53 protein-coding genes and 1 riboswitch (1 of these 54 running past the window's edge) are annotated in these 55988 nt (G+C 65.9%); of the genes, 9 read left to right on the forward strand and 44 right to left on the reverse strand.

Features of this window, described 5'->3' with window-relative positions:
• The first annotated feature begins 97 nt into the window (after positions 1–97).
• On the forward strand, positions 98–1066 hold the full coding sequence (locus ATF69_RS13995; RefSeq protein WP_099729449.1) for an IS1595 family transposase: 969 nt from the start codon (positions 98–100) through the stop codon (positions 1064–1066).
• A gap of 79 nt (positions 1067–1145) precedes the next feature.
• Here ATF69_RS13995 and ATF69_RS14000 read toward each other — a convergent pair whose 3' ends face one another.
• From ATF69_RS14000 to ATF69_RS14025, 6 genes are all read right to left on the reverse strand, one after another.
• Positions 1146–1892, reverse strand: a complete 747-nt coding sequence (locus ATF69_RS14000) for an aspartate/glutamate racemase family protein (RefSeq protein ID WP_146871344.1) — start codon at positions 1890–1892, stop codon at positions 1146–1148.
• A 22-nt stretch (positions 1893–1914) separates the two neighbouring features.
• Positions 1915–2679: a GntR family transcriptional regulator gene (locus ATF69_RS14005; RefSeq protein WP_146871345.1), complete on the reverse strand. Its 765-nt coding sequence runs from the start codon at positions 2677–2679 to the stop codon at positions 1915–1917.
• 13 nt (positions 2680–2692) lie between these two features.
• Positions 2693–3580, reverse strand: a complete 888-nt coding sequence (locus ATF69_RS14010) for an ABC transporter permease (protein ID WP_146871346.1) — start codon at positions 3578–3580, stop codon at positions 2693–2695.
• A gap of 1 nt (position 3581) precedes the next feature.
• Positions 3582–4493, reverse strand: coding sequence for an ABC transporter permease (locus tag ATF69_RS14015; RefSeq protein ID WP_056064316.1), 912 nt, complete (start codon positions 4491–4493; stop codon positions 3582–3584).
• A 182-nt stretch (positions 4494–4675) separates the two neighbouring features.
• Positions 4676–5968, reverse strand: a complete 1293-nt coding sequence (locus tag ATF69_RS14020) for an ABC transporter substrate-binding protein (protein ID WP_099730638.1) — start codon at positions 5966–5968, stop codon at positions 4676–4678.
• A 61-nt stretch (positions 5969–6029) separates the two neighbouring features.
• Entirely contained in the window at positions 6030–7100 is a 1071-nt protein-coding gene (locus ATF69_RS14025; protein WP_146871347.1) for an ABC transporter ATP-binding protein, read from the reverse strand.
• Between the two features lie 249 nt (positions 7101–7349).
• Here ATF69_RS14025 and ATF69_RS14030 point away from each other — a divergent pair, with 249 nt between their 5' ends.
• On the forward strand, positions 7350–8483 hold the full coding sequence (locus ATF69_RS14030) for a GGDEF domain-containing protein (RefSeq protein ID WP_244303731.1): 1134 nt from the start codon (positions 7350–7352) through the stop codon (positions 8481–8483).
• 21 nt (positions 8484–8504) lie between these two features.
• Here ATF69_RS14030 and cobT read toward each other — a convergent pair whose 3' ends face one another.
• Positions 8505–9569 (reverse strand): nicotinate-nucleotide--dimethylbenzimidazole phosphoribosyltransferase, encoded by a 1065-nt coding sequence (gene cobT / locus ATF69_RS14035; protein ID WP_146871348.1) that lies wholly within the window; start codon positions 9567–9569, stop codon positions 8505–8507.
• On the opposite strand from cobT, the gene ATF69_RS14040 reads away from it, so the two are divergent.
• Positions 9568–10356, forward strand: coding sequence for a class I SAM-dependent methyltransferase (locus tag ATF69_RS14040; RefSeq protein ID WP_146871349.1), 789 nt, complete (start codon positions 9568–9570; stop codon positions 10354–10356). The genes cobT and ATF69_RS14040 overlap by 2 nt on opposite strands.
• 31 nt (positions 10357–10387) lie before the next feature.
• Here ATF69_RS14040 and ATF69_RS14045 read toward each other — a convergent pair whose 3' ends face one another.
• The 15 genes from ATF69_RS14045 to ATF69_RS14115 all read right to left on the reverse strand — a co-directional run bounded on the left by ATF69_RS14045 (position 10388) and on the right by ATF69_RS14115 (position 27502).
• Positions 10388–11842, reverse strand: a complete 1455-nt coding sequence (locus tag ATF69_RS14045; RefSeq protein WP_146871565.1) for a cobyric acid synthase — start codon at positions 11840–11842, stop codon at positions 10388–10390.
• A 35-nt stretch (positions 11843–11877) separates the two neighbouring features.
• Complete coding sequence (locus ATF69_RS14050; protein ID WP_146871350.1) at positions 11878–12270, reverse strand: DUF3037 domain-containing protein; 393 nt, start codon at positions 12268–12270, stop codon at positions 11878–11880.
• A complete protein-coding gene (locus ATF69_RS14055) occupies positions 12257–13051 on the reverse strand; it encodes a HipA family kinase (protein WP_121419636.1) in 795 nt (264 codons plus the stop codon). The genes ATF69_RS14050 and ATF69_RS14055 overlap by 14 nt, the downstream gene beginning before the upstream one ends.
• Entirely contained in the window at positions 13048–14127 is a 1080-nt protein-coding gene (locus ATF69_RS14060; protein WP_146871351.1) for an aminotransferase class I/II-fold pyridoxal phosphate-dependent enzyme, read from the reverse strand. Before ATF69_RS14060 ends, ATF69_RS14055 begins: the two co-directional genes overlap by 4 nt.
• Entirely contained in the window at positions 14124–15065 is a 942-nt protein-coding gene (cbiB, locus tag ATF69_RS14065) for an adenosylcobinamide-phosphate synthase CbiB (RefSeq protein WP_146871566.1), read from the reverse strand. The genes ATF69_RS14060 and cbiB overlap by 4 nt, the downstream gene beginning before the upstream one ends.
• Before the next feature lie 69 nt (positions 15066–15134).
• Positions 15135–15704: a cob(I)yrinic acid a,c-diamide adenosyltransferase gene (gene cobO / locus ATF69_RS14070; protein WP_056747164.1), complete on the reverse strand. Its 570-nt coding sequence runs from the start codon at positions 15702–15704 to the stop codon at positions 15135–15137.
• Positions 15705–15733: 29 nt separating this feature from the next.
• Positions 15734–19915, reverse strand: a complete 4182-nt coding sequence (gene cobN / locus ATF69_RS14075; RefSeq protein ID WP_146871352.1) for a cobaltochelatase subunit CobN — start codon at positions 19913–19915, stop codon at positions 15734–15736.
• Positions 19912–20298, reverse strand: a complete 387-nt coding sequence (locus ATF69_RS14080) for a DUF2149 domain-containing protein (protein WP_146871353.1) — start codon at positions 20296–20298, stop codon at positions 19912–19914. Before ATF69_RS14080 ends, cobN begins: the two co-directional genes overlap by 4 nt.
• A complete protein-coding gene (locus ATF69_RS14085; RefSeq protein ID WP_008906167.1) occupies positions 20295–20762 on the reverse strand; it encodes a hypothetical protein in 468 nt (155 codons plus the stop codon). Before ATF69_RS14085 ends, ATF69_RS14080 begins: the two co-directional genes overlap by 4 nt.
• A 29-nt stretch (positions 20763–20791) precedes the next feature.
• Positions 20792–21586, reverse strand: a complete 795-nt coding sequence (locus tag ATF69_RS14090; protein WP_146871354.1) for an ABC transporter ATP-binding protein — start codon at positions 21584–21586, stop codon at positions 20792–20794.
• Positions 21583–22617, reverse strand: coding sequence for a FecCD family ABC transporter permease (locus ATF69_RS14095; protein WP_146871355.1), 1035 nt, complete (start codon positions 22615–22617; stop codon positions 21583–21585). The genes ATF69_RS14090 and ATF69_RS14095 overlap by 4 nt, the downstream gene beginning before the upstream one ends.
• Positions 22614–23516 carry an ABC transporter substrate-binding protein gene (locus tag ATF69_RS14100; RefSeq protein WP_146871356.1) on the reverse strand — a complete coding sequence of 301 codons (903 nt, stop codon included), beginning with the start codon at positions 23514–23516 and terminating at the stop codon, positions 22614–22616. The genes ATF69_RS14095 and ATF69_RS14100 overlap by 4 nt, the downstream gene beginning before the upstream one ends.
• Positions 23516–24118: a bifunctional adenosylcobinamide kinase/adenosylcobinamide-phosphate guanylyltransferase gene (locus tag ATF69_RS14105; protein WP_146871357.1), complete on the reverse strand. Its 603-nt coding sequence runs from the start codon at positions 24116–24118 to the stop codon at positions 23516–23518. The genes ATF69_RS14100 and ATF69_RS14105 overlap by 1 nt, the downstream gene beginning before the upstream one ends.
• Positions 24115–25476, reverse strand: a complete 1362-nt coding sequence (locus ATF69_RS14110; protein ID WP_146871358.1) for a cobyrinic acid a,c-diamide synthase CobB — start codon at positions 25474–25476, stop codon at positions 24115–24117. The genes ATF69_RS14105 and ATF69_RS14110 overlap by 4 nt, the downstream gene beginning before the upstream one ends.
• A gap of 142 nt (positions 25477–25618) precedes the next feature.
• A complete protein-coding gene (locus ATF69_RS14115; protein WP_146871359.1) occupies positions 25619–27502 on the reverse strand; it encodes a TonB-dependent receptor domain-containing protein in 1884 nt (627 codons plus the stop codon).
• Between the two features lie 83 nt (positions 27503–27585).
• A riboswitch (cobalamin riboswitch) is annotated at positions 27586–27824 on the reverse strand.
• 157 nt (positions 27825–27981) lie between these two features.
• Here ATF69_RS14115 and ATF69_RS14120 point away from each other — a divergent pair.
• From ATF69_RS14120 to ATF69_RS14130, 3 genes are all read left to right on the forward strand, one after another.
• On the forward strand, positions 27982–28206 hold the full coding sequence (locus ATF69_RS14120; RefSeq protein ID WP_015014799.1) for a hypothetical protein: 225 nt from the start codon (positions 27982–27984) through the stop codon (positions 28204–28206).
• Entirely contained in the window at positions 28203–28574 is a 372-nt protein-coding gene (locus ATF69_RS14125) for a cell division protein ZapA (RefSeq protein WP_056064363.1), read from the forward strand. Before ATF69_RS14120 ends, ATF69_RS14125 begins: the two co-directional genes overlap by 4 nt.
• Before the next feature lie 392 nt (positions 28575–28966).
• Positions 28967–29782, forward strand: a complete 816-nt coding sequence (locus tag ATF69_RS14130; protein WP_056064366.1) for a sulfite exporter TauE/SafE family protein — start codon at positions 28967–28969, stop codon at positions 29780–29782.
• A gap of 68 nt (positions 29783–29850) precedes the next feature.
• On the opposite strand, the gene ATF69_RS14135 is transcribed toward ATF69_RS14130, so the two are convergent.
• The 4 genes from ATF69_RS14135 to hemN form a co-directional block, all read right to left on the reverse strand.
• Positions 29851–32295 (reverse strand): sensor domain-containing protein, encoded by a 2445-nt coding sequence (locus ATF69_RS14135; protein WP_056064368.1) that lies wholly within the window; start codon positions 32293–32295, stop codon positions 29851–29853.
• On the reverse strand, positions 32292–33614 hold the full coding sequence (locus ATF69_RS14140) for a cyclic di-GMP phosphodiesterase (protein ID WP_146871360.1): 1323 nt from the start codon (positions 33612–33614) through the stop codon (positions 32292–32294). The genes ATF69_RS14135 and ATF69_RS14140 overlap by 4 nt, the downstream gene beginning before the upstream one ends.
• Positions 33615–33817: 203 nt before the next feature.
• The gene (locus ATF69_RS14145; RefSeq protein ID WP_146871361.1) at positions 33818–34543 is read right to left on the reverse strand and encodes a sulfite exporter TauE/SafE family protein; all 726 of its coding nucleotides are present in this window, start codon (positions 34541–34543) and stop codon (positions 33818–33820) included.
• Positions 34544–34548: 5 nt separating this feature from the next.
• A complete protein-coding gene (gene hemN / locus ATF69_RS14150; protein ID WP_056064378.1) occupies positions 34549–35931 on the reverse strand; it encodes an oxygen-independent coproporphyrinogen III oxidase in 1383 nt (460 codons plus the stop codon).
• 189 nt (positions 35932–36120) lie between these two features.
• Here hemN and fnr point away from each other — a divergent pair, with 189 nt between their 5' ends.
• Positions 36121–36843: a fumarate/nitrate reduction transcriptional regulator Fnr gene (fnr, locus tag ATF69_RS14155; protein WP_146871362.1), complete on the forward strand. Its 723-nt coding sequence runs from the start codon at positions 36121–36123 to the stop codon at positions 36841–36843.
• Positions 36844–36953: 110 nt separating this feature from the next.
• Here the strand turns inward: fnr and ATF69_RS14160 are convergent, their stop codons facing one another.
• The 9 genes from ATF69_RS14160 to ATF69_RS14200 form a co-directional block, all read right to left on the reverse strand.
• On the reverse strand, positions 36954–37247 hold the full coding sequence (locus tag ATF69_RS14160; protein ID WP_146871363.1) for a hypothetical protein: 294 nt from the start codon (positions 37245–37247) through the stop codon (positions 36954–36956).
• Positions 37248–37304: 57 nt separating this feature from the next.
• Entirely contained in the window at positions 37305–37583 is a 279-nt protein-coding gene (locus tag ATF69_RS14165) for a FixH family protein (RefSeq protein WP_056064383.1), read from the reverse strand.
• A gap of 64 nt (positions 37584–37647) precedes the next feature.
• Positions 37648–39093 (reverse strand): cytochrome c oxidase accessory protein CcoG, encoded by a 1446-nt coding sequence (gene ccoG, locus ATF69_RS14170; RefSeq protein ID WP_056064386.1) that lies wholly within the window; start codon positions 39091–39093, stop codon positions 37648–37650.
• Positions 39094–39174: 81 nt separating this feature from the next.
• Complete coding sequence (ccoP, locus tag ATF69_RS14175; RefSeq protein WP_056064389.1) at positions 39175–40089, reverse strand: cytochrome-c oxidase, cbb3-type subunit III; 915 nt, start codon at positions 40087–40089, stop codon at positions 39175–39177.
• Positions 40090–40113: 24 nt separating this feature from the next.
• Positions 40114–40251 (reverse strand): CcoQ/FixQ family Cbb3-type cytochrome c oxidase assembly chaperone, encoded by a 138-nt coding sequence (locus tag ATF69_RS14180; protein ID WP_015014811.1) that lies wholly within the window; start codon positions 40249–40251, stop codon positions 40114–40116.
• A gap of 16 nt (positions 40252–40267) precedes the next feature.
• A complete protein-coding gene (gene ccoO / locus ATF69_RS14185; protein WP_056747154.1) occupies positions 40268–40900 on the reverse strand; it encodes a cytochrome-c oxidase, cbb3-type subunit II in 633 nt (210 codons plus the stop codon).
• An 18-nt stretch (positions 40901–40918) separates the two neighbouring features.
• A complete protein-coding gene (ccoN, locus tag ATF69_RS14190) occupies positions 40919–42358 on the reverse strand; it encodes a cytochrome-c oxidase, cbb3-type subunit I (RefSeq protein WP_056747153.1) in 1440 nt (479 codons plus the stop codon).
• 64 nt (positions 42359–42422) lie between these two features.
• Positions 42423–42560, reverse strand: coding sequence for a cbb3-type cytochrome oxidase assembly protein CcoS (gene ccoS / locus ATF69_RS14195; protein ID WP_010460651.1), 138 nt, complete (start codon positions 42558–42560; stop codon positions 42423–42425).
• The gene (locus tag ATF69_RS14200) at positions 42560–45067 is read right to left on the reverse strand and encodes a heavy metal translocating P-type ATPase (RefSeq protein ID WP_244303739.1); all 2508 of its coding nucleotides are present in this window, start codon (positions 45065–45067) and stop codon (positions 42560–42562) included. Before ATF69_RS14200 ends, ccoS begins: the two co-directional genes overlap by 1 nt.
• Positions 45068–45175: 108 nt before the next feature.
• Between ATF69_RS14200 and ATF69_RS14205 the strand changes: the two genes are divergently transcribed.
• A complete protein-coding gene (locus ATF69_RS14205) occupies positions 45176–45619 on the forward strand; it encodes a universal stress protein (protein ID WP_056747152.1) in 444 nt (147 codons plus the stop codon).
• A gap of 122 nt (positions 45620–45741) precedes the next feature.
• Here the strand turns inward: ATF69_RS14205 and ATF69_RS14210 are convergent, their stop codons facing one another.
• The 6 genes from ATF69_RS14210 to ATF69_RS14235 all read right to left on the reverse strand — a co-directional run bounded on the left by ATF69_RS14210 (position 45742) and on the right by ATF69_RS14235 (position 51583).
• Entirely contained in the window at positions 45742–46455 is a 714-nt protein-coding gene (locus tag ATF69_RS14210) for an ABC transporter ATP-binding protein (RefSeq protein WP_099730654.1), read from the reverse strand.
• Positions 46452–47222 carry an ABC transporter ATP-binding protein gene (locus ATF69_RS14215; RefSeq protein ID WP_146871364.1) on the reverse strand — a complete coding sequence of 257 codons (771 nt, stop codon included), beginning with the start codon at positions 47220–47222 and terminating at the stop codon, positions 46452–46454. Before ATF69_RS14215 ends, ATF69_RS14210 begins: the two co-directional genes overlap by 4 nt.
• A complete protein-coding gene (locus ATF69_RS14220; protein ID WP_099741468.1) occupies positions 47219–48100 on the reverse strand; it encodes a branched-chain amino acid ABC transporter permease in 882 nt (293 codons plus the stop codon). Before ATF69_RS14220 ends, ATF69_RS14215 begins: the two co-directional genes overlap by 4 nt.
• Positions 48101–48112: 12 nt before the next feature.
• On the reverse strand, positions 48113–48988 hold the full coding sequence (locus tag ATF69_RS14225; protein WP_146871365.1) for a branched-chain amino acid ABC transporter permease: 876 nt from the start codon (positions 48986–48988) through the stop codon (positions 48113–48115).
• 92 nt (positions 48989–49080) lie between these two features.
• A complete protein-coding gene (locus ATF69_RS14230) occupies positions 49081–50301 on the reverse strand; it encodes an ABC transporter substrate-binding protein (RefSeq protein WP_099730657.1) in 1221 nt (406 codons plus the stop codon).
• A gap of 49 nt (positions 50302–50350) precedes the next feature.
• Positions 50351–51583: a metal-dependent hydrolase family protein gene (locus ATF69_RS14235; protein ID WP_056064414.1), complete on the reverse strand. Its 1233-nt coding sequence runs from the start codon at positions 51581–51583 to the stop codon at positions 50351–50353.
• A gap of 227 nt (positions 51584–51810) precedes the next feature.
• On the opposite strand from ATF69_RS14235, the gene ATF69_RS14240 reads away from it, so the two are divergent.
• Entirely contained in the window at positions 51811–52770 is a 960-nt protein-coding gene (locus ATF69_RS14240; RefSeq protein ID WP_146871366.1) for a LysR substrate-binding domain-containing protein, read from the forward strand.
• A gap of 53 nt (positions 52771–52823) precedes the next feature.
• Here ATF69_RS14240 and ATF69_RS14245 read toward each other — a convergent pair whose 3' ends face one another.
• From ATF69_RS14245 to ATF69_RS14255, 3 genes are all read right to left on the reverse strand, one after another.
• Positions 52824–54377: a malonate--CoA ligase gene (locus ATF69_RS14245; RefSeq protein WP_146871367.1), complete on the reverse strand. Its 1554-nt coding sequence runs from the start codon at positions 54375–54377 to the stop codon at positions 52824–52826.
• Between the two features lie 82 nt (positions 54378–54459).
• The gene (locus ATF69_RS14250) at positions 54460–55263 is read right to left on the reverse strand and encodes an enoyl-CoA hydratase/isomerase family protein (RefSeq protein WP_146871568.1); all 804 of its coding nucleotides are present in this window, start codon (positions 55261–55263) and stop codon (positions 54460–54462) included.
• Between the two features lie 114 nt (positions 55264–55377).
• Positions 55378–55988, reverse strand: the 3' portion of a protein-coding gene (locus ATF69_RS14255) for a Bug family tripartite tricarboxylate transporter substrate binding protein (RefSeq protein ID WP_056064424.1). It continues 379 nt past the right edge of the window; the window shows 611 of its 990 coding nt (coding positions 380–990); its start codon lies off the right edge, out of view — the gene reads right to left on this strand; the stop codon is at positions 55378–55380.

Consider the following 55988-nt stretch of genomic DNA (forward strand, 5'->3'; position numbering starts at 1 on the left):
GGCTCTTCTAGCGAATGCTAGTGATGAGTCTTTAACCGTAGCGCTACGCCCCCATCTCCCCAGCATGACGCGCTTGCGTCTGCCCCAGGAGAAGGCCATGCGACAGCAACAGATGACGCGCTTGATCCACAGCCTGCCCCAGCTGACGCACCACCAGCGCCAGCAACTGGCAAGCTGCCTGCAGGCGCTGCTCGATCACAGTCAAGCCATCGCCGTTGTAGAAGCACATGGCAGCGCCCACCGAACCTGTCCGCACTGCGGCAGCCCGCAGCTTGTCAAGAATGGCTCGGCCAACGGGCTGCAACGCTTCAAGTGCCGCCAGTGCGCGCGCACCTTCAACGCCTTGACTGGAACACCGCTGGCACGCCTGCATCTGCGGGATAAGTGGATGGGCCAGGCGCAGGTCTTGAGCGAAGGACTCTCACTCAACCAGGTGGCCCTGCGCCTGGGTGTGGCGCAAAGCACCGCCTTTCGCTGGCGCCACCGCTTCCTGGCCTGCCCCAAGAGCGTGCAGGCACGCCAGCTTGTGGGCATCGCCGAGGCCGATGAGTCTTACTTCCTGGCCTCCTGCAAGGGACACAGAGGCTTGCTGCGTCGTCCTCGCCGACGCGGCGGTAAGGCGCTGGCTGGCTGCAAGGGCTTGGAATACACCCCGGTGCTGATGGCGCGAGACCGGGCCGGAGCAACGGCCAACCTCATCCTGCAGACGAACCAAGCGGTGAGTGTGCAAACTGCACTCAAACCCTTGCTGCCACCAGACACCATCCTATGCACCGACGGCAGCGTCACACTGGCCAGCGCTGCGCGGGCCCTGGGCGTGCAGCACCAGGCGGTGAACGTGAGCCGGGGTAGGCGTGTGAGAGGCCCCTGGCATGTTCAAAACGTCAATGCCTATGTCAGCAGGCTGCGCGGGTGGATGCAGCGCTTCAAGGGCGTTGCAACGAAATACCTTGATTCGTACCTGGGCTGGTTCAGGATGTTGGACCGATCAGGCCCCATGGGGCCGCAGCCCGCACTGGTGCTGGAGGCGGCTATGGGGAGTCAAGGCGTCACTAGCATTCGCTAGAAGAGCCCAAAAACACTCAAAACCTGCGCTCTGGCAGAGATTTCGAGCCCTTGCGCAACCGCCAGCCTGCAAGGCCGGGTCAGACAACGCAGCGGGTGCCCAGCGCCGCCATCTCCTGCGACACCCCCACCCAGGCCACATCAAACCCCGCCACCTTGCGCTCCGGCGGCACGGGGTGCGCGCGCAGCGCCCAGGTGGCACCGGCCACCACGCTGTCGATCACGGGCACCGACACCTGCGGCTGCACGGCGGCAGCCATGCCTGCCAGCCCCGCCCCACCCAAAATGACGGCCTGCACCCCCATCTGCCGCACCACATCCCGGCAGGCCTGGGCCAGCAATGCGCGCGCCGCCTCGGGGTCTGCGGCCAGTTGGGCACCGGTGGGCGCCACGGTGTGGATGCCTGCCAGTGCGTGGGCGTGGCCCAGCGCCTGGGCCAGCCGCTGCAGCATGGGGCCCCAGCGCTCGCCGCCGGTGACGATGGCAAAGCGGCCGTGGCGCGCAGCCTCGATGAATGACGCTTCGGCCAGGCCGGTGACAGGCACCGGACTGCTCTCGCGCAGCGCCATCAGGCCGGGGTCGCCAAAGCAGCCGATCAGCACCGCGTCGGGCGGGGTCTGGGGCTGTGCGATCTCATGCGCCCACACATCGAGCGCGGCGTGGGCCGCCACGGCGTAGCTCGCCTCGCACGCGATGTACGGTGCGCCAAAGCGGGCCGTGGCCGTGCGCACCGCCACATGCGAGCCCGCAGCCCCCTGCACATGCCGCTGCAGCAAGGCACTGACATGGGCCGACATGTTGGGGTTGATGACGAGCAGTTGGCGCATGGGCAAGCGTGTGAAAAAACCGTCAGACCCCGCCCAGCAACCGCGCCAGATCGGGCGCCTCTGCCGCAGGCGGCGTGAACTCCAGCTGCGACTCGATCCGCGCCAGGTGGGCCAGCATCAGCCGGGGCGCATCGCGCGCATCGCGCAGGCGGATGGCGTCGATCAGCGCCCGGTGCTCGCGGCAGCCGCAGGCCGTGGCCTCTTCGCGGGTTTGGGCATGGCTGGGGCTGTAGGTCATCAGGATGAGCGAGGTGCGCGAGACCAGCTCGCGCAGGATGCGGCCTAGCGTCTGGTGCCCGGCCGCCTGCGCGATGTGCAGGTGAAAGTCGCCCGACAGGCGGATGGCACGGCGCATGTCGCCACTGGCGCGGGCGGCCTCTTCGTCGTCGATGCAGGTGCGCAGCGCGGCAATGTCGGCGTCGGTGGCGTTGGCAATGAACAGCTCCACCAGGCGCGGCTCCAGCAGGCGGCGGGCTTCAAAGACTTCCAGCGCCTCTTGCGGCGTGGGCTGGGCAATGGATGCGCCCCGGTTGGGTGTGAGCGTGACGACCTGCTCGTTGGCCAGCCGAACCAGCACGGGCCGTACGCGCGTGCGCGACACACCAAAAGCCGCCGCCAGCTTGTCCTCCACCAGCTTGGTGCCGGGTGGTAACCGGTGGTCGAGGATGGCCGACACCATGCGGTCGTACATGTCGTTGTCGCTGAGCTGGCCCGTCGTGTCGGGCTGCACGGGCGGTTCGGTGACCGCAGCGCGCGCGCGCCGGGGCTTGGGGAGGGTGGTCGTCATAAGGGTGCCGTTTTTACCCCGAACGGCCCTTGCGCCTGCGGCCCAATGCCCACACCAGCGCCAGCGTGATGCCCATGACGACGAACGACACCACGGTGGTCAGCGTGCCCAGCGCGTAGATGGACGGCGTGGTCACCGTGCTGGTCAGGCCCTGCAGCTCCAGCGGCAGCGTGTTCACGTCCCCAATGGCCTGCGAGGTACGGGCAATTTCGTCCCAGCTCAACGTGAAACCGAACATGCCAATGCCCACGACCGAAGGCGCAATCAGCGGCAGCACCACATGCGCAAAGCCCTGCCAGGGCGTGGCCCCCAGGTCGCGTGCTGCCTCTTCGTACGCAGGGTTGAAGCGGTTGAACACCGCAAACATGATGAGCAGGCCAAACGGCAGCGTCCAGGTCAGGTGCGCGCCCAGGGCCGAGGTGAACAGGCCCAGCGACGTGCCGTAGCCCTCCAGCGCACTCTCCATGCCCAGCCATTCCAGCGCGGCCTTGATGCCGTTGTCGATGAGCCGGAACTCCAGCCCGATGCCCAGCGACACGATGATGGACGGCATGATGAGGCTGGCCACCACGATGAAAAACAGCGTGTTGCCGCCCGCCAGACGCTTGCGAAACGCCAGGCCCGCCAGCACCGACAGCACCACCGTGCACAGCATCACCGCCACGCCCAGGCCCAGCGAGCGCCACAGCGCCGCGCCAATGTCCACCACACCCAGCCCTTCGGCCAGCTTGGCGAACCAGTGCAGCGACACGCCGCGCATGGGGAAGGTGAGCCCGCCCTCGGGGCCCTGGAAGCTCAGGATGAAGATGACGAACATCGGCCCGTACATGAACAGCACGAACAGCGCAAAGAAGATGGCCAGGGGCCAGAAGCTGGCGGGACGAGATTCACGGACTTTCATCTCACAGCTCCTTGCGAATGTCGACGAGGCGTGTGAGGCCCCAGATGATCATCAGCACCACGGCCAGCAGGATCACGGCATTGGCCGCCGCCAGCGGGAACTGCAAGTAGGACGTCTGCACCTGGATGATCTTGCCAATCGATGCAATCTGCTGCCCGCCCATTACGCCGATGGTCACGAAGTCGCCCATGACGATGGTGATCACAAAGATCGAGCCGATGATGATGCCGGTGCGCGACAGCGGCACGATCACGTTCCACAGCGTCTGCCAGCCACTCGCGCCGCTGTCGCTGGCGGCCTCGATGAGGCTGCGGTCGATGCGCATCATGCTGTTGAAGATGGGCACGATCATGAACATGGTGTACAGGTGCACAAAGGCCAGCACCACGGAGAAATCCGAGAACAGCAGCCACTCCACGGGCGTCTCGATGAGGTTCATGCCCATCAAGGTCTGGTTCACTAACCCATTGCGCCCCAGCAGCGGCACCCACGAGATCATGCGGATCACGTTGGATGTCCAGAACGGGATGGTGCACAGCACGAACAGCAGGGTCTGCATGCCCGAAGAGCGCACATGGAAGGCCAAAAAATAGGCCACGGTGAAGCCGATCACCAGCGTGATCAGCCACACCAGAAAGCTGAACTTGAGCGTGGAGTAATACGTCTTGAGCGTGACACACAGGCCCTCCGACGCATCGCCACAGCCCGCAAAGATCGACACGTAGTTCTTGAACGTGAAGCCCGGCAACAGCTCGTACTCATTGAAGTCCCAGAAGCTGACCATCACGATCAGCGCCAGCGGAATCAGAAAAAACAGCGCGAACACCAGCGTGAACGGCGCAGCCTGCCACCAGGCGGCAATGCTGCGGCCGGGGACAGCTGCAGCAGGTAAGGACTGTGTGGTCGTGCTCATGGTGTTTGCAATCAATGAATTCAAAGGTCTACCGTTCGGCGCTTGCTCTTGAGACTGACGCTGCCCAAGACCAGTGCCCCCGTGCAAGGGCCGCCCCGCCGCACCGGGGGCGTCCCCCTCCCGAACCGCGCAGCGGGTCGAGAGAGGGGTGAAGGCGCGCAGCGCCTCAGGGGGTGCACTCCTTACGCCGCGACGAACTCATTCCACTTCTGCACCATGTAGTTGTTCTCGTCCATCAGCGCGTTCCAGCAAGCGATGCCGCCCATGCGCGACTCGTAGCTGCCGCCGTCGCGCACTGCACCGGCCTTGGCCAGCACATCGCCATTCGGGCTCTTGATGTCCTGCGTGGCGGGCTTGCCTTCCATCCAGTAGGCCCACTCGTAGGCTTCCATCTTGGACTTGGCGGTCTCCAGCACGGCGCTGTAGTAGCCCTGGCGGTTCAGGTAGGCACCGGCCCAGCCGTCGAGGAACCAGTTGATGAACTCGTAGGCGCCATCGAGCTTGCGGCCGCTCAGCGTGGCGGGCAGACCAAAGCCGGCGGCCCAGGCGCGATAGCCTTCCTTCAGGGGCTGGAAGTTGCAGGCGATGCCCTTGGTGCGCACGGCCGTCACAGCCGGGCTCCACATCGACTGGATCACCACCTCGCCCGATGCCATCAGGTTCACCGACTCGTTGAAGTCCTTCCACAGCGCGCGGAACTGGCCCTGCTTCTTGGCCTCGATCAGGGTCTTGATCGTGAGATCAATCTCCTTCTTGGTCATGTTGCCCTTGTCGGGGTACTTGTAGAGGCCCATGGCCTCGACCACCATGGCGGCGTCCATGATGCCGATGGAGGGGATGTTCAAAATCGCGGTCTTGCCTTTGAACTCGGGGTTGAGCAGCTCGGCCCAGGAGTTGATGGGGCGCTTGATCAGGTCGGGGCGGATGCCCAGCGTGTCGGCGTTGTACACGGTGGGGATCAGGCTCATGAACTGCGTGGGCGCGGTCGCGAACTTCTTGGACTTTTCGCCTTCCAGGTAGATCACCTTCTTGGGCGCGGTGCCCTGGTCGCCCACGGCTTTGCCCGCCACCATGCCGGTAGTGAACAGCGTGGTGATCTTGTCGGCGTTCTTGATACGCTTGGTGTCGATGCCCTTCAGGTTGCCCGTGGGCACGATCTTTTTCAGCGAGAAGTACTCGGTGTCGATCAGGTCAAAACTGTTGGGCGCGGTGACGGCGCGCTTGGTCACGTCATCCGTGGTCACGGCCACGTACTGGATCTCGATGCCGGTGTCGGCCTTGAACTTCTCGGCAATCGCCTTGTCCTGGTTCACCGCCGTGCCCAGGTAGCGCAGCACGATCTTTTCCTGCGAATGCACGGCCGGGAACATGCCAGCGGCCAGGATGCCCGCCGTGCCCTTGAGCAACGAGCGGCGCGCCACTCCAGTGGCATCGGAGACAACAACAGGGGAATCAGCACGGGAAGCATCGGACATGGGAAAACTCCTTGGGTTGCGGAAGGGGACGGGTGGAAAAAGAGGTAAAGCGGCGGCGCGGTCAGGCGGCGACGGCCACTGCGGGAGCGGGCACGGACAGCGGGTGCGCCTGGTCGGGCGTCCAGTGCAGTTGCACGCCCTGCCCCACCTGGTAGGGCTGCGCAGCAAAGGCGGCCTCGGACACCATCACCGAATACGCCGCCGTGGCGTTGGCCGACAGAACTGCGCCGTGCTTTTGCAGGCCCACCAGCACATAGGTGCCTTGGTATTCCACATCGGTCACCACGGCCTGCATGCGCTGGGCACCCCAGGGCAACTCGGCACTGGCGGGGGCAATCTGCAGGTGGTCGGTGCGCACGCCCACCTTGCCTTCGGGTGTGTGGATCACGTTGTGCCCGCCCATGAAGCGCGCCACGAATTCGCTGGCGGGCCGGTTATAGACCTCGTGCGGGCTGCCCACCTGCTCAATCACGCCGTGGTTCATCACCACCATGGTGTCGGCCAGGGCCATGGCCTCTTCCTGGCTGTGGGTCACATGGATAAACGTCAGGCCCAGCTCCTTTTGCCAGCGGCGCAGCTCGGCACGCATCTGGATGCGCAGGAAGGGGTCGAGCGCGGACAGCGGCTCGTCGAGCAGCAGCACACGCGGCTGGGTGATCAGGGCCCGCGCCAGCGCCACACGCTGCTGCTGCCCGCCGGAGAGTTCTGCGGGCTTGCGCTCGGCCAGGTGCCCCAGGGCCACGCGCTCCAGCAGGTCGCGCGCCTTGGCCTGGCGTTCGGCCTTGGCCACGCCTTTCATCTTCAGGCTGAAGGCCACGTTGTCCAGCGCAGAGAGGTGCGGAAACAGCGCAAAGCTCTGGAACATCATGGCCGTGCCGCGCGCGGCGGCGGGCAGGTCGGTGATGTTGCGGTTTTCCAGCAGGATGTCACCACTGGTCACCGACTCGTGCCCGGCAATCATGCGCAACGTGGTGCTCTTGCCGCAGCCCGAAGGCCCCAGCAGGCAGCAGTAGCTGCTGCTGGCAATGCGCAGGTTGATCGCATCCACGGCGGGCTTGCCTGGGGCGTAGCGTTTGGTCAGCGCCACGATTTCAATGGCGGCGGAGGCGGGCGCAGGGTGGGTGCTTTGCATGGCGTATGCCCTACGCAAGGCCCATGCCAACTTTGTACACAATGTTTTATGAACTTTGCATACAAAATGCACCAACACGGCGCACATTGCCGCCCCATACCGGTCCACACCCGCGCTGCCCCTGGTCCAACCTCGGGCAAACCATGCACCGAAACAGCGCTGAGCACTGCGGGTGCGTGGCTATACTGGCTTCGCCTTTGAAACAATTTATTACGTAGGCACGTCCCTCCCTCTCCTCTTGCCTGCCGCATGACGAACCTCGACCCGCGCTCCATGATCGCCCTGGCGGGCTTCATGTCTGCCGTCATGGCCCTGGTGCTGCTGTTCATGCGGCGGCACTACCCGCCCAGCATCCGGGGCGTGGGCGGATGGGCGGCGGCGCCATTGCTGTGGCTGCTGTCCACCGTGCTGTTTGGCGCGCGTGGCGCCATCCCCGACTGGCTGGGCCTGGTGCTGGCCAACCAGTTGCTGGTGCTGGGCTCGGTCACTTATTACATGGGCACGCGCCAGTTCATGGGCCAGCACGCCACCTGGCGCACCTGGAACTGGGTGATGGCCGGCACCACGGTGGTGTTTGCCTGGCTGACCTACGGGTGGCCCAACTATGCGGTGCGGGTGGGGTTTTTCACCGTGGTGATGGGGGCGCTGTACGCCGCGCAACTGCGCTTCATGCTGCGCCACGGAGGGCGCAACTTCCCGGTGCGGCTGGTGGAGGTGATGCTGGGCCTGCACATGCTGGTACTGGGGGTCAGGCTGGGTTCGATACTGGCAGGGCACGCGGGCAACGACCTGATGGAGCCCTCGCTGTTCCAGACCCTGTACATCGGTGCCTATGCGCTCACCGTGCTGATGTTGTCCATTGGCGCGGTGCTGATGGCCACAGACCGCTTGCGCACCGAGCTGGAGCACCTGGCCACCTATGACTCGCTGACCCAAACCCTCAACCGCCGTGCCTTGCTGCAGCGCTGCGAGGACGAGCTGGAGCGCGCGCAGCGCTACGGCGGCGGTCCGTCCATCATGATGGTGGACCTGGACAACTTCAAGGCGGTGAACGACACACGGGGCCACCAGCACGGCGATGCAGTGTTGGTGCACTTTGCCGAGCGCACCCGCCAGGTGCTGCGCCGCGCTGACCGCCTGGGCCGCTACGGGGGCGAGGAATTTCTGGTGCTGCTGCCGGGAGCCGACGCGCAAGCGGCTCTGGCCGTGGCCCAGCGCATCCACGCCACGCTGGCCTCGGGGCACCCGCTGGACTGCGAGGTGAGCATCGGGCTGACCAGCTGGTCCGGGTCACACGAGACCCTGGACGCGATGCTCTCCCGCGCCGACGCCGCGCTGTACCGCGCCAAGGAAGAAGGCCGCAACCAGACCGTCGTGGGCTAGAGCCTGCCCAAGCAGGGCGGCTCAGGCCGTCTGCGTCGCCACGCCAGCCGATTCAAAACTCGCCATCTCGCGCAGCACGGCGCAGGCCGATTGCAGCAACGGCCAGGCCAGCGCCGCGCCCGACCCCTCGCCCAGGCGCAGGCCCAAGTCCAGCAAGGGCTCTGCCTGCATCTGCGCCAGCATCAGGCTGTGGCCCCGTTCGCCCGAACGGTGGGCAAACACGCAGCGCTGCAGCACCTGCGGCGCAATGCGGCTGGCCACCAGCACGGCCGCGCTGGTGATGAAACCGTCCACCACAATCACGCGCCGCTCGGCCGCTGCCTGCAGCACTGCGCCCACCAGCGTGGCCACCTCGTAGCCACCCAGGGCAGCCAGAGCCTCCAACGGGCTGGTGGCGCCGGCATTGGCGTCCAGCGCCTGCTGCAGCACCGCACGCTTGCGTTCGATGCCTGCAGAATCCAGCCCGGTGCCCGCCCCCGTCACCTCGGCCAGCGGCAACCCCGCCAGGCGCGCCAGCAGCAGCGATGCCACCGAGGTGTTGGCAATGCCCATCTCGCCCAGCAGCAAGGCGTTACCCGGCAGCCCACGCACCACCTCCACCCCGTTGGCCAGCGCCTGGGCGCATTGCTCGGCACTCATGGCCGGGCCGACGGAGGCATCCTGCGTGCCGGCTGCCACCTTGCGCAGCAACAAGCGGGGCTGGCCGGGCGCTGCATCGCGCGCAACAATGGGCTTGGCCACGCCGCAGTCCACCACCGTAAGGCCCAGGCCGTGCTGGCGCGCCAGCACGCTCACGGCCGCCCCACCCGCCAGAAAGTTCTCCACCATCTGCCAGGTCACATCGCTCGGGAACGCCGACACACCCCGCGCGGCCAGGCCGTGGTCGCCCGCGCACACCAGCATCTGGGGAGCGTGCAGCACGGGGGATTCGGTGCCCAGAATCGCGCCCAGGCGCATCGCCAGGCGCTCCAGCAGGCCCAGCGAGCCCAGGGGCTTGGTCTTGTGGTCAATGACGTGCTGCAGGCGGTTGGCCAACGCGGCATCATGCAGGTCAGCAACGGATGGAATTGCGAAAGGTGAGGTCATGGTGATGGAAAACACAAGGAACGCCGTGCACAAAGCGGCACAGCAGGGTTTTGAAAAAGAGGCACAGGCCTATGCGCGCGGCAGGCCGGACTACCCGGCGGCGCTGTCGGCCTGGCTGGCACAGGCCTTGGGCCTGGGCCCCGGCCGCGAGGTGGCCGATGTGGGTGCGGGCACCGGCAAGTTCACCGCCCTGCTTGCGACCACCGGGGCCACGGTGGTGGGCGTGGAGCCCGTGGACGCCATGCGCGCCAAGATCGACGCCCTGCAACTGCCCAAGGTGCGCGCCGTGGCGGGCACGGCGCAAGCCATTCCGCTGCCATCCGGCACGCTGGATGCCGTGGTCTGTGCGCAGGCCTTCCACTGGTTTGCCACCCGCGAAGCCCTGGACGAATTCCACCGCGTGCTGCGGCCGGGCGGCAAGCTGGGCCTGGTGTGGAATGTGCGCGATGAGTCGGTGGACTGGGTGGCGGAGCTCACCACCATCATCACGCCCCACGAGGGCGATGCCCCGCGCTTCTACAAGGGCGACTGGCGCAAACCCTTTCCACACCCCGGTTTCGGCCCATTGGTCGAGACCCGGCTGATCCACGAGCATGTGGGGCCACCCCAGCAGGTCATCGTGGACCGATTCATGTCGATCAGCTTCATTGCAGCCCTGCCCGATGCCGAACGCACCGCAGTGCGCGCGCAGATCGAGGCCTTGATAGAGCGGCACCTCGCGCTGCGCGGGCAGGACACCGTGCGCTTTCCGTACACCACCCTCGCCTGCCACTGCGAACGGCTGTGAGGAGCTGCGGCGCATCACAGTAGCCGGTTTCCTACCGCGCCACCAATGCATCCAGCACGCCCGGTGTGAAGCTGCTACCCAGAAAACCCGCCAGGCCGTCAAACACGCCGTCCAGCGTGGGCACCTGGGCACCAAACAGCGCGTGCAGCACCGCAGCGTCCTCGAACAGGCCGTGCAGGTACACACCCAGCACGTTGCCTGCCGCGTTCTGCCAGGCGATGCCGGGGATGACCTCGCGCGCCACATCGCCCTTGGCAGCCATGGCGGGGTGCTGGGCGGTCCGGCCGTGGTGGATTTCGTAGCCCGTGGCGGACACACCCGCCAGCGCGGCCCAGGCCCCCAACACCGCACCAAACTGCGCCTGGGTGCGTTGCACGGTCTTGGCAACCTCAAAGGTGGTGACCAGCGGCAGCAGGCCCAGGCCCGGCGCATTGCCGTCGATGCCTGCGGTATCGATCAATGCCTCGCCCAGCATCTGCAGGCCGCCACACACGCCCAGCACCGTGCCACCCTGCCCCGCGTGATGGGCAATGGCCTGGTCCAGCCCTTGCGCGCGCAGCCAGGCCAGGTCGGCAGCGGTGGCCTTGGAGCCCGGCAGCACCACCCAGTCGGTGGGCTTGAGGCCCGCCAGGTCGGCCGGGCTGCGCGCCCAGATCAGGCGCACGCCGGGCACGTTCTTGAGTGGCTGGAACTCGTCGAGGTTGCTGATGCGCGGGTAGGCGATGACAGCCACGGTGGTGTGCACCGCGCCCGCTGACAACGTGCGGTCATCAAACACGCCGTCCTCCTCGGGCAGGCCATGGCGCCATTGCATGGGGATGGTGGCCACGGTGGGCACACCCGTGAGGTCTTGCAGCATCTGCGGCGCAGGCGCCAGCAGGCTGGCATCGCCGCGAAACTTGTTAAGCACAAAGCCTTGGATCAGCGCGCGCTCGTCCTCGGGCAGCAGCGCCCAGGTGCCATACAGGTGGGCGAACGCGCCGCCCCGGTCGATGTCGGTCACCAGCAGGCAGCGCGCATCGGCATGGCGGGCCACGCGCATGTTCACGATGTCGCTCGCGTGCAGGTTGATCTCTGCGGGCGAACCGGCGCCCTCGATCACCACCACGTCGTTCTCGGCGCGCAGTGCATCCAGCGCCGCGGCGATCTGCGGCCACACCTTTTCGCTGCGGCCGCGCCAGGGCATGGCGGTGAGCTCGGCGCTCACCTGCCCCATCAGCACGACCTGGCTGTGCGTGTCGGCCTCGGGCTTGAGCAGCAGCGGGTTCATGCGCACCTCAGGCTCGGCACGCGCAGCCAGGGCCTGGAAATACTGGGCGCTGCCGATTTCACCCATCACACCCGCAGGGCCCGACACCACACGTGCGTTGTTGCTCATGTTCTGTGCCTTGAACGGAGCAACCTTCAGACCCTGGTTGCTGTAGTAGCGGCACAGCGCCGTGGTGAGCCAGCTTTTGCCCGCGCCGCTGGTGGTGCCAAGCACCATCACACAACGGGCCAATTGGGGAGCAGAGTTTTCAGTCAAGGCAGTGGGCGGACCATGCGGTCCATGATGTGTTCAAGTGCTGCAGCCGCATCGGTGCAGCGGCCCGTGTGGACGGGAGAGGTCTGGATGATGGCGCTGCGTTTGGCGGTGAGCCAGTGAAAGCGCTGGCGGTACGGCAGGCGCGCAATGGGGCCACAGCCTTCGTCGCCCGCACAGATGGCCACGATGGCGGCCAGGTGGCGGCGCACGGCGTCAATGTCGGCGTGCGGGTCCATGGCCAGCAGGCGCGCCTCGTCGAGCGCGATGGCAGCCTGGAGAAAGCCGGTGCGCTGGCACGAGAGGATCACGCCCGCGTTGATGAATTCCTCGCGCTCCACGCGCGGCACCACGCGCACGATGGCGTAGTCATACACCTCAGGCACGTGCATCGGCGGCCTCCTTCAGTGCATTCACCCAGGTGGCGCGCCCGGCCAGGCGGGCGCAGAAGTAGTCCACATAGGCCTGGCGGTGGGTAGGGGCAGCGGTCAGCAGGCCTTCTTCGTGATCTGCACCGGCCAGCACCAAAAACTCGTCGGGCACCTCGGCCAGGATGCCCGCCACCACCTCGGGCGTGAGGCGCGCGGCCAGCTCGGCATCCACCTGCGCGAGCAGCGTGGCCCGGGCCAGCAGCACATGGTCGGCAATGGGCGCAAAAGGTTTGGCGGGCAGGGCCACCGTGCCGTTCCAGGCGTGGTGAAAGGTCAGCGCCGCACCGTGGTCGATGAGCCAGGGCTGGCGGTGCCACATCAGCAGATTGGTGTTGCGCGCGGTGCGGTCCACATTGCCCACCAGCGCGTCGAACCACACGAGGCGTGATGCGAAATCATCCGACACCACATCCACCGCCGGGTCGAAATTGAGCGCGCCCGACAGGTAATCCAGCCCCACGTTCAGGCCACCGCTGGCGCGCACCAGGTCCTGGATCTCCGGGTCGGGCTCGGTCTGCGCCAGGGCGGGGTCGAGCAGGGCCAGCACGATGTCGGGCACGGGCAGGCCCAGCGCACGGGCGATGCCACCCGCGATCATTTCAGCCAGCAGGGCGCGCACGCCCTGCCCTGCGCCACGGAACTTGAGCACGTAGGTGCCCAGGTCGTCGCCTTCGACGATGGCGGGCATGGAGCCACCTTCACGCAGCGGCGTGACGTAGCGATTGACGGTGATGGTTCTCACAAGGTCTCCCTCGATCCGATGGAATGCGGGATGGTACGGCCCGCAGGGCCCAAGACGGCCTGCCATGCGGCCCGCAGCGCATCTTGTGCGGCGGGCGCCAGCACCCCCAGGCGCACCGTGCCCGGCAGGCCGAACGACGCCGCATCGCGCAGCTTGATGCCACTGGCGCGCAGCGCAGCCAGATCGCTCTGCAACGTGTGGGTAGCGGGCTGCACGCAGAAATAGTTGGCCAGGCTGCCCGCGTGCACAGCCCAGCCCAGATCGGTGCACAGCGTCTGCTGGCGCGCCTTCCAATCGCCCAGAGTGCGCAGGCTGTGCACCAGCCATTGCTGCACGGTGGCTTGCGTCCACGCCTGCAGCAGTGCCACGCCGTGGGCACCCACAGGCCAGGAAGACGCCAGGGCCGTCAGCCCCAGCGCCTGCTCTTCACAGTCTGGCGGCGCAATCGCATAGGCGGCACGTACACCCGTCAGCCCCAGGGCCTTGTTGGGGGTCCAGAGCTGCCAGCAGGCCGAGGGCATGAGCGGCGACGGCGCGCCAGCCCATGCGCCCTCCGCGCCGAGCCGCAGGGGGACATACGCGCAGTCGAGCACACGCCAGGCAACGTCGGCATCGCTTTGTCGCCAACCGCGCAACGAAGGATCTTCCACACCCAGAGGGCTCGAGGGCTCGCACGCCCATTGCAGGCCCGCTGCGGCGCCGCCGCCCCGCAGCACCTCCAGCCCGCGCACCTGCGCGGCCTGGGCGTAGTCGCCATAGCTGTGTGGCGGCACGGCCACCTGCACCGCGCCCTGCTGTGCGGCCAGCGCGGTGATGCGGTGGATGAACTCGCTGGCACTGGCCGCCAGCGCGATGCGCCCCGGCACCACGCCATGGAAGGCGCCGAGGGCCTCGCGCAGCGCCGTGTAGGCCGGGTCGGGGTAGCGCGTGGCGTCGGCCGCCTGCACGGCGTGCAGCGCCTCGGGGCATGGCCCGCAGGCGTTGCTGTTGGTCGAGAAATCAAACACCGGAACGCCCGCGGCGTCCGGGCCACCGTGCAACGGCGTGGGCGCAGAGAAACGACGCGGCGAGCTCATGCATGCGCCCAGGCAAACACCACCAGCACCAGCAACTGCAGGCCCGCCACCACGGGCACCATGGCCAGCACCACCTGCATGCCCAGGCGTGCAGCGCGCCGCGTATCGAGCGGCCCCGCCCGGCGGCCCTTGCTGTGCAGCGTGTACACCCCGGGCTTGGCCAGGCGCACGTTCAACGCCAGTGCCATGGCCGCCATGGGCCAGCCGCTGTTGGGCGATGGCGTCTTGCGTGCCTGGCGGGCCAGTGCAGCGAACGGCAGTCCCCTGGCGACCACCGCCAGCAACAAGGCGGTGATGCGGGCCGGCACCCACGACAGCACATCGTCCGCCCGCGCCGCCCACTTGCCCGCCCATTGCCAGTAGCGCCCGCTGCGCATGCCGGGGTAGCCCCACATGGCGTCGGCCGTATTGGCCATGCGGTACAGCGCAGCCCCCGGCAGGCCCAGCAGCGCAAACCAGAACAGCGGCGCCACCACGGAATCGTTGAGGTTCTCGGCCAGCGACTCGATGGCCGACTCGCGCACTTGAACGGCGGTGAGCGCGCTTACATCCCGGCTCACCAGCCGGGCCAGCTGCGCACGCCCGGCAGGCAGCGATTGGCCCAGCGCCACCTCCACCGCCAGCACCTCGTCGTGCAGCATGCGCCAGGCCAGCAGGGGCTTGAGCAGCAGCGCCAGCATGCCGAGGGCAAGCCAGCCCATCAGCGTCAACGCCAGGTGCTGCAACCACCAGGAAACTATCAAAACAATAGCAGCCAAGGCAATCCACACTAGCGCCCCCAGCCAAAAACGCCGAAAGTCCTGTGCCACAGGCGTCAGCGGGGCCACCCGCTCGCCCCCCCAGTGCAAGGCCGTGCCCATCCACACCACCGGGTGCCAGCGGGCGGGCGGCTCCCCCAACCACCAGTCAATGGCCAGTGCCAGCAGCGGCACTCCCATCCACACCGCTGCCGCAGGCCAGCCCAGGCCAGGGAGCAGTAGCAAGGACCAGTGCTCGGACACAATGGCTCAGTCTTCGATGCCGCGCTGCGCGGGAATGCCCGCCTTGAACGCGTGCTTGATCAGCTGCATCTCGGTCACGGTGTCGGCCAGCTCGATGATCTCGGGGGGGCAGCGGCGGCCGGTGAGGCACACGTGCACGTCCTTGGGCCGATCGCGCAGGGTCTGCAACACGCCGTCGAGCGGCAGCCAGCCGTAGATCAGCGGGTAGGTGATCTCGTCCAGCACCACCAGAAAATGCTCTCCCGACAGGATGGCGGCGCGCGCCTTTTCCCAGCCGTCGCGCGCGAGCTGGGCCGAGTGCTCCAGGTCCTTGCTCTTCCAGCTGAAGCCGTCGCCCAGGCCTTCGATGGGCAGGCCAATCTGCTCGAACATGCGGTGCTCGCCAAAACGCGCGGTGGGCACCTTCATGAACTGGAAGATCTTCACGGCCTTGCCCCGGCCATGGGCGCGCAGCGCCAGGCCAAAGGCGGCCGTGCTTTTGCCCTTGCCGTCGCCGGTGTTGACGATGACAAGGCCCCGGCGTTCGCCCTCGGGTTTTTCGTAGCGTTTTTCGGTGGGTGGGGTTTCGATCTGCATGGTGTCGATTCTTTCAGAGAGACCGGGCATCACACGCCGGCCGGTTGCAACGGGGAAGACAGCGAGGACGGACGGCGCGCCTGCCACGCGGCGCCCGCCATCGCCACCAGGGCCATGACCAGGAGGGCCACGATGCCCGCCATGCGCTCCACGGGGCTGGGTTCGGTGGCGCTGTCAGAAGGGGTCGGCTCGGGCTGCCGCTCCAGCAACACGCCCATGGTAGGCACGGCGGGCGCAGAGGGTGGTGCTTCTGCCTGGGCGGGCGGCGCGGGCAGGTCAGCGGCGGGGGGCGCAGGCTGTGGCGCGGCCAGGGCTGGCGACTGCGGCGCGGCAATGGCCATGCCTGCAGGCGGGGTCAGCTCTACGGACTCACCACGCGCCGCTCGCTCCACCCAGCGGCGCACGCTGGGCAGCTCGGCCGCCAGCGGCGCGGCACGCGTCAGCTCCTGGTACATCTGCGCCAGTTGTTTTTGCGTGTCGGCATCGGCCTGCCAATAGCCCTGGCGCTGCGCCTGCACCAGGCGCTCCAGCGACTGGGCATAGGCCTGCGGATGCTCTTTGAGCCACTCGGGCAGGCCCAGCTGGTGCTTGTCGCGCACCAGCACGTCATAAAAGCTTTGCCAATGATCGCTGCGCACCGTGTCGGGCGCCACGGCCTGCCAGCCCCAGGCGAACTGCACGGCCTTGAGCACCTGCAGCGTGCCCGAATAGCCCTCGGCCTTCTGCGCCTGGAGCCAGCCCGGGTGCAGGTAGCGCGACTGCATCTCCAGCGCAATGGCGCGCTGCGCAGTCTCGGTGGTGGGCTCGCCTGCATCCTGCAGCTGGGCCACATGCAGCTCCAGCCCCTGCGCTCGCCCAGCCACGCGGGCTGCGGCCGACAGGCCGCCCAGGTACTGGAACGGGTCGTCCGAGCTGACCATGGCATACAGGTGCGAGCTGCGCGACAGGATGGCGGCATCGGTGCGGCGCAGGTGGGCACCCAATGCCTGGGCCGCCACACCACCCGCCACGCCGGTCACCGGCTCGCCCTCCAGATAAGGCTGGCTCATGCGTTCGAGGAACATCTGGCCCAGGCGCGCATCGTTGGTTTGCAGGCCGTCGCTTTGCACCGCGTCCGACAGGCCGGTGCCATAGTCGCCCACCGCATTGCCGAACGAGCGCACGCGCGCCAGTTGCTCGGCCTGCGCGCGGGGCACGCCTTGCTTGCGCAGGTCCTGGCCGATCTGCGCGGTATTGCGAGCGATCACGTTGCCGGGCTCGGCCGTGGCGGCCTGGGCCACCGCGCGGTCGAGCAGCGCCATCAGCGCGGGGAACTGGTCACGGTACGAGCCGGTGATGCTCATGAGCACATCGACGCGCGGGCGTTTGAGCTCATCGGCGGGAATGGTCTCGACCCGCACCGGGCGGCCCGAGTCATCCCACACCGGGCGCATGCCCAGCGCCACGAGCGCCTGCGCTTCCATGATGCCCTGGTGGCGCAGCGTTTCGCCCGCCCACAGCGACAGCGCCATGCGCTCTGGCGCCTGGCCGCCATGGCGCGCCTGGTAGTCCTTGAACCAGTCGTTGAACAGCGTCTGCGCCACGGCATAGGCCTGGCGCGTGGGCAAGCGGCTCGGGTCCAGCCCCGTGAGGTTGCGGCCCGTGGGCAGGCTCTCGGGGTTGCGGATGGGGTCGCCACCGTAGGCTGCGGGCAGGAAGCGGCCCTCCAGCCCCGCGAGCAGGCCGGGCATTTCGCCTTCGGTGGCCAGCAGGCGCTCCAGCTCCTGTGCGCGCTGGGCCAGTTGCAGCAACGCGGGCGTGTCGATGGGCTTGCGCGCGGCGCGGTTGGGCACATGGTCTTCGGCGCGCACCAAGCCGTCCTGTGCGGGCGGCGCGTCAGGCAGTACGGGGCGCAGGTCCAGCACGCTGGCGGCCTGCGCATCGGTCAGCGCCACTTCCAGCCAGCGCGCGGGGCGCGCGGCCAGCACCGCGTCGTGCTTGATCAGGAAGGCTTCGTCGATGTCTTCGCCCAGCGCCTCGATCAGCGGCTTGCGCAGCGCCTGCAAGATGGTCTCGCGCCGCTGCTCGGGCGCGGGCACGCGGCCGAACACGGCCAGGCCCTTGGGCTGCGAGCTTTGCGCGAGCTGGTCCAGGTAGGGATGCAGGATTTCAAGGAAGCCGCTGAAATCGGCCGCGATGCGCGCGGCGCTCCAGCCCAGGTCGCGGTGCAACTGGTGCTCCACAAACTGCGCCACCAGCTGCTTTTCGAGCGCGCGGCGCGTGGGGCCTTCGTCCACGGTTTCCCATTCGTGCATCACCTCGTGCATGTGTGCCATGCGCGCCTCGAAGCCTGCCGGGGCGAACACGGGCGTGCGGTGGCTCACCAGCACGGCGCGGCCCCGGCGCTTGGCCGTGAGGGCCTCGCCCAGGTTGTCCACGATGTAGGGATAGACCACGGGCAGGTCTCCGAGCGGCAGCAGCGCGTCGTCGTGCACATCCAGCGCACGGGCCTTGCCACCGGCCCATTCCTGCGTGCCGTGGGTGCCGAAGTGGATGAGCGCGTCGGCCTCCAGCTGCGCCCACAGGTACACGGCCAGGTAATGGTGCGACAGCGGCGCCTTGCTCTTGTGCATGAACGGGTTCTGGCCCAGGCGCAGTGTTTCCTCGCGCGGGGGCTGGGGCAATACCGAGAGCTTGCCCACCTGCAGGCGCGGGATGACGAACACCTTTTCGCCCTGCCACTCGACCACGTAGCGGCTCTTTTCGGGCGCGCCCCAGTGCGCGTTCATGCGCTCGCGCACGGCCTTGGGCAGCGTGGCCAGGTGCTGCTCGTAGCGCGCCAGCGGCAGCGCGGCGGCCTGCCCGCTTTGCAGCAGCGCGCGCACATCAGCACCGGGGTAGTAGGCGGCCAGCAGCGGCTTGAGCCCATCGATCCAGCCCTGCTCGGGCACCTGCTGGGTGCGGTAGCCCGCCTGGGCCAGGCCGCCCGACACCTGCTCCAGGCTGCGCGGCACGTTGAGGAACGAGGCGCCGAAGTTGGTGCCGCCCGGCGGATAGTTGTAGACCATGGCCACCAGGCGCTTGTCGGCAGCGGGTTTGGTCTGCAGCGCAATCAGCCGCCGCGCCTTGGCGGCCACGGCCTGGGCCTGGCGTTCGATGATACGGAAATCCTTGCCCTCGGCGCCGTGCGCGGCCACCAGCACCGGGTCGATGGCGCCGGCTGCCTCCGGCTGCGCCAGGTAAAACGGTACATCGGACAGCGACAGGCCCGTGTCGCTGGCCTCCCACGCGGCGGCATCGCCCGCGCGGTAGGGCTGCGTGCCGAGCAGCGGCACGCCCCAGCGGGCCAACAGCGGCTGCAGCGCAGCGGCCTGGGGCACGAGCTGGTGCAGCACCAGGGCCGAGGCGTTCAGGCGGCCGGGGCCGCTGCCTTTCTCGGGGGGCATCTCCAGCACCTCGGCCAGGGTCTGCGCCGTGACCTGCTGGCCAAAGGCGGCATAGGCGAACAGGCCCTGCTGGCGGAAGGTGCGCAGCCAGGCATCGAGCCACTCCGTGCTGCCGTCGATGAAGTGGTGGCGGTGCACCAGCACGGCCACGGCGGGCAGGCTGCGCAGCGCGGGCTGGCCCTGGCGCCAGGCCTCCAGCGCGGCGGCGTTGGGGAGCAGGCGGGGCGCGTCGGGGTGGTAGATACCCCGGGGGGGCAGGATGTCGGGCGCGGGCAAGGCAGGCATGGCAGCACCCGCCACGGTGGCACGCGCCAGGGCAATGGCGTTCTTCAGGTTCCGCGGGCCACCGGCCTGCAGGTAGGCCACCATACGGGCGGGCGCATCCAGCGCAGACAGGTCGACGGCGGGCGTGCCCGCAGGCACCCAGACCACGCGGCCAAGGGTGCGCACAGCACGCGCATCGAGTTGCGGCCCCGCCATGCGGCGCAAGCGCGCCTCCACGCTGGCATGCGGGGCATCCACCCACACCATGGCGGCGCCTGCCAGTGCGCGCTCCAGCTTCTGGGCCTGGGCCGCGTCCAGTACCGCCGGGCCGGCCAGCGGGTAATCGATGTGCACAAAGCCCAGGCCCGCGTCGGAGGCCAGGCGCTGCACCATGGCCGTGCGCGGGGCGGTGGTGATGTCGGACGTGAGCCAGAGCAACACGGGCGCAGACTGTGCGGCCTGCACCAGCGGCGCAGCCAGCAGCAGGCACCACAGTGCCGCGCGCAGGATCAGCGCCGTCATGGCTTGGCGGGTGCCGGCGCGGCGGCGCCACCCGCGCCACCGGCCGAAGCGCTGGCAGGAGCAGCGCCCGTTTCAGGGATGTAGACGATATTGCCGTCTTCCAGCTTGTAGGCCACGCCCGCACGCACGCCCTGCCCTTGCGCTGCGCTGCCAGCGCCCTTGAAGCGCACTTCCTTGCCCTGCTCGCGCACGACCACTTCCATGTCGGGCTGGCCCGCGTTGCGGATGATGGTGACGCTCTCATGAGCGCTGGTCTGGGTCTGCACGGCCACGGCCGTCAGCAGCGCCACCACCAGCACCAGGAACACATCCACCAGGTTCACGGCCGACAGCATCGGGTCGTCGTCGTCCTCTGCCAGGACGTTCAAGTGGCGCAAGCTCATTGCGCCACCCCGCGCTCCTTGCGCACCACCAGCAGTTCGGCCAGCAGCCAGCGGCGGCGCACCGAGTACACCACCAGGCCCACCGACGCGGCAGCCAGCGCCAGCACCACGCCCGCAAAGGCGCCGCTGAACACCGCCAGCGCCTGCTGGCCGTTGCCCGCCGCCACGCTCTGCAGCGCGGGGCCGAGTGGGATCATCGTGGCGATCAGCCCCAGCATGGGCGACAGGCGGCTGAGCAGGCGCACGGGCTCCACCTGGCGCACCAGTTGCAGCTCCAGCTCTTCCATCGACAAACCCGGAGCCACGCGCAGCGAACGGTACTGCGGCTGGCGCCAGCGCTGCCACGCCTCCATGAGCGTGGCGCCGCCCGACCACAACGCGTAGACAAACGCCAGCCCCACCAGCACCAGCACCGGCCACAGCAACGACTGCGCGACCTGCGAAAAACCCGATTCGATGTTCATGCTTCCACTCCCTCAATCCATGTGTTGTTTCATTGGCTGTGCTTGCGCTGCATCGATGGCAGCGCCATCCACATGCCATCCAGATGCCGCACGTGGATGCGGTGGTCAAACACGCTCTCCAGCGCCGCGTGCGTGGCGGGTGCATCGCAGGCGCCCTGGTGCAGCACGCGGCCCTGTGCCATCACCACCATGTCGTCGGACTGCAGTGCCAGCGACACCTCGTGCAGCACGCTGACCACCGTGCCCCCCGCATCGACCAGTGCACGCATGGTGTGCAGCCAGTCGGTCTGGTGCGGCGGGTCGAGGTTGGCCAGGGGCTCGTCCATCAGCAGCACCTGCGCCTGCACGGCCAGGGCGCGGGCCAGCAGCACGCGCTGGCGTTCGCCGCCCGACAGCTGCGACAGCGGGCGGTGGCGCCAGTCCCAGGCCTGCGTGGTGCGCAGCGCCTGCTCCACCGCTGCGTGGTCGGCCGCACCCGGCGGTGCCAGCCAGGCCTGGTGCGGCAGCCGGCCGAGCATGGCCACGTCATAACTGGTCAGGTCGTCAGCCGAGCCTTCGTTCTGCCCCAGCCAGGCGAGCTGGCGGGCGCGTTCGCGCGCAGGAATCTGCGCCAGCGGGCGGCCGAGCAACAACACGTCGCCCTGCACCGCCACACGCGGCAGCAGGCCCGCCAGCACCTTGAGCAGGGTGGACTTGCCCGCGCCGTTGGGGCCGACGATGCTGGTCCAGCGCCCGGCGGGCAATTGCAGGTCAATGCCCTGCAATATCGAGCGATTCCCGATGCTGGCGCTTATTCCATTTGCACTGATAGCTATTGATTTCATAGTGCGCCCCCTTGCGAGGTGCGCCGGTGCATGAGCCACAGCAGATAGGTGCCGCCCAGGGCCGCCGTGAGGACGCCCACGGGCAGCTCCTGCGGCGCCAGCAGCCAGCGCGCCAGGATGTCGGCCGCCATGAGCAGCACCGCGCCCATCAGGCTGGACAGCACGATGTGCCGTTCGTGTGTCACGCGCACGATGGAACGCACCAGGTGCGGGGCCGCCAGCCCCACAAAGGCGATGAGCCCCGTCTGCGCCACCGCCGTGCCCGTGGCCAGCGCCATGGCAGCCACCAGCCCCACACGCATGGGCATGAGCGGCAGGCCCAGGCTGGCGGCCGTGGCCTCGCCCAGCGTGAGGCCGTCCAGCGCACGTGCCAGCATCCAGGCAACCACCGAGCACAGCGCCCAGGCCACGGCCATGAGCAAGCAGGCCGCCCAGCCCACAAAAGCCGTGCTGCCCAGCGTGAAGGCCTGCATGGCCTGCAGGATGTCGGGCGAGGCCAGTTCCACCAGGTCACGCAGCGCACCCAGCACCACGCCCACAATCACCCCCGCCAGCAACAAGCGCAGCGTGTGCTGCACGCCCTTGGCGAGCAGCAGCGTGAGCACCACCGCCCCCGCCGCGCCCAAAAATGCCATGCCCGTGATGCCGATACGGGCCATCCACTGCGCCGCCACCGGCGACACCCCGAAGAGCGCCATGGCCACCGCCCCGCCCAGCGCTGCGCCCGAGGCGCTGCCCAGCAGGTACGGGTCGGCCAGCGGGTTGCGAAACAGCCCCTGCGCCACCGCGCCCGACAGGCCCAGCAGCGCCCCCGCCAGCCACGCACCCGCCGTGCGCGGCAGGCGGATGTCCCACACGATCTGCCAGGCCACAGGGTCACCGTGCATGCGCAGCACGCTGTCAAAGCCCGTGCTGCCCACGCTGGCGCCACACACCGCCAGCAACGCGCTGGCGAGCAACAGCCAGGCGGCACACCATGCGGCACGGCGGCTGGCGGAACCCGTGGGCAAGTCGATCGGAATGCTGGTCATGACGCTTTGTCCACCAGACACCGCGCCATGATGCGGGCCGCCTCGGCCATGCGCGGCCCAGGGCGCACCACCACATCGGAATCGCCGGGGCCAAACACGCACAGCCGGTTCTCGCGGATGGCACGCATGGAAGCCCAGCCGGGGTACGGCACCATGGCCTGCATGCTGCGGTTGCCGATCATGATGATGTCGGGGTTGGCGCGCACCACGAACTCTGGGTTCAGGCGCGGAAACGGCCCCAGCGACGCCGGCACCACGTTGCGCACGCCCAGCCGGGTGAGCGATTCGCCAATGAACGACGCCTCGCCCGCTGCATAGGGCCCACGGCTCACCTCGAAGTACACACGCACATTTTTGGCCTTGGGCGGCAGGGACTGTGCAGCCGCCAGCACGCCCGCGTCGATCACACGCCAGAGGCGGTCGGAGCCTTGCGCGCGGGGCACGCCCAGCAGGTCGCTGACAGCGCCCAGCACGCGGCGCACGTCGGCATGCGTCTTGGGCTCCAGCTGCACCACGGTGAGGCCGAGCGCCTCCAGCCGGTCACTGGCGCGCGAGCTGACGGACATCAGCACCACATCGGGCTTGAGTGCCACGACGGCCTCGATGCTCGGGTCCAGCCCGCCCCCCACCTTGGGCAGCTTGGCAATCACGGCCTCCGGCCAGTTGGAGTAGCGGTCCACACCCACCAAACGGTGGCATTGCTCCAGTTCGCACACGCTTTCGGTCAACGAGGGCAACAGGCTGACGATGCGCTGCGGGGGCCGGGGCAGCGAGACCTCGCGGCCCCGGTCGTCCCGGATGTGCACCGGCTGCGCACGCGCGAGGCCGGCCATCAGCAGGCCCAGCAGCACCAGAATGGCGATGACCCACAGGATGCGGCGCACGGGGGTTGGTTTCATCAGCAGGGTTCCTTCAAAGTGAGAGGCAGACCGGCAGCCATCAACGTGACCCGTGGACACACCTGCGCCACCTGCTGGTTGAGCATGCCCAGCGCATCGACAAAGGCGCGCACCTCGCGCCCCATCGGGATGACCCCCAGGCCAATTTCGTTGCCCACCAGAACAACGGGCCCGGGGGACTGCCGAATTGCTTCCAAAAACATAGCAGCCTGGGCATTCCACTCTAGCGCTTGCGCCTGTTTTTGCTCCAAATCCATGGTTTCGAACCCCAGGGGCATGGTCCAGTGGGTGAGCCACAGCGTGAGGCAGTCCACCACCACCAGGGTTTGCGGCGCGCTGTGCTGCGCAACGGCAGCGGCCACATCGCGCGGCTCTTCCACCGTCTGCAAACCTGGCACGCGCTCGGCGCGGTCGCGCTGGTGGCGGGCGATGCGCTCGCGCATCTCGTCGTCCCAGGCCTGCCCGGTGGCGATCAGCACGGCGCGGTGGTCGGCGGACCGGGCCAGCCAGTCGCGAGCCAGCAGCTCAGCGCGGCGGGATTTGCCGCTTTTCTGACCGCCCAGGATGAGCTCGGTAGTGATGGGGTGTGACGCGGATGTCATGCTTTGCTCTGGCCGCCCAGCAGATGCGCAACCGCCTCGGGGCTGGACGGGAACCACGCATGGAAATAGCTGGCATGGATGCTGCCCTGCTGGTACAGAGCCTCACCCGCATCCGGCGCAACCGCCTCGTGGGGCCGCGCCGTGCGGGACACCACGGGAGCGCTGCTGTCGCTGGTCGAATAGTGGAAGGTGTGGCCGCGCAGCGTATGTCCTGCCACGGTCAGCTGCTGCGGCCCCAGGGCCGCCAGGCGCTTTTGCATGGTCACGCGGCCCGGCAGCAGGCCCCACAGCGGAGCCGCGCTGCCATCGGCCAGCGTGATGGAATCGAACAGCGCCATCATACCGCCGCACTCGGCCCACAGCGGTTTACCTGCGGCCACATGGGCGCGCAGGCTGGCTTGCATCCCGGTGTTGGCCGCGATCTTCGCGGTGTACAGCTCGGGGTAACCGCCGGGCAGCCACACCGCGTCGCAATCGGGCAGCACCGCATCGTGCAAGGGCGAGAAGAACATCACGCTCGCGCCCATCTGCTCCAAGCATTGCACGTTGGCAGCGTAGATGAAGCAGAACGCCGCATCACGCCCCACGGCCACCGTACGGCCTGCGAGCAAAGCAGGCACGGCAACCGTGGATGCAGGCGCCGGAAAGTCCACGGCCCAGCGCTGCAGGTCCTCCAGCGTCATTTGGCCCAGCGGCGTAGCAGCCAGCGCGTCGGCCGCTGCGTCCAGCCGCTGCAGGCTGTCGTCCAGCTCGTGCGCAGCCACCAGGCCCAGGTGGCGCTCGGGCAGCAGCGCCGCACCGGCCTTGGCGGCTAAAGGCGCATTGCCTAGCTGCACCCGCATCAGCGCGCCCATCCAGTCGTCGGCATCTTGCAAGCCGTCACGCAACATGTCGGCATGGCGCGCGCTGCCTACGCGGTTGGCCAGCACCCCCGCCCAGGGCAGGCCCGGCCGGTAGTGGCGCAGGCCATAGGCCAGCGCGCCAAACGTGCCCGCCATGGCCGAGGCATCGACCACCGCCAGCACCGGCACCGCAAAGTGCCGGGCCAGGTCGGCCGCGCTGGGGCTGCCGTCAAACAGGCCCATCACGCCTTCGATGAGGATCAGGTCCGACTCGACGGCGGCGTCGTGCAGTCGCTGCGCGCAGTCGGCCTCACCGTTCATCCACAAATCGAGCTGGTGCACCGGCGCCCCGCTGGCCAGCAGGTGCCAGTGCGGGTCCAGAAAATCCGGCCCGCACTTGAAAACCCGCACGCGCCGCCCCTGGCGTGTGTGCAGGCGCGCCAGGGCGGCGGTGACGGTGGTCTTGCCCTGTCCCGAGGCCGGGGCTGCAATCAGCAGCGCGGGACAGCGTGTCACACCCCACCCCCAGTGCGGTACTCACCCAGCGGCCGACGAAACTGGCGCGCCCCAAGCCAGTGCCACCGTGGAACTGGCCCCGCCAGGCCACGGGTGGCGTTCCCCCTCCGGGGGGAAGGCGCGCAGCGACTCAGGAGGGGCTTCATTGAGGTGCCCACTTCACACCGACGTAGACCGTGCGGCCTGCGGTGGCGTAGGTGCGGGCCAGCTGGTAGTCCTTGTCGGCCAGGTTGTCGATGCGCGCCAGCAGCGTGTAGTCGCGTGCAAGGCGGGTGCTGGCATACAGGTTGACCAGCGCGTAGCCGCCCAGCACGTTGGTGTTGGCCACGGTGTCGAAGCGGCGGCCTGATGCCTGCACTTCGGCGCCCACGGTCCAGCCCGCCAGGCGGGTGTCGGCGCCGAAGGTGGCGTGCTGCTTGGCGCGGCGCGCGAGCTGCTTGCCGGTGTCCAGGTCACGCGGGCGTTGCAGATCGATGGAGCCATGCAACTGCACATCGCCCACGCGGTGCGAGCCCGCAAACGTGACGCCCTTGTACTCGGCCCGGGCCGTGTTGGCGTAGCAGCCAAAGTCCGACAGGCATGTGCCTGGGCCAGAGAACGAAATCAGGTTGCTGACACGGTTGCGGAACAGCGTGGCAGAGAAGGTGCTGTTGCCCTGGGCGTAGCGCAGCGCCACTTCGGCATTGCGGCTGCTTTCGGGGCGCAGCGTGGCCACGCCATATTCGCTGAAGCGGTGGTACAGCGTGGGCGCACGGAAGGCCGTGCCCACCGACGCCGTGGCGCGCCACTGCGGGGTGATGGCGTAGCCATAGGCCACGCTGCCAGTGCTCTTGCCACCAAACTCGCTGTCGGAATCGTGGCGCAGGTTGAGCTGCACGGTGTGGCCTGCAGCGTTGTAGCCGTAGCCCAGGGCCAGCGCGTCCTGCGAGCGCTTGGCATCGATGGGGGCGTTTTCGAGGCGGTCTTCACGGCGCTCCAACGCGGCCGTGACCAGGTGCGCGCCCTGGCGCCATTCATTCTGGAAGTAGTAGCCGCGCAGGCGCGTGTCGCTCAGGTACGGCGAGGGGCGGGTTTCGTATTCGTCGCGCGAGTCGGTGATCGAAAAGCGCGTCTTGTAGGCACTGCTCCACTGCGCGATCCAGTTGAGACCCAACGCGTGCATGGTGTGCAGGTTGCGGTCGTCCTTGCCCAGGCCGCTGTCGTAGCCGCTGTTGGTGTCGTTCAGCATGAGGGTGCCTTCGAGGCGATGCACTGCATTCACCTGCAGGCCTACCCGCGCGTGGCCTGCCGTGCTGCGGTAGCCGTCACGGTCGGGGTTCTGTCCAGCGATGGGGCGCGCGTTGAAGCCCTTGCTGTCATCACGCGCCAATCCCAGGGCGTAGTCCAGCGTGCCGCTGGCACCACTGATCCCTGCTTCGAGCTTGGTGGTGTTGTGGCTGCCCACGCCCACGCCCACGTAAGGCGCCGTGCCGTTTTCACCGCGCTTGGTAAAGATCTGCACCACGCCGCCCAGGGCGTCTGAGCCATAGACAGCACCTGCCGGACCGCGCAGCACTTCAATGCGGTCGATGAGGCCCAGCGGAATGCTCTCCCAGGGCGCGCCACCGGTGGATTGAGAGTCGATGCGCACCCCATCGATGTACACCGCAGTAAAGCGCGATTCCGCGCCACGCAAAAACACGCCAGTGGTGGTGCCAGGGCCACCGTTGCGCGAGAACTCCACACCGGGCAGACGGGCCAGCAAGTCGGCCAGACCGGTGGCGCCACTGCTTTCGATGGTTTCGCGGTCCACGATGGAGATGTCGGCCACCAGATCGGCCAGCGGCTGAGGGGTGCGCGTGGCTGCCACCACCGTTTCAGACAACGACGGTGCGCGCAGGTTTTGCGCCAGCAGCTCGCCGGTGGCCGGGGCGGTCTGTGCGAAAGCGCCGCAGGCGCTGCCAGCCAACAGTGACAGCAGGGCCAGGCGTGGGGCGGGCAGGCGCAACGACGCCACAGGGCGCGCACGAAGGGTACGGATTTTCATGGGGATCAAGGTCAACAAACAACCCGGGCCGGCCTCCCGCCAGCATGTGGGTGATACAGCCGCGCAGCGCCAAAAAACGGGCGCACGCAGCCACCGTGTTGGCCGGTATCCGGGCTGGCGGAACACCCCCCCAATGCCTTCCCAGGCGCTTGTTCAAGGCGCCCAGTGGCTTATGGATGGAGAGAGAATCAGGTGATTCGTCCGCTGACCGTTGCGGGGGCAGCGCAGGCTGGGCGCGTACCGGTGGTACGGCGCCTCCCTGCTTCCCGTTGAACTGCGGCATGTGAACCACACCGCGAGCACCAACGTCGGGATTTTACGACCGTTTACAAGCTGCTCCCAGCGCGCCAGATCAAGCGGGCAACTCCGCATGGCACCCACGCGGCCGACAATGCACTTGTATCTGTTGCGCATTGCACACCACCGCAGCTTGGGGCCAGGGACCGCTCGGTGTCACACCGCCTACAATCCAAGGCTGTATGGCAATACCGTCCCCCACCGACCAGATCGCCGAGCGCGTGGAGCGCCTGCTGCTGCGACATGCGGAGTTGCAGCGCACCAATGCCCTGCTGGCTGATCAAGTTGCGGCACTGACGCAGGAGCGCGACTCGCTCAAATCCCGCTTGAGCGCAGCACGCGCCCGGGTGGATGCCCTGCTCGAACGCCTGCCCGCCGCCGCGCCGCTCACGAAAGAAGCCGAATGAAGCAAATCGAGGTGCAGATCCTGCAGCAAAGCTATCTGCTGACCTGCCCCGAGGGCCACGAAAGCCGCCTGCTGGACGCCGTGGAGCGCGTGGACACCGCGATGACGCGCATCCGCGATGCGGGCAAGGTCCGGGCGCGGGAACGTATCGCCGTACTGGCCGCGCTGAACCTGGCCTTCGAGATCGCCGACCGCGAAGCCGCAGACCTTGCGGCTGCAGCACAGCCCGTGGCAAGTCCATCTGCCAGTGCCAGCGCTCCCGTGGTGGGGCACCAGGAAAGCCTGCTGCCGGATACCGACCAGCAGCGCCTGCAAAGCTTGGTACAGCGTCTGGACGACGCTCTGGGCGACGACGGACGCCTTCTCTAGTCCTTGGTGTGCTGAGGCACACCGCTCCTCTTGCCCGTCCGTCACAGCCGCTTGCGGGCTTTACATGACCCCGAGCGCGCAGCGCCCGCTGGCAGCACCTACAATTGGCGTGTCTGCGAAGCTGTCGGGCTTTATATTTCCTTGAACCAATGCTCATTGAGCTCGGGCTTGGTACATCGTCCGGTGAGCGTGATCATCTCGCGTCAGATGAACCCAACGCCAGGCTGCCCTCGCCCACCTGAACCCCCGGTTCAGGATGAGAGTTCGGTGGTATTCGCAGACACCCTCTTCCCCATGCCCTGTCATTGCAAGCACCTGCTGCTGCGTCTGTGACAGGGCATTTTCGCGGCTCTCCGCGTGCTCTGTTGTCCTTTGTTTCCTGATATCCCGCCATGCTCGATCCCTTGCTGATTGTTGAACTCGGTGTGCTCGGCCTGGCCACAGGCTTTCTGGCGGGACTCTTGGGCATTGGAGGGGGCATGCTGCTGGTGCCGTTCCTGACCTACATCCTGGGCGCTCGTCAGGTGGCGCCTGACTTGGCGGTGAAGATGGCGATTGCCACCTCCATGGCCACCATCATGTTCACCTCCATCTCCAGCGTGCGTGCCCATCACCGGCGCGGCGCCGTGCGTTGGGACATCGTCCAGCGACTCGCGCCCGGCATTGTGCTGGGTGGTTTCATCGCCAGCCTGGGTGTGTTTGCACTGCTCAAGGGCTCGTTTTTGGCGATTTTCTTCGCGCTGTTCGTAAGCTTTTCTGCCACGCAGATGTTTCTGGACAAGAAGCCTGCGCCCACGCGCCAGATGCCGGGTGGCGCAGGCCAGGTGGCGGCAGGCGGCGTGATCGGCTTTCTGTCGGGTCTCGTCGGCGCGGGTGGCGGCTTTGTCAGCGTGCCCTTCATGACCTGGTGCAATGTGCCCATCCACAACGCGGTGGCCACCAGCGCCGCTCTGGGTTTTCCCATCGCGCTGGCCAACGTGATCGGCTACGCCATTGGCGGACAGAACGTGAGCGGCTTGCCACCGGCATCGCTGGGCTATATCTGGCTGCCGGCACTGGGAGTGATTGCCAGCTGCAGCGTGCTGACGGCCCCGCTGGGAGCCAAGGCGGCGCACAATCTTCCCGTCAAGCAGCTCAAGCGCGTGTTTGCCTCGTTGCTGTTTGGCCTGGCGGCCTACATGCTGTGGAAGGGCGTTTCGGCCGCATAAGGCCGACACAGAGGCGGACTCTCGGCCGTCTGCCGAGCCGCAGCCTCCGGTCGCTGAGCGCTGGAGCTTCAGGTGCTCAGCGGTCGGTGACGCCCCTGGGCCTTCAGCGGCAGGGGTTGGCTCAGCATGGCTCGGAACTGGTCTGCCGGCAGACCCGGTGCACACAAAAATCCCTGGTAGTGCTCGCACTGCATTTGCTGCAGCACCGCCTGCTGGGTTTCAGTCTCCACCCCTTCGGCCACCACTTCGATGTGCATGGCACGGCCCATGCTGATGATGGCGCTGACAATCGCACGGTCGCCATCGTCGTCGGGCAGGCCGCGCACAAAGGACTGGTCGATCTTCAGCTTGTGAATGGGTAGTTTCTTGAGATAGGCCAGGCTCGAATAGCCGGTGCCGAAATCGTCGATCGCCAGGCCAATGCCCAGGTCGGCCAGCACGCGCAGGCGCTGCTCCATCTCCTGTGCGTCCTGCAGCAGGATGGTTTCTGTCAGTTCCAGCTCCAGCAACGTCGGTGGCAGCTGATGCACCGCCAGCAGGCGCGTGATGCGGTCCACAAAATCGGGCTGGCGAAACTCCAGCGCAGACACGTTCACGGAAATCATGATGGGCGTGCCGCTGTGCATCCACAAGGCGGCCTCGCGCACCGCTTGCTCCATCACCCAGGCGCCCAGCGTCACGATGTAACCTGATTCTTCGGCCAAGGGAATGAACACTGCGGGCGACACGGCGCCGAACTCTGCATCCGTCCAGCGCAAAAGCGCCTCGGCGCCGGTGATGCGCCCGGTCGCCATATTGACCTGAGGCTGGTAGTGCACGGCCATGCGCTGCAGACCCAGCGCTTGGCGCATCGCATGTTCCATCTGCATGCGCGCAAGCAGGTTGGCGTTCATCTGCGGCTGGTAGAAGCCATAACTGCCGCGCCCACGCTCCTTGACGCGGTACATCGCGGTGTCGGACTGCTTGATGAGGTCGTCCAGCGTAGCGCCATCTTGCGGGTACAGCGCAATACCGATGCTGCACTGGATCGAAAAGCCCATGCTGTCGAGCATGAAGGGCTTGAGCATGTCGTCCAGAATCCGGCGCGCCACGCTCTCCGCAACGGATGCGTCGCCACCGTGCAGGTAGATGACAAATTCATCCCCCCCCAGGCGGCACAGCATGTCGGTTTGCCGCAAACAGGTCTGCAGACGCTCGGCCACCAATTGCAGCACCCGGTCCCCAAAGGGGTGCCCCAGAGAGTCATTGATGATCTTGAATCGGTCCATGTCCAAAAACAGGATCGCAAAGCCGGTGTCGCTCTGGCGTGCTCCCTGGATGGCGGTATCCACCCGCTGAGACAGCAGCAGGCGGTTGGGCAGACCGGTGAGGGCATCGCTGTAGGCCAGCTCCTCGATTCGCTTTTGTGCGGCATGCTGCAGTGTGAGGTCGCGCATGAAGCCAATGCTTTGCACCAGCCGCCCTTCATCATCCCGCAGGGCCACCCAGGACAACTGGACAGCACAATACGCACCGTTGTCGCGGGGCAGCCACAACTCGCCTTCCCAGAAGCCATCCTGCGCCCAGCCCTGCAGCACCTGCTCCATGAACGAGGCATCCGAGCCACCGCCAAAAAGCGAGGCTGCCACACAGCCTTCAAAACCCTTGGCCGTGGGCCCCACGAGCCGCTCACACCCCGGGTTCATGCGCATGATGCGGTGCTGGCTGTCTGCGATGAAGATCGCATCCAGACTGGACTCGAACACGCGCGCGGCCAGGCGAAGGCTGGCCTGGATCTCGGTCTGGCGGGTGATGTCCCGGAACGAATACACCCGGCCCACCGCACGGCCCTGGCTGAACTGCGGCACCGTGCGCATCTCCAGCACCACACCATTGCGCAACTCGACGATGTCGGTGCTCTCTTGCGTCGGCTCGCGGTCGATGGCTGCCAAGCGTTCGGCATACAAACGGGCGTCTGCCACCTGGTCCGCCATGAAGGCGTATACCGCAGCATCGTCACGCTCTACCAGCAGCTGACGCGGCAGGTTCCACAGTTGCGCCAGGCGCTGGTTGAATGCCCGCACACCGCCGTCCAGTCCACACACCAGCATGCCGTCGGCAGCGGAATCCAGCGTGGCCCGCAACTCAGAGAGCAATGTCTCCAACTCGCGCTCGGTGGTCTCCTGGCGGCTGCGGTCCAGCATGGTCAGCAGCAGCACACTGGTGCCACTCGCCCCCCAAGGCACTCGCCGGACGCAACGCTGCACCGGTACCAGACTGCCATCGGCACGCAGCAAACTGGTGTGGGCAGGAACGCCTTGGGCAATCACATCGGCCGGCTCGGACCAGAACGCCAGCTCCTGGGGCGTGCTGGCGAGATCCAGCACAGACCGCCCCTGCATGTCAGCGGCAGACAGCCCTGTCAGACGCTCGGCGCCTGCGTTGGCTTGCAGAATGTGCTGGTTTGTCTCATCCAACAGCCACACGGCCTCCTGCAGGCCATCCAGCCATCCGAGCGATTGCAAGTCGTTCACGCCGAGGCCTCGTCAGGGCCGGGACTGACCGCTCGCTCAAAAAAGTAACAGATCCGCTGTCGAGGCGACAGGTAGTCCAGCGCGTCACGCGGGAGCTGCGCGGGCTTGAGGCTGCGCCGTATGCCCAGTTCAGGTACGGTTTCCAGATCCAGTATCGGCGCTTCATCCTTCGGTACGCGCGGGTCGTGCACGATGACCTTGGGCCGCAGGGGCCGCGACGAGTTGACCGATGCCACGATGGCATACCGGTCGTTGACCAACTGCACGATGGAGCCGGGCGGGTACACCCCCATCATGCGAATGAAAGCCCCCAGGACCACCGAATCAAACCGCGCCTTGAGCTGGGCAAAGATGACGGATAGCGCCTCATGCGGCGTCAGCGCCGTCACACCCATGGCCGGGTTGCACATCCGGTCGTATTGATTGACCAGTGCCAGGACCTGGCTCATGCGCCCCAGGTCAGGCCCCTTCAAGCGTTGGGGAAACCCGCTGCCGTCACACATCTCGTGGTGCCGGGCCACTGCCGTCAGCACCGCATCGGCAAACCCCATGCGTTTGGCCAAGGCCACGGATTCCACCACGTGGGTCTCGTAGCGCGTGCGCTCCATGGGGATCATGGAGGGGGTAGGCTGACGCAGATTGGGCGGCAGCTTGAGCTTGCCGATGTCATGGATCAACGCGGCAACACCCAGATCGTGCAGCTCCTCGCTTTTCATGCCCAGGGACCGACCCAGCAGCAGCGATATCACCATCACATTGATCGGATGCAATCCGTTGCGCTCGCCCACCCCCTCGGACAGCAGCCGAATGACGGAGTCGCCGTTTTCCAGCAGTTCGGTAACACACCCCGAAACCAGTGCCTCCCCCTTGGCCCTGGCCTGGTCCGGGTGCTCTGACACCGTGCGCTCCATGGACTGGTACTGCCGCGTGGCTTCCGAGAAACGCTGGTTGCAGGCAGCCAAGGCCCGGTTTTGCGCTTCCAGCAGCTCGCGGCGACGCTGTGCCTCGGGGTCAACGACAGTGGTCGTGCCAGGCCCGGGCGCATCCAGGCCGTTGGGCGGCGGCACTGTCATTTCAGGCACGCTCCAGGCGGCCGGCACCAGCTCCTGGAGTTCAGGATCGCTCTTCTTGGGGACGTAACGCACCTCGGTCAGTCCCAGCTCCCGCAAGGTGGTGATCTGATCCGACGACGCCACCCGAAAACTGCTGGTCGGGAACGGATGATGCATCCAGCCCACGTCGAGCTGGATGTACATGCCGACACGCAGTTGGCTGATGTCGATGAGGATGGATGAGTTCACGTCAGGCGCACGATACATGGCGACATCAATGCCACCAATAGTTACGCAGATTATCACCAGTTCCAGTGACGTGGCGAAGAACCGGCAGGCCGCGCAGCGATCCGGCAACACTTGACTGAAAGCGGGCCTGGCTGGACCACCCCGGTCCCCGCGACAAAGGCATCGCCCACCTTCCAGCCGCGGGGCGACTGGGTTCATGTGGACGGATCAGCGCCGCGCGCTCAGCGGCACCAGAGCGACGGCTTGTAAATGAGATCCATCCACAGTGCCCAGGCAGCTACCGCGCACAGCATGGCGCCTGCGGCCCTCGTACCCCACTGCGCCCGCGCGAGATTCAGGCGGTTGCGAAGGCTGCTCCAAGCCCAGGGGCCGCCCACCAGCCACACCCCACTGCCCACGGCAAACAGCGCCATGGTCAGAGCCCCCTCCAGCGCCCCCCCGCTGAGCGCCGCGACCAACAGGGCCGAATAGAGCAGTCCACAAGGCATCAGGGCCCACAGGACCCCGGCCGCCATCACTCCGCCCGGAGCCCCGACCAGCGGACGAACACGCGCCCACACGGAGCGGCCCGCCTGCTCCACCCAGGCAGGCTGCCGCGACTGCACCATCATCATGAGCCCCCAGGCCATCACCGCCACATGCATGAGTGTCCAGGCGGGGCGCAGCGCGCTGGTTTGCTGGGTCAGCCATGCCAGACTGTCCATGGCCAAGGCCGCCAGTGCACCTGCGCTGGCATACCCCACCAGGCGCCCTGCGTGAAAGGCCATGGTGCGCTGCAGCGCACCGCCACGCGGCGCCCAGCGCACCTCCTGCTCCGCGCCACCGTCCGCCTGTGCTGCGCCGCCCTGCCGCACCAATGCTCCGCAGGGCGCGGAACACATGGCCAAGCAATGGGACCCGCCGGCGAGTCCCATGAGCAAAGCAGTCCAGCCAACAGTGGCAAGCATAGGTGTCAGATGATGCGCGAAAACCGGGCGCGGTTGCGGTCTGCCTGCAGATAACGGTCAAAAACCATGGCGATACCGCGCACGAAGAACCACCCGGTGGCGGTCACTTCAATGCCCTCCGGCCCCACCCGTACCAGCCCCTGCTCCTGCATACCCTCCAGCTGCGCCAACTCTGCTGCGAAGTACTGGCGGAAATCGATCAGCCACGCCTGCTCCATCGGCTCAAACAGCAGCTCGCCCTGGCACATCAGGGCCATGATGGCCGCGCGGCGCACCAGGTCGTCGCGGGTCAGGGCCAGCCCGCGGACCACAGGTAGCCGCCCTTGGTCCAGGAAGTCGTAGTACTCGTCCAGCGTCTTGGAGTTCTGGCTGTAAGTCGCCCCTACCCGCCCGATGGCCGATACGCCCAGCCCAATCAGGTCGCAGTCTGGCTGCGTACTGTAGCCCTGGAAGTTGCGGTGCAAGCGTCCCTGGCGCTTGGCCACAGCCAGTGCGTCGGTAGGCAGAGCAAAGTGGTCCATACCCACATAGACATACCCAGCGTCCATGAACGCATCGAGTGAGCGCGAGAGCATGGACAGCTTGCTCGCGCCCGTGGGCAATTCGGCAGAGATGATGCGACGCTGTGGTTTGAAACGCTCCGGCAAGTGTGCATAGGCATACAACGCAATACGGTCAGGCCGCAGCTGCGCCACCTGCGCCAGCGTGCGGTCAAAAGACTCTGGCGTCTGGCGCGGCAGGCCGTAGATCAGGTCCACGTTCACCGAATCAAAGCCCAGCGAGCGGGCGGACTCCACCAGCGCAAAAACCTGCTCTGCAGGCTGAATGCGGTGCACGGCCTTTTGCACTTCGGCATCAAAGTCCTGCACGCCAAAACTCAGGCGGTTAAAACCCAATTCAGCCAGGAGCGCCAGACGCTCGGAGTTGACCGTGCGCGGATCCACTTCGATCGAGTATTCGCCCCCGGGCGCCAGCGTGAAGCTGCGCTTGAGCATGGCCATCAGCTCCCGCAAGCCCGCATCTGAGAGGAAGGTGGGCGTGCCACCGCCCAGGTGCAATTGACTCACCACCTGTCCTACGCCACAGTGCGCGGTGTGCAGGTCGATCTCGCGGCTCAGGTAGCGCAAGTAGACCTCGGCGCGGTCATGGTGTTTGGTGATGATCTTGTTGCAGGCGCAGTAGTAGCACAGGGATTCGCAAAACGGGATGTGCACGTACAGGGACAGCGGCATGGCCTTGGCCAGCGTGCCCGAACGGCGCTGTTGCAGCGCCAGCACATAATCTTCCTGACCGAAGGCCTCCACAAATCGGTCGGCCGTTGGATAGGACGTATAACGGGGCCCTGGCACGTCAAAGCGGCGCAGAAGATCTGGCGAAACAGCAGTCATGGGGAAATTTCCTTGCGTACACCTTGACTGTGCCGTAGGCTCCGGGACATGTCCTTGACCTGCATCAAGTGAACCAACAAGCGATACGGCGACAATTTGATGAAGGTCAGCCGCTCGCCCGCGCCCTGTATTCAGGTTCGTGTACGGCAAGCACGATATGCTCGACCAACAACCCAAGTCCATGTGCCTATGAACCCGCTCACCATCAAAGTCGCCTGCTCCAACTGCAACCACCGCGAGCTGTGCATGCCCGTGGGCTTGAACGAAGAGCAGCTCCAGCGCATTGACGAGGTGGTTGCCGTCCGTCGCAAAGTCAAACGCGGAGGCACGCTGTTTCGCAATGGCGAGTCCTTCACGTCCCTGTATGCCATCCGCACCGGGTTCTTCAAGACCTGCGTGGCCACGGAAGACGGTCGCGACCAGGTCACGGGCTTTCAGATGGCGGGCGAGATCATCGGGCTCGACGGCATCGTGAATGACCACCATACCTGTGATGCGGTGGCACTTGAAGACGCCGAAGTGTGTGTCATGCCCTTCGACCGCATTGAAGAGCTGTCACGCGAAGTCACAGCCCTGCAGCACCACGTGCACAAAATCATGAGTCGCGAGATCGTGCGCGAGCACGGCGTGATGTTGCTGCTGGGCAGCATGCGTGCCGAGGAACGCCTGGCCGCCTTTTTGCTGAACCTGGTGCAGCGCCTGCATGCACGGGGCTTCTCGCAGTCGGAACTGGTGTTGCGCATGACGCGCGAAGAAATCGGCAGCTACCTCGGCCTCAAACTCGAAACGGTCAGCCGGACCTTCTCCAAGTTTGCGGAAGAAGGGATCGTGGAAGTCAAACAGCGCCATGTGCGCATTCTCGACACCGATGCCCTGCGACGCATCGTGAACAGCCAGCAGACCTGCCACTGACGACACTGACACCGAGCCACTTCCACGCAGAGGGTCGGTTCCGCACAAAGTACAACCATCTCTTGCGAAACGGCATGCATTGCATGCCCAGACAAGCAGGCGAAAAGGGTTCAGGGGCAGGACGAAGTCTTGCGGCAATCGTCGGGGCGCCCCCCATCGGGCACCGGGCACCGGTTGACCTCGAACGGAGACATGGACAGCAGTGTCGTCAATGCGCTCGTGGCCATGGTGATGGCCCAAAACACAAAAAATGCGAGGGTGTACACCCCTTGCCGTGACAGCGCCAGGGGCTGGCCGAACCAGTGCAGGTCCTGGGGGTCCACCATGGCAAAAACCAGCATCTCCAGCACGCCCGCCATCAAGAAGGCGGGCCATGCAATCCACATCAGGCGTTGCGTCCACATATCGGTTCTGTCTCCTGGTGCTGCCTGGGGTCGCTGGGGGCAGCGACCGGCGGGTTGTCAGCGTGGTTGGTCTTGCACGGGGGTGGCCGCATGGTTGCGGGCCTTGAGGGCCGGTGCCAGGCTTTTCTCCGGCGCCACCAAGGTCTTGTTGATCTCAATGCCCTGGCGGTAGTAATCCTCGGCCACCACCGGGTCAGGCCGAGAAATCGCCAGCCACAGCGTCACAAAGCCAGCCACGATCACGATGGCAGGCCCGGCAATCACCAGCCACACATGGCCGAACTTCCACCAGGGCACGGGAACTGCCGGTGTAGCGATGGCAGGGTTTGAAGACATGGTGCTCTACTCCTCAACAATATCGGTCAAAGTGCGGCCCTGAAAGGCCCCACCGGGATGCCGCTCAACGCGGCACAAGAAACACGGATTTTTCCGTCACGTGGGCAGCTGCCCCTACGGCCTGCACGTCAAACTGAACCGCATGCGAGCCCGACGTGGCGGAACCGTACGGAATCTGCAAACGCACGGCCACCCAGCGCGACTCTGCTGCGCCAATATCCACTTCGACCTCGGAGGCCACCTCCAGCCCCTCCAGTCCACGCGCACTGATGCGGTAGCGCTGTTCGCCCTCCGTGGCATTCATGATCTGCAGCCGGTAAATATTCTCCAGTTTGCCCCCCGCCACAATGCGCGAGAGCGCGGCCCGGTCACGCACGACATCCACCTTCAGCGGCGTGCGCACCACCAGGCTGGCCAGCATGGCAACGCACAGTGCTACCAGCACGGCGGTGTAGATCAGCACACGAGGACGCAACACGCGACGCAGCATCTGGGACTGCGTCCAGCGCTTGGCCACGCCGTTCTGGGTGGAATAGCGGATCAGGCCACGCGGGTACTGCATCTTGTCCATCACCGTATTGCAGGCGTCCACACACAACCCGCAACCAATGCACTCATATTGCAAGCCCTTGCGGATATCGATGCCCACCGGACAGACCTGCACACACAGCGAGCAGTCAATGCAGTCGCCAAGCCCCTGGGCCTTGTAGTCAATGTTCTTCTTGCGCGGGCCGCGCTGCTCGCCACGCTCAGGGTCGTAGGTGACGATGAGCGTGTCTTTATCAAACATTGCGCTCTGAAAGCGCGCATAGGGGCACATGTACTTGCAGACCTGCTCGCGCATGAAGCCTGCGTTGCCGTAGGTGGCAAAACCGTAGAACAGCACCCAGAAAATCTGCCAGCCGCCTTCAAACGCCAGCAGCTCGCTGCCCAGTTCGCGGATGGGCACGAAGTACCCTACGAAAGTGAACCCGGTCCACAGGGCCACGGCGATCCACACCACCTGCTTGAGAAACTTTTTGCGGATCTTCTCGAACGTCCAGGGACCGTTGTCCAGACGGAGGCGGGCACTGCGATCACCTTCGATCTTGTGCTCGATCCACATGAACATTTCGGTGTACACCGTCTGCGGACAGGCAAAGCCACACCAAAGGCGCCCTGCCACGGCGGTGAAGAGGAACAGCGACAGCGCCGAAATGATCAGAAGGCCGGTGAGATAGATGAAATCCTGCGGATAGAGCACCAGGCCAAAGATGTAGAACCTGCGAGCCCCGAGATCAAACAGCACCATCTGGCGCTGGCCCCATTCAAACCACGGCAGCCCGTAAAACACCAGCTGCGTCAAAAGCACCATGCCCCAACGCCAGCGCGCAAACAATCCGCTGATCGAGCGCGGGTAGATCTTCTTTTGCGCTTCGTACAGCGAGATGATCTCGCCCGCAGAGGACGCATCGGCGGCGACTGGCGTAATCGGGATGACCTTGCGAGCAGGCTCGCTGGGTGTGCTCATGGTGTCGCTTTATGAACGGAGGACAGGCTTACTTTGAAAAGGAAACCCGGGCAGTGCCTCAAGCACCGCCCGGTGGACATATCAACGTGCAGCCACCTGCTTGTTCGACAGGCCCCACACATAGGCAGAGAGTACGCCGATCTGCGCCTCGGTCAACTTCTCGGCTTGTGCAGGCATCTGGTTGACCTTTCCGTTGTTGATCATGGCCGTGATGGCAGCCTCGCCCCAGCCATGCAGCCAGATATCGTCGGTCAGATTGGGTGCACCCAGTGCCTGGTTGCCCTTGCCATCCATGCCGTGGCAGGCCGCGCAAGCCGCAAATTTGGACTTGCCCAGCGATGCACGCAGCGAGTCGTGCGGGCTACCCGACAGGCTCAACACGTAATGCGACAGGTTGCGCACGTCTTCTGGGGTGCCCACGGCCGCTGCCATGGGAGGCATGTTGCCGATGCGGCCCTTCTCCAGCGTCTCGCGGATCTTTTCGGGTGTGCCGCCATGCAGCCAGTCGTTGTCCGTCAGGTTCGGGAAGCCCTTGCTGCCGCGTGCATCCGAGCCGTGGCACTGCGCGCAGTTGTTCATGAACAAGCGCTCGCCAATGGCATGGGCCTGCGGGTCCTTGGCCACGTCTTCGGGCTTCATGGATACAAAGCGGGCATACAGGGGCTCCAGCTCCGTCTTGGCCTTGGCCATTTCGGCTTCGTACTCCCCCTTTTGCGTCCAGTTGAGCTTGCCGGTAAAGCTGCCCAGACCTGGGTAGGCAGCCAGGTAGCCCAGGCCAAAGACGATGGTGATGACGAACAGCCACACCCACCAGCGCGGCAGGGGGTTGTTCATTTCAACCAGGTCCTCGTCCCAGACGTGGCCGGTGGTGTTGTCGGAGGTGGCAACCACCTTCTTGCGGCCTGCCATCCAAAGCAGGATGCCGCAGGCGATGATGCCGACCAGGGTCAGCGTGGTCACAAAGACCGACCAGAAATTGCTGGTGAAGTCACTCATGGGGTGTTCTCGTTCTGGTGAAGGTCAATCTGTCTCGAAAGGCAGCTGGGCTGCCTCGTCGAACCGGGCCTTGTTGCGGCCTCGGTAGGCCCAGACCCAGATGCCAATGAAGCAGGCCATCGATGCCAGGGTGGCGACGATGCGCATGGTGGTGATGTCCATGGGATATCTCCTTTGCTTACTTGAGCGCACGGCCCATGACTTGCAGGTAGGCGATGAGCGCGTCCTGCTCCGTCTTGCCCTTGACCTCGCCCGCCGCAGCAGTGATCTGCTCGTCGGTGTAAGGCACGCCCACGGTGCGCAGGGCCTTCATGCGGGGAGCCATCACTGCAGGGTCCACCTGGTTCTTTTCGAGCCAGGGGTACGCGGGCATGTTGGACTCGGGCACCACATCGCGGGGGTTGTTCAGGTGGATGCGATGCCATTCGTCGCTGTACTTGCCACCCACGCGGTGCAGGTCAGGCCCAGTGCGCTTGCTGCCCCACTGGAAGGGGTGGTCATACACAAACTCGCCTGCCACCGAGTAGTGGCCATAGCGCAGCGTCTCGGCGCGGAAGGGGCGGATCATCTGCGAATGGCAGTTGTAGCAACCCTCGCGGATGTAGATGTCGCGGCCCGCCAGCTGCAGGGCGTTGTAGGGCTCCACACCCTTGACCGCCTCGGTCGTGGACTTCTGGAAGAACAGGGGCACGATCTCGACCAGACCGCCAATGGCGATCACGATCAGGATGAGCACGATCATCAGAAAGTTGTTGGTCTCCACCTTTTCATGGGAGAAACCGGTCGAAGCAGATGTGTTGTTGTTGGACATGAATGATCTCCTTCGGACTCAAGCGTGGGCCGCGTTCACAGCAGGAATGGCCACCTTGACCGAACGGCCCGAGATGGCAGTCAGCCACACGTTCCAGGCCATGACCAGCATGCCGCCCAGGTACAGCAAGCCACCCGCCACACGGATCACATAGAAGGGATAGGTGGCCTTCACGCTTTCCACGAATGTGTAGGTCAGGGTGCCGTCGGGGTTGACCGCGCGCCACATCAGGCCCTGCATCACGCCGGCAATCCACATCGCTGCGATGTACAGCACGATGCCGATGGTGGCCATCCAGAAGTGCAGCTCGATCGCTTTGACAGAGTGCATCTTGTCCTTGCCGAACAGGCGTGGCACCAGGTAGTACAGCGAACCCATCGAGATCAGACCCACCCAGCCCAGGGCGCCGGAGTGCACGTGGCCAATGGTCCAGTCGGTGTAGTGGCTCAGGGCATTGACGGTCTTGATGGACATCATCGGGCCTTCGAACGTGGACATGCCGTAGAACGACAGCGACACGATCAGGAAGCGGAGGATGGGGTCGTCACGCAGCTTGTGCCATGCGCCCGACAGGGTCATGATGCCGTTGATCATGCCGCCCCAGCTGGGGGCCAGCAGGATGAGCGAGAACACCATGCCCACCGATTGCGTCCAGTCAGGCAGCGCGGTGTAGTGCAGGTGGTGTGGGCCCGCCCACATGTACGTGAAGATCAGCGCCCAGAAGTGGACGATCGATAGGCGGTAGCTGTACACCGGACGGCCCGCCTGCTTGGGGATGAAGTAGTACATCATGCCCAGGAAGCCAGCGGTCAGGAAGAAGCCCACTGCATTGTGGCCGTACCACCATTGCACCATGGCGTCCTGCACACCGGCATAGGCCGAGTAGCTCTTCATCATGCCCGCAGGGATGGCTGCGCTGTTCACCAGGTGCAGCAGAGCCACGGCCAGGATGAAGGCACCAAAGAACCAGTTGGCCACATAGATGTGCTTGACCTTGCGGGTGCCAATGGTTCCGAAGAACACGATGGCATAGGACACCCAGACCAGCGTGATCAGGATGTCAATGGGCCATTCAAGTTCAGCGTATTCCTTGCCTTGGGTGTAACCCATGGGCAGGCTGACGACCGCTGCCGCAATGACCAGCACCCAGCCCCAAAAGGTGAATGCAGCCAGTGGGCCGGCAAAAAGCCGGACCTGGCAGGTGCGCTGCACCACGTAGTAGCTGGTAGCAAACAGCGCGCTGCCGCCAAAACCAAAGATCACCGCATTGGTGTGCAAGGGTCGCAAGCGGCCATAACTCAGCCACGGAATGCCAAAGTTGAGTTCTGGCCAGGCCAACTGGGCGGCGATGATGACGCCCACCAGCATGCCGACCACCCCCACCACCACGGCCAGGATAGAGAACTGCCGCACTACCGTATCGTTGTAGTGCGCAGCATTTGTTTTTGGAAAATCCATCGGGCACCTCTTTGTATTGCAGTAAGAGTTTGTTGCAGTCGCGGCTATCGGGCATTGACACAAGTCAACCGTCTCGGAGAATGCGCTCCCCCTCTTGTTCTACGCTCTCGAACTGGCCGTGGTACACGGCCCACCACAGGCCTCCCAGAATCAGAAGCACCAGCATCACGGACAGAGGAATCAGCAAATAAAGTATGTCCATCAGACAAGCTCCAGCGGGGTCTTGGAAAGATCAAGGGGCGGCTGCGGCGCGCTGCCAGCCATGGGGTCGGATCGTGCAGGCAACGCCACCGTGGGCAATGGCGCACTGTGCAAACCAGGCAAGGAAGGCAGGTCGCGCGCCAGGCGCGCTGCGTTGAGCACCACCAGCAGCGAACTCAGCGCCATGCCCAGCCCGGCCAGCCAGGCGGGCATCCAGCCCAGCACCGCCAGCGGCACACACAGCGCGTTGTAGGCCGCAGCCCACCACAGGTTCTGGCGCACCACGCGCAGGGTGCGGCGTGCCAGCAGCACCGTTTGCGGCACCAGCACCAGGCTGTCGCCCAGCACCACAAAGTCCGCCCGGGACTGCGCCAGTGGCACTGCGCGGCCGAAGGCAAAAGAGACATGGGCCCCCGCAAGCACCGGGCCGTCATTGAGGCCATCGCCCACCATGGCCACGTGGTGTCCTTGCGACTGCAGTGCCTGCAGCGCGGCCAGCTTGCCTTGCGGAGTGCACTCGCCCTGGGCCTGGGCAATGCCCGCCTGCGTGGCCACCCGCTGCACTGCACCCCGGCGGTCACCCGACAGCAATTGCACGGCCACACCGTCCTGCTGCAAGGCGTGCACCACGGCGGAGGCCTCAGCCCGCAGGTCTTCCACCAGATCAAAGCGGGCCAGTTCGCGCAAGACTCCATCTGCCGATTGCTCAGAGAGCACGACCTGCAGCGCAGCACCGCCGGCATCGTTGGCAACGCCCGCATGGCGGGCAGAGCCCAGGCGGATCGTGCGAGCAACTGCTGCCCCGGTGGTGTCCTCCACGGTAGCAGTCAGCCCCTGCCCTGCATCCTCTTGCAGACCCGTCACCTGCCAACGCCCCAACGGCAGCTGCTGTGCAGAAGCCGCCGCAGCCAAGGCCCGCGAAGCCGGGTGCATGGACTGGCGCGCGAGCGCTGCGGCCAGGTCCAGTGCCTCTTCTGCGCTGCAACCGCCCGCAGGATGCACCGCTTGCAGCGCCATGCCGTCGCGGGTCAGCGTACCGGTCTTGTCAAACACCATGGTGTCTACCTGGGCCAGCGCCTCCAGCCCCTGCAGATTGCGCACCAGCACGCCGTGGCGCGCCAGCGTGCCTGCCGCCGTGAGCATGGCCACCGGGGTGGCCAGTGACAACGCGCACGGGCAGGTGACGATGAGCACGGCCACCGCCACCATCAGCGCATGCCCGGGGTCCGACGGCCACCAATAGGCAGCCGCCAGCGCCGCCGCCAGCAAAACGGCGACCAGGAAAGGCCGTGCAATGCGGTCCGCCAGCTGCGCCAGCCGTGGCTTTTGCAGCGATGCGCTCTCCATCAGTGCCACGATCTGCGCAAAGCGGGTTTGCCCACCTGTGCCTTCCACCAGCACCTCGACCGGCGCCTGCAGGTTGTAGCTGCCCGCCGTCACGGTGCTGCCGACAGGGCGTGCAACGGGTGTGGATTCGCCCGTCAGCAGAGCCTCATCGGCGTGGGTGCTGCCTGCCGTGATGCGGCCGTCGGCGGGAAACGCCTCGCCGGGCAGCACACGGATGGTGTCTCCCACCACAATGCGCCGCGCGGCCACGCGGGTGAAGCTGCCATCCGCCGCACGCCGCTCCACACTGTCGGGCAGGCGGTTCATTACGGCCTCCAGCGCACCCGCCGTGCGATCCCGCAGGCGCAGCTCCAGCCAGCGGCCGGTGAGCAGGAAGAACACGAACATGGTCAAGGAGTCGTAGTACACCTCCTTGCCAAAGATGCCTGCAGGGTCAAAAGTGCCAGCGGTGCTGACCACGAACGTGATGGCCATGCCCAACGCCACAGGCAGGTCCATGCTGACGCGGCGCAGGCGAATGTCTCGCAGCGCGCTGGTAAAAAATGGACCGCAGGAAAAGACCACCATGGGCAGCGTGATGACCCAGGAGGCCCAGCGCAACAGCTGCTCCATCTCGCCCGACAGGTCGCCCGGCTGTGCCACGTAGGCGGGCCACGCATACATCATCACCTGCATCATGCAAAAGCCCGCCACCAGCCAGCGCCACAGCGCACGGCGGCTCTCGCGCAGGCGCTGGTCGCGCGCAAACGCATCCATGGCGGGCATGGCACGGTAACCCGCGTGGCGCACGGCCTCCATCCACTGCGACGGCAATACCCGGCCAGGCTGCCACACCACGCGCGCCCGGCGCGTAGCGGCGCTCACATCGGCTTGCAACACGCCGGGCACGGCCCGCAGGGCGTCTTCGATCGTGAGGGCACAGGCCGCGCAGTGCATGCCCTCCAGCACCACATGGGAGTCCCATGCGGTGGCTGCACCGTCGGCCGTTGCAGGGTCGGTGGCGCCACCTGGCAAGGGGCTACCGGCAGGGGTGCAGGGTCGGCCGAACGCCAGCCATTCCTGGGGGTCATCCAGCAGCTCTACCCGCTGCGGCGGCAACGGATCTGCCACGCTGTCAGAAGGATGCACCGCAGAAGAAGCCGGCGCACCGGGTTGAAACATGGACATGGTTCAAGCCTATCTGTGGGGCATGACAACTACATTGACCTGGATCAAGCCCCGGAACATGATTCATCCTAAGCTTGTTCCATCACTTTGAGGAGCCCTTTTATGTACAAACGCATCCTGATCGCTACAGACGGATCCCCTCTGTCGGACAAAGCGGTGGAACATGGCCTGTCCCTGGCCGCACTGACCGGCGCCACCGTGGTCGCCCTCAAGGTGGTGCCCCGCTACCCCCGCAGCTACTTTGAAGGCGGCATGCCGGTGGACATGAACGACGTCAAACGCATCGAAGCCCAGTGGGGCGATGCCGCACAGGCCATGGTCGATGGCGTGAAAGCCCAAGGCGGCGCGCAAGGCGTGACAGTGAAGGCTGTGGTCGCCAAGTCCGACCTGGTGGCCGAAGCCGTGATTGCTGCCGCCAAAAAGCACAAGTGCGACCTGATCGTGATGGCATCGCACGGCCGCAAGGGCCTCAAGCGCCTGCTGCTAGGCAGCGAAACGCAGCATGTGCTGACGCATTCGCACATCCCTGTGCTGGTGCTTCGCTAAGCATCAAAACAGCCGCTAGCGCTAGTACAACATGCGCTAGTAGCTATTGAATATATAGCAGAACACCGAGCAGGCGTGCAGCCTCCTCGGTGTTCTTCATTCAGGGCCGGGTGCCCTGTGGCTCAGTGGTTGCCCAGGTAAAGCTGCGCCATGCGCTCATCGGCCAGCAGCCCCTGCGCCGGGCCTTGCAGCACGCAGCGCCCCTGGTCCAGGATGTAGCCCTGCTGGCTGATCTGCAGCGCCTGGCGCGCGCGCTGCTCCACCATCAGCACCGCCACGCCTGCGGCGGGCAGCTTTTGCACCATGTCAAACACCTTGCCCACCAGCGAGGGCGCCAGCGCTGCCGTCGGTTCGTCCAGCACCATGATGCGGGGCGACGGCATGAGTGCCCGCGCAAAGGCGAGCTGCTGGCGCTCGCCGCCCGAGAGGTTGCTGGCGGGCTGAGGCAACCGTTCCACCAGCGCCGGGAAGTCGGCCAGCACCTCGTCCATGCGGCGCTTGATGTTTGCCACCCCGCGCACCACCAACAGGTTCTCGCGCACGGTGAGCGACGGGAACACATTGGCCACCTGCGGCACGTAGGCCAGCCCTGCGTCAAAGCGGTCTTCGGCCGACAAGGCTGTGATGTCGCGCCCACCCAGGTGGATGGTGCCCGCCACGCGCGGCAACAGGCCCAGCAGCGCCTTCACCAGCGTGGATTTGCCCGCGCCGTTGGTGCCTGCAATGGTCACGATCTCGCCCGGCGCCACGGCCAGGTCAATGCCGTGGATGATGTCCACCTCGGAATACCCGCCGCGCAATTGCGCGATCTGCAGCAAGTTGTTTGCGCCGCTCATACCACCCCTCCCATGTAGGCTTCCTGCACACGCGGGTCCTCCAGCACCGTGTGCGGGTCGCCCTCGGCCAGGATGGAGCCCCGGTCCATCACGATCATGCGGTTGGACAGCGACTTGAGCGCCTGCAGGTGGTGCTCGATCACGATGAACGCAATGCCCTGCCCGTTCAGCTCGCGCACGCGGTCACAGATCTCTTCGATCAGCACCGGGTTCACCCCGGCAAACGGCTCGTCCAGCAAGATGCAGCGCGGGTCCAGCATCAGCACCCGGCCCAACTCCACCAGCTTCTTCTGCCCGCCCGACAAGCCCCCCGCCTTCACATCGCGCACCCGCGCCAGGTTCAAAAACTGCAGGATGCGGTCCGCCTTGGCAGACAACCGCGCCTCGTGCTCGCGCAGACTGCGCGTCTGGAAGAAGGCATTCACCAGCCGCTCCCCTTGCGGGTTCGCGGCAGCGGCCATCAGGTTCTCGTGCACCGTGAGGCTCTTGAACTCGCGCGGAATCTGGAACGTGCGCACCAGCCCCAGCCGCGCGCGGCGGTAGGGGGGCATGCGGGTGATGTCCTGCCCGTCAAACTCGATCTGCCCTGCATCCGCTGGCTGCTGCCCGGCAATGGCGGCAAACAGTGTGCTCTTGCCCGCACCGTTGGTGCCTGCAATGCCCAGAATCTCACCTGCGTTCAATTGCAGCGACACACCGTCCACCGCCTTGAAGCCCCCGAATTGCCGCGTGACGGCCTCCACCTTCAGCATCGTTGTTGCGGTCATTGGGTTTTGCCTCCAAACAGGCCGTTGGGCTTGTACAGGGTGACCAGAATCAGCGCCAGGCCCACCGCAGCCAAACGCAGGCTGGCCATGCCAACTTCTGACACGCCCGGCACCCAGTCCTTGGCAAAGCGCGAGCCCTCCAGAAACACCATGAGCAGCAACGAGCCAAACACCGCACCGCGCACCGTGCCCGAGCCGCCCATCACCAGTCCCATCCACACATAGAACGTGATGAGCGGGATGAACTGCTCTGGCGTGATGAAGGTGATGAAGTGCGCATAGAACGCCCCCGCTACACCCGCCAGCGCCGCCCCCAGCATGAACACCTGCACCTTGAACCAGGCCGGGTCCTTACCCAGGGCCGACAACGCGGGCTCGTCGTCGCCAATGGCCTTGAGCAGCCGCCCAAACGGGCTGGCCGCCAGGCGCACCGTGCCCCAGGCCACCACAGCAACCACCGCCAGCAGTGTGGCAAAAATCGCCATGTCCGACACGCCGCTGCCCCAGGACGCAAACAGCTTGGGCAAGCCGGGCAAGCCCTGCACGCCCTTGGTCAGCCAGCTTTCTTGCTGGATGGAGATGCGCACCGCCTCCGAAAAGCCCAGCGTCACGATGGCCAGGTAGTCATCCCGCAGTCGCAGCGACAGCAGGCCAATGGGCAGCGCCAGCAAGCCCGAGAGCACAGCCGCCGCCACAAAACACAGCACCAGCGGCACGCCTTGCAGCGCCAGCAGGCCCGAGGTGTAGGCGCCCACGGCAAAGAACGCCACGACGCCAAAGTTGACCAGCCGGGTCAGGCCGAACTGCAAGTTCAGGCCCAGCGCCAGCAGGCAATAGATAAGCGCAACGATGCCAATGGCACACAGGTAAGCAATCATCGGTCGAACTCCTTACCGCACCAGTTGCACGCGGCCCATGATGCCCGCCGGGCGCACCAGCAGCACCAGGGCCAACACCATAAACGACAGCACCAGCTTGTATGACGGCCCCATCAGCGGCACCGCCAGCTCTTGCGCCACACACAGCAGCAGCGCACCCAGCACCGCGCCCACCGGGCTACCGATGCCGCCCAGCACCATGGCGGCAAACGCGGGGATCAGGCTCTCCCACCCCATCTCGGGGCTGACCACGGCCTTCATGCCCAGCAGCACGCCACCCAGTGATGACAACGCGCCCACCAGCAGCCACAAACTAAGCATCAACCCATTGGCGCGGATGCCGCTGGCGCGTGCCAAGTCCGCACTGTCGGCCACGGCGCGCAGTTGGCGGCCAAAGCTGGTGCGGTAGATCAGCACAAACACCACCAGCAGGCAAACGGCGGCCACCGCCGCAATGGCCAGGTCCGTGGGCAACACGCGAATGCCACCAAAGTTCCAGGCGCGCACCAGGGGCAGGTCAAACGTGCGCTGGTCATGCCCGGCAAAAAAACCGATCAGACTGCGCAGCAAAAACCCGAGGCCAATGGCCGCGAGCATGGACGACACCATGGGCCGCCCGGCCAGCTTGCGAAAGATCAGCGTGTACGAGCCCGCCGACACCACGGCCGTGACCAACATGCTGATGAGCGCCGCCGCCCACAGCGGCCAGCCCCCCAACAGCTGCACCGCCACGGCAGCGTAGGCGCCGGTGGTGAGCATGTCGCCCGTGGCTGCGTTGGGAAAGCGGTTGACGCCCATCACCAGGGTCATGGCCAGGGCAGGCAGTGCCACCACCAGGCCTTCGATCAATCCGTTGATCAGCAGGTTTACAAAGTCGATCCAGGTCATTGCGTCATTCCGTCATCCCATGCACATCTGCGCTGTGCGCCGCAAAAAAATGCCCGGGGCCTGCACCTGGCAGGCGCACCGGGCGCGGTCCATCACATCGTGATGGACACCACGTCGCGCCGCACCAGCTGGCCCTTTTCGATGATGAACACGCCAAAGTCCGGCGTCACATCACCCGCCTTGTCAAAGTCCAGCTTGCTCGATGCGCCTTCGTAGTTCACCTTGGCCTTCTTGGCCAGTTGCGCCTTGCCTTCGGCAAAGGTGAACACGGCCGTGCCGGGGGCGTTGGAGACATCGCGCATCTTGGCGTTGATCTGCTCTACCGTGGCCTTGGGACCAGCAGCCTCCATGGCCAGCGCCAGCGAGATCACCATGTCGTACGCCATGGCGGCGTAGATGTTGGTGGAGGCCGCCTTGCCCGTGGCCTTGGTGAAGGCCGCGTCAAACTGGGCGTAGGAAGCGCTCTTTTCGTTGGACACCGTGTCCACCGAGATGATGCCCTCGCACACCTCTGCGCCCAGGGCCTTCACCAGATCGGGGTTGGCCGCCCAGCCGGGGATGATCCACTTGGTATCGGCACCGGACTGGAACCACTCGCGCAGGATGATGGTGGTGTCGGGCAGGTACGAGCCCATCACGATCACATCCGGCTTGGCGGCCAGGATCTTCTGCAGCTCGCTGCGGTAGCTGGGGCGGCTGGGTTCGTAAGTGACATGGGCCGCCACCTTGCCGCCGCGTTTCTCCCAGGCCTTCGTGAAGCCTTCCACGTTGCCCAGGCCGGATGCGTTGTTGAACGCCATGGTGGCCGGGCGCTTGAAGCCGCGCTTGGTGCAAATCTCGGCAAAGGCCGCGCCAAAGCGGTCGTTGGTGGCCTGAAAGCGCCACACCAGGTCCTTGGTGTCCAGCGTGGAAATGGCGGGCGCGCCCGACACGTTCATCTGGATGATGCCTGCCGCGTCGGTCAGCGGCATCACTGCCAGCGTCACGCCCGAGGCCCAGGTGCCCAGCACCGCCTGCACCTTGTTCACCTCGATCAGCTTCTTGGCGGCCAGCACGGCCGCGTCCGGCTTGGTCTGGTCATCTTCGGTGAAGAGTTCGAGCTTGCGTCCACCCGCGCCGCCCGCGGCATTGACCTCATCCACTGCCAGGCGGATGGCCTGCTGCATGCCCGGGCCGTAGGGGCTGCCTGCGCCGGTGATGGGCGTGAGCGAGCCAATCCGAAACACCTCACCTTGCTGGCTGAAACCGATGGAGGGAAGGAACTGCAGAGCCGCTGCGGCGCCGCCGAGCTTGACGAAATTTCTACGTTGCATGGTGATCTCCGGTAGGGGGATGGGATGGGGGTGAGGGGGTGAAAGGGACTCAAAGGGTGTTCTTGACCCACACGCCGTCCTTGGCGATGGCGCGAATGCGCTCGCCCTGGTTCAGCAGGCAGGTGATGTCGGTGAGCGGGTTGCCATCGACCAGCAAGATGTCGGCAATGGCACCGGCCGTGACTTCGCCCAGCTGGCCTTGCTGGCCCAGAATCTCCGCGCCAATCAGCGTGGCCTGTTGCAGCACCGGGCCATTGCCCAGAATCTCCGCGCGCAGGCGCAACTCGTCCGACTGCAGGTAATGCGTCTCGGCCAGCAAGTCGCTGCCCAGGCCCATCTTCACGCCCGCCTTGGCCAGGATCTCGATGGCCTGCTTGCCCTGCCCACGTACCGAATCGATCTTGGCAATCGACACCGCAGGCAGGCCATAACGCTCGCCCTCGTTGGCCAGGCCCTCGTAGGTGATGAGCGTGGGCACCATGAAAGCGCCCATCTCGGCCATGAACTCTGCCGTCGGCACATCCACCAGATTGCCGTGCTCAATGGTGCGCACGCCGCAGCGCACGGCGCGGGCAATGGCGCGGGGCGTGTAGGCGTGGGCCATGACATAGGTGTTGGCATTGGATGCCTCTTCCACAATGGCGTGCAGCTCGGCCTCGGAATAGCCCAGGTTGCCAATTGGGTCGTTGGGCGAGGCCACGCCGCCCGAAGCCATCACCTTGATCTGTGTGGCGCCCTTCAGAATTTCTTCACGCACCGCCAGGCGGCAAGCATCCACGCCATCGACCACGCGGCCGATGTTGCCCAGCTTGTAGGCGCACGAACACACATCCAGGTCATCGTTGCGCTGGCGGAAATCCGCATGCCCGCCGGTTTGCGACAACGCCTTGCCCGCAGGGAAGATGCGTGGCCCCTGCACCAGCCCCGTGCGCACCGCCTCGGCCAGCGACCAGTCGGCGCCGCCCGCATCACGCACGGTGGTAAAGCCCCGCTCCAGCATGCCCTTCATGATGGGCAGCGAGCGCATCATGGTGAACACGTTGGGCATCTTGGCCACGGCGCCCAAGTTGAACGAAGACGCCACCACGTGCACGTGGCAGTCGATCAGGCCGGGCATCAGGGTCATGCCCTTGGCGTCGAGCGTGGTGGTCCCTTCTGGCACCTGCAGGTCGGTGCCTACCGCCGCAATGCGGCCGTCCTGCACCAGAACGGACAGGCCGGTGCGCAGTGTGAGTGCGTGGACATCCAGCACACGGCTGTTTTCAATCAACAAAGAGGTCATGAGATTCGTCAAAGTGGGCGCGATGGCTTCAAAATTACTCATAGCCTGCTTTTTCAGAGGGCCATGAAGACCATCAAGCATCCATCTGGTGCATTGCAGCATCTACAGAGTGTGGCGCTTGACACGTTGCTGTCACAGGACGCATTTATCGGGCCAATTGACCTTATCCGCAACGCCTAAAATCTCACCATCCCATGAGCCCTACTCATACCCCCTAGGCCACATCTATGCGCCGCCTGTGCCCCACCATCTCTGAGCTGAACGCCTTTCACTCCGCCGCCAAGCACCAGGCCTTCACCATGGCAGCGCGCGAGCTGTGCGTGACACAAAGCGCCATCAGCCGCCACATCGCGGCGCTGGAGGACTACCTGGGCCAGAAGCTGTTCATCCGCAAAGCCACCGGGCTGGAGCTGACCGAGGCGGGGGCCACCTACCTCAACGCCACCCGCCCGGCCATGGCCGCGCTGGAATCCGCCACGGCACAGCTCATGTCTTACGGGGGCGATGGCGGCTCGCTCAACCTGTCCGTGCCGCCCACGTTTGCGGCGCAGTGGCTGTTTCCGCGCCTGGGCCACTTCAAGCGCACGCTGCCGCAGGTGTCGCTGAACTTTGTGCGTTACCAGCACGCGCACGACTTTGCGACACCGCATGAATTCGACGCGGCCATCCAGTACGGCTACGGCAACTGGCCCAGCGCCAATGCGCGCTACCTGATTGGCAAGGAAACCAGCATCGTGTGCAGCCCGCAACTGCAGGCCGCCCTGCCCCTGAACACCCCGCAAGATTTGATGCGCGCCACACTGCTGCAGCACATTGAGGTGCCCCTGGCCTGGCAGGACTGGATGGAAGCACACGGCCTGGACACCAGCGCCAGCCGGTTCGGGCCGGGCTTCAACCTGTATTCACTCATCATCCGCGCAGCGGTTTCAGGCTTTGGTGTAGGCATCGTGCCCACCTGCCTGGTGGAAGACGAATTGCAGGCAGGCACTCTGGTAGAGCCCCTGAAAGACCGCTTTGACAGCCCGCTGGGCTACTACCTGTGCGCGCCCACGGCACGCACCAATTTGTCGGTGTACCGGCTGGTGGCGGGGTGGCTGGAACACTGCTGCAACCATGCCGAGGGCACCGCGGCGCCAGCCGCCACGCCCTGCATTTTCTGCAACCCCCAGGCCTCTGCAGCGGGCTAGGGCCTGTTCACACTATTTTTGCCAGTGCGAAGGCCTCCACTCGCGGGTCTGCCTCAGGCGAACAACCCTTTGTACTGATCCCGCAGCAGGTTCTTTTGCACCTTGCCCATGGTGTTGCGCGGCAGCTCGGACACCACAAAGCACTTCTTGGGGATCTTGAAGTTGGCCAACTGCGACTTGAGCTGGGCCACGACGGCATCGGCATCCAGCTTGGCGCCGGGTTTGGCAATGACCACGGCCACGCCCACTTCGCCAAAGTCAGGGTGCGGCACGCCGACCAGGGCGCTTTCGGCCACACCGGGCATGTCGTTGATGTAGCCCTCGATCTCTGCGGGGTAGACGTTGTAGCCGCCGCTGATGATCAGGTCTTTGCTGCGGCCCACAATGTGCACGTAGCCGCGCTCGTCCACCTTGCCCACGTCGCCGGTCTTGAAGTAGCCATCCTTCGTGAACTCTTCGGCGGTCTTTTCGGGCATGCGCCAGTAGCCCTTGAACACGTTGGGGCCCTTGACCTGGATGCCGCCGATCTCGCCCACGGGCAGGTCTTTGCCATCATCGCCCTGCACACGCAGGCTCACACCCGGCAGGGGGAAGCCCACGGTGCCGCCACGGCGTTCGTCCTGGCCCTGGTAGCGCTGGTCGGCGCTGTAGGGGTTGCTGGCGAGCATGATGGTTTCGCTCATGCCGTAGCGCTCCAGGATGGTGTGGCCGGTGCGTTGCTGCCATTCCTTGAAGGTTTCGATCAGCAGCGGTGCAGAGCCTGCGATGAACAGGCGCATGTTCTTGACGGCCTCTTTGGTCAGGCCGGGCTCGGCCAGCATGCGCACGTACAGTGTGGGCACGCCCATGAACACGGTGGCGCGGGGCATGGCGGCGATGACGGCCTTGGGGTCGAACTTGGCCATCCAGATCATCTTGCTGCCGTTGATGAGCGCGCCATGGATGGCCACGAACAGGCCGTGCACGTGGAAGATGGGCAGCGCGTGGATGAGCACGTCGCCCTTCTTCCACCCCCAATAGTCCTTGAGCATGACGGCATTGCTGAGCATGTTGCCGTGCGTGAGCATGGCGCCCTTGCTGCGGCCGGTGGTGCCGCTGGTGTACAGGATGGCGGCCAGGTCGTCGGCGCTGCGGGACACGGCCTGGTGCTCGTCGCCGTAGTGCGCTGCACGCTCCAGCAGGCTGCCGGTGCGGTCGTCACCCAGGGTGAAGACATGCTGCGTGCCCAGGGTGAAGGCAATCTTGCTGACCCAGCCAAAGTTGCCGGGCGAGCACACCACCACGGCCGGCTCGGCGTTGCCGATGAAGTATTCGATCTCGGCGCTTTGGTAGGCGGTGTTGAGCGGCAAAAAGACGTAGCCCGCACGCAGCGTGGCCAGGTACAGCGCCATGGCTTCGACCGACTTTTCGACCTGCACGGCCACGCGGCTGCCTTCGGGCAGCTTGAGCGACGCAAGCAGGTTGGCGATGCGGGCGCTGGCGCGGTCCAGATCGCGCCAGGTGTAGAACAGCGGGGTGCCGTCTGCCGCCGTGGTCTCAACGGCAGTGCTGTCCAGGTCGGACGGGAACGCGGCGCGCAGGGCGCTGAAGAGGTTGTGTTGGCTCATGGCTCAGACTTCAATGGGCTGGGTGGCTGGGTTGAGAGGTTGGGACCGACTGAATGGGAGAAAGCGGGGACGGAGGCGTCGGTCAGAACACCGGCGCGCGCTTGTCCAGAAAGGCAGAGATCCCTTCGCGGTGCTCGGCGCTGGCGGCGTAGGCATAGGGGTCGGCAGGGCCATTTACTATGTTTTCAATAGCAGACAAGGCATGATTCTGTAGCGCTACAGGCGCTTTCAGCGCCCGAAACGTCTGTTTGTTCATGCGGGCGGCCTGGGGCGCCAGCGCGGCAATGCGCTGGGCACTGCCCAGGGCTTCGGTGGCCACCATGTCGTCGGCCACCACGCGGCTCAAAAAGCCGCGTGCCAGCATGTCGGGAGCGCTGAAGGTGGCGGCCTCCAGCAGCATCTGGCGTGCGGTCACGTCGCCCACTGCACCTGCCACCAGCTGCGCCTCGCGCGGGGCCATCGGAAAACCCAGCTTGGCAATCGGTGCGCCAAAACGCGCGCCATTGCCCGCCACCCGGATGTCGCAGCAGCTGGCAATCTCCACGCCTGCGCCCATGCAGGCGCCGCTGATCTGGGCCACGATGGGCACGTCGCACTGAAGCATGGCATTGAGCCCGCCCCACACGTCGTTTTCATGAAAGTCGCGCAGCGCGGCCGCATCAAAACGGAAGCCGGGGTACTCCGAAATGTCTCCGCCCGCACAGAACGCCCCGCCCTCGCCCGCGATGAGCACACAGCGCGCATCGGCAGAGCGCTGCACATCTTCAAACACCGCACGCAACTGCCCCCACATGGGCCGCGACATGGCGTTCAGCCGCCCGGTGTGGCGCAGGGTGACATGCACCACCCCGCCCTCACCAGCATTCATCAACACTTCACCCGACATCCTGGTATCCATTTCCTTCACATACCGCCCACGACCTTCTCACCCCGCCATGCCATCGCCAGCGCCACCGTGGAACTGGCTTTGGCAGGCCACGGATGGCGTTCTCCTTGGGGGTTAGTCCAGCTTTGCGCCAGACGCCTTCACCACCGCCGCCCAGCGCTTGACCTCGCTGCTCACAAACGCGCCAAACTGCTGCTGCGTCATGCCGCCGTAATCCGCGCCGTTGCTGGCCCACACGGCCTTGAGTTCATCGGCGGTGCCCAGGCGCTTGATCTCGTCCACGATGCGGGCCTGCACGTCGGCCGGTGTGCCTTTGGGCGCCCACAGGCCGTACCAGGTGGTCACGGTGTAGTCGGGCAGGCCCACTTCGGAGGCGCAGGGTACGTCGGGGAATGCGGGGTTGCGCTTGGCGCCGGACACCATCAGCGCCTTGATACGGCCGCTCTTGATGTGATTGGCTGACGAGCCCAGGCCGTCGAACATCATGTCCACGTTGCCGCCAATGAGATCCTGCAGCGCGGGGCCCGCGCCTCGGTAGGGGATGTGGGTGATGAAGGTGCCCGTCTGCTGCTTGAACAGCTCACCCGCCAGATGGTGCGAGGTGCCTGCTCCGGCCGAACCGTAGTTGAGCTTGGCAGGGTTGCGCTTGATGTAGTCCAGAAACTGCTTGAAGTTGGTGGACGGCGTCTTGGGATTGACCACCAGCACCTGGGGCACGTTGGCCA

The organism is Acidovorax delafieldii (assembly GCF_007993815.1).
In the GTDB taxonomy this organism is placed as follows: domain Bacteria; phylum Pseudomonadota; class Gammaproteobacteria; order Burkholderiales; family Burkholderiaceae_C; genus Acidovorax; species Acidovorax delafieldii.

Bases quoted from the DNA above. Each gene is read 5' to 3' on its own strand.
- cobT (WP_146871348.1), bottom strand. From the start codon at position 9,569: ATGACCTCACCTTTCGCAATTCCATCCGTTGCTGACCTGCATGATGCC.
- ATF69_RS14220 (WP_099741468.1), bottom strand. From the start codon at position 48,100: ATGATTGCTTACCTGTGTGCCATTGGCATCGTTGCGCTTATCTATTGC.
- ATF69_RS14045 (WP_146871565.1), bottom strand. From the start codon at position 11,842: ATGGTGCTTGGCACCACCAGCGGCGCGGGCAAAAGCTGGCTCACCACG.
- ATF69_RS14210 (WP_099730654.1), bottom strand. From the start codon at position 46,455: ATGAGCGGCGCAAACAACTTGCTGCAGATCGCGCAATTGCGCGGCGGG.
- ATF69_RS14060 (WP_146871351.1), bottom strand. From the start codon at position 14,127: ATGAGCTCGCCGCGTCGTTTCTCTGCGCCCACGCCGTTGCACGGTGGC.
- ATF69_RS14030 (WP_244303731.1), top strand. From the start codon at position 7,350: ATGACGAACCTCGACCCGCGCTCCATGATCGCCCTGGCGGGCTTCATG.
- ATF69_RS14010 (WP_146871346.1), bottom strand. From the start codon at position 3,580: ATGAAAGTCCGTGAATCTCGTCCCGCCAGCTTCTGGCCCCTGGCCATC.
- ATF69_RS14105 (WP_146871357.1), bottom strand. From the start codon at position 24,118: ATGACATCCGCGTCACACCCCATCACTACCGAGCTCATCCTGGGCGGT.
- cobN (WP_146871352.1), bottom strand. From the start codon at position 19,915: ATGACGGCGCTGATCCTGCGCGCGGCACTGTGGTGCCTGCTGCTGGCT.
- ATF69_RS14230 (WP_099730657.1), bottom strand. From the start codon at position 50,301: ATGCAACGTAGAAATTTCGTCAAGCTCGGCGGCGCCGCAGCGGCTCTG.
- ATF69_RS14240 (WP_146871366.1), top strand. From the start codon at position 51,811: ATGCGCCGCCTGTGCCCCACCATCTCTGAGCTGAACGCCTTTCACTCC.
- ATF69_RS14205 (WP_056747152.1), top strand. From the start codon at position 45,176: ATGTACAAACGCATCCTGATCGCTACAGACGGATCCCCTCTGTCGGAC.
- ATF69_RS14140 (WP_146871360.1), bottom strand. From the start codon at position 33,614: ATGTATCGTGCGCCTGACGTGAACTCATCCATCCTCATCGACATCAGC.
- ATF69_RS14215 (WP_146871364.1), bottom strand. From the start codon at position 47,222: ATGACCGCAACAACGATGCTGAAGGTGGAGGCCGTCACGCGGCAATTC.
- ATF69_RS14200 (WP_244303739.1), bottom strand. From the start codon at position 45,067: ATGTTTCAACCCGGTGCGCCGGCTTCTTCTGCGGTGCATCCTTCTGAC.
- ATF69_RS14000 (WP_146871344.1), bottom strand. From the start codon at position 1,892: ATGCGCCAACTGCTCGTCATCAACCCCAACATGTCGGCCCATGTCAGT.
- cbiB (WP_146871566.1), bottom strand. From the start codon at position 15,065: ATGGGAGTGCCGCTGCTGGCACTGGCCATTGACTGGTGGTTGGGGGAG.
- ATF69_RS14225 (WP_146871365.1), bottom strand. From the start codon at position 48,988: ATGACCTGGATCGACTTTGTAAACCTGCTGATCAACGGATTGATCGAA.
- ATF69_RS14145 (WP_146871361.1), bottom strand. From the start codon at position 34,543: ATGCTTGCCACTGTTGGCTGGACTGCTTTGCTCATGGGACTCGCCGGC.
- ATF69_RS14080 (WP_146871353.1), bottom strand. From the start codon at position 20,298: ATGAGCTTGCGCCACTTGAACGTCCTGGCAGAGGACGACGACGACCCG.
- ATF69_RS14120 (WP_015014799.1), top strand. From the start codon at position 27,982: ATGGCAATACCGTCCCCCACCGACCAGATCGCCGAGCGCGTGGAGCGC.
- ATF69_RS14095 (WP_146871355.1), bottom strand. From the start codon at position 22,617: ATGACCAGCATTCCGATCGACTTGCCCACGGGTTCCGCCAGCCGCCGT.
- ATF69_RS14250 (WP_146871568.1), bottom strand. From the start codon at position 55,263: ATGTCGGGTGAAGTGTTGATGAATGCTGGTGAGGGCGGGGTGGTGCAT.
- ATF69_RS13995 (WP_099729449.1), top strand. From the start codon at position 98: ATGCGACAGCAACAGATGACGCGCTTGATCCACAGCCTGCCCCAGCTG.
- ATF69_RS14115 (WP_146871359.1), bottom strand. From the start codon at position 27,502: ATGAAAATCCGTACCCTTCGTGCGCGCCCTGTGGCGTCGTTGCGCCTG.
- ccoS (WP_010460651.1), bottom strand. From the start codon at position 42,560: ATGGACATACTTTATTTGCTGATTCCTCTGTCCGTGATGCTGGTGCTT.
- ATF69_RS14235 (WP_056064414.1), bottom strand. From the start codon at position 51,583: ATGACCTCTTTGTTGATTGAAAACAGCCGTGTGCTGGATGTCCACGCA.
- ATF69_RS14015 (WP_056064316.1), bottom strand. From the start codon at position 4,493: ATGAGCACGACCACACAGTCCTTACCTGCTGCAGCTGTCCCCGGCCGC.
- ATF69_RS14165 (WP_056064383.1), bottom strand. From the start codon at position 37,583: ATGTCTTCAAACCCTGCCATCGCTACACCGGCAGTTCCCGTGCCCTGG.
- ATF69_RS14160 (WP_146871363.1), bottom strand. From the start codon at position 37,247: ATGTGGACGCAACGCCTGATGTGGATTGCATGGCCCGCCTTCTTGATG.
- ATF69_RS14100 (WP_146871356.1), bottom strand. From the start codon at position 23,516: ATGAAACCAACCCCCGTGCGCCGCATCCTGTGGGTCATCGCCATTCTG.
- ATF69_RS14050 (WP_146871350.1), bottom strand. From the start codon at position 12,270: ATGCACGTGCCTGAGGTGTATGACTACGCCATCGTGCGCGTGGTGCCG.
- ccoO (WP_056747154.1), bottom strand. From the start codon at position 40,900: ATGTCCAACAACAACACATCTGCTTCGACCGGTTTCTCCCATGAAAAG.
- ATF69_RS14020 (WP_099730638.1), bottom strand. From the start codon at position 5,968: ATGTCCGATGCTTCCCGTGCTGATTCCCCTGTTGTTGTCTCCGATGCC.
- cobO (WP_056747164.1), bottom strand. From the start codon at position 15,704: ATGCAGATCGAAACCCCACCCACCGAAAAACGCTACGAAAAACCCGAG.
- hemN (WP_056064378.1), bottom strand. From the start codon at position 35,931: ATGACTGCTGTTTCGCCAGATCTTCTGCGCCGCTTTGACGTGCCAGGG.
- ATF69_RS14090 (WP_146871354.1), bottom strand. From the start codon at position 21,586: ATGAAATCAATAGCTATCAGTGCAAATGGAATAAGCGCCAGCATCGGG.
- ATF69_RS14180 (WP_015014811.1), bottom strand. From the start codon at position 40,251: ATGGACATCACCACCATGCGCATCGTCGCCACCCTGGCATCGATGGCC.
- ccoG (WP_056064386.1), bottom strand. From the start codon at position 39,093: ATGAGCACACCCAGCGAGCCTGCTCGCAAGGTCATCCCGATTACGCCA.
- ATF69_RS14025 (WP_146871347.1), bottom strand. From the start codon at position 7,100: ATGCAAAGCACCCACCCTGCGCCCGCCTCCGCCGCCATTGAAATCGTG.
- ATF69_RS14245 (WP_146871367.1), bottom strand. From the start codon at position 54,377: ATGAGCCAACACAACCTCTTCAGCGCCCTGCGCGCCGCGTTCCCGTCC.
- fnr (WP_146871362.1), top strand. From the start codon at position 36,121: ATGAACCCGCTCACCATCAAAGTCGCCTGCTCCAACTGCAACCACCGC.
- ccoN (WP_056747153.1), bottom strand. From the start codon at position 42,358: ATGGATTTTCCAAAAACAAATGCTGCGCACTACAACGATACGGTAGTG.
- ccoP (WP_056064389.1), bottom strand. From the start codon at position 40,089: ATGAGTGACTTCACCAGCAATTTCTGGTCGGTCTTTGTGACCACGCTG.
- ATF69_RS14130 (WP_056064366.1), top strand. From the start codon at position 28,967: ATGCTCGATCCCTTGCTGATTGTTGAACTCGGTGTGCTCGGCCTGGCC.
- ATF69_RS14125 (WP_056064363.1), top strand. From the start codon at position 28,203: ATGAAGCAAATCGAGGTGCAGATCCTGCAGCAAAGCTATCTGCTGACC.
- ATF69_RS14005 (WP_146871345.1), bottom strand. From the start codon at position 2,679: ATGACGACCACCCTCCCCAAGCCCCGGCGCGCGCGCGCTGCGGTCACC.
- ATF69_RS14040 (WP_146871349.1), top strand. From the start codon at position 9,568: ATGGTGATGGAAAACACAAGGAACGCCGTGCACAAAGCGGCACAGCAG.
- ATF69_RS14085 (WP_008906167.1), bottom strand. From the start codon at position 20,762: ATGAACATCGAATCGGGTTTTTCGCAGGTCGCGCAGTCGTTGCTGTGG.